The 51,548-nt window shown below is 70.1% G+C and carries 45 protein-coding genes and 4 tRNA genes (1 of these 49 cut by a window edge); 42 read left to right on the top strand and 7 right to left on the bottom strand.

Going from position 1 to position 51,548, the window contains the following annotated elements; all coding sequences use genetic code 11:
- The 10 genes from ACEZDE_RS11290 to ACEZDE_RS11245 form a co-directional block, all read left to right on the top strand.
- A partial coding sequence (locus tag ACEZDE_RS11290) for an NADH-quinone oxidoreductase subunit C (RefSeq protein ID WP_380535115.1) occupies positions 1–790 on the top strand: 790 nt, incomplete at its 5' end.
- On the top strand, positions 787–1,749 hold the full coding sequence (locus ACEZDE_RS11285) for a complex I subunit 1/NuoH family protein (protein ID WP_380535113.1): 963 nt from the start codon (positions 787–789) through the stop codon (positions 1,747–1,749). The genes ACEZDE_RS11290 and ACEZDE_RS11285, both read left to right, overlap by 4 nt.
- A gap of 131 nt (positions 1,750–1,880) precedes the next feature.
- Positions 1,881–2,441, top strand: coding sequence for a 4Fe-4S binding protein (locus ACEZDE_RS11280; protein WP_380535160.1), 561 nt, complete (start codon positions 1,881–1,883; stop codon positions 2,439–2,441).
- The gene (locus ACEZDE_RS11275; RefSeq protein WP_380535110.1) at positions 2,438–2,995 is read left to right on the top strand and encodes an NADH-quinone oxidoreductase subunit J family protein; all 558 of its coding nucleotides are present in this window, start codon (positions 2,438–2,440) and stop codon (positions 2,993–2,995) included. Before ACEZDE_RS11280 ends, ACEZDE_RS11275 begins: the two co-directional genes overlap by 4 nt.
- 5 nt (positions 2,996–3,000) lie before the next feature.
- Positions 3,001–3,450, top strand: a complete 450-nt coding sequence (gene nuoK / locus ACEZDE_RS11270; RefSeq protein WP_380535108.1) for an NADH-quinone oxidoreductase subunit NuoK — start codon at positions 3,001–3,003, stop codon at positions 3,448–3,450.
- On the top strand, positions 3,447–5,588 hold the full coding sequence (locus tag ACEZDE_RS11265; RefSeq protein WP_380535105.1) for an NADH-quinone oxidoreductase subunit 5 family protein: 2,142 nt from the start codon (positions 3,447–3,449) through the stop codon (positions 5,586–5,588). Before nuoK ends, ACEZDE_RS11265 begins: the two co-directional genes overlap by 4 nt.
- 43 nt (positions 5,589–5,631) lie before the next feature.
- Positions 5,632–7,209 carry a complex I subunit 4 family protein gene (locus ACEZDE_RS11260; RefSeq protein ID WP_380535103.1) on the top strand — a complete coding sequence of 526 codons (1,578 nt, stop codon included), beginning with the start codon at positions 5,632–5,634 and terminating at the stop codon, positions 7,207–7,209.
- A 3-nt stretch (positions 7,210–7,212) separates the two neighbouring features.
- Positions 7,213–8,796 carry an NADH-quinone oxidoreductase subunit N gene (locus tag ACEZDE_RS11255; RefSeq protein ID WP_380535101.1) on the top strand — a complete coding sequence of 528 codons (1,584 nt, stop codon included), beginning with the start codon at positions 7,213–7,215 and terminating at the stop codon, positions 8,794–8,796.
- Between the two features lie 148 nt (positions 8,797–8,944).
- The gene (htpX, locus tag ACEZDE_RS11250; protein WP_380535099.1) at positions 8,945–9,805 is read left to right on the top strand and encodes a zinc metalloprotease HtpX; all 861 of its coding nucleotides are present in this window, start codon (positions 8,945–8,947) and stop codon (positions 9,803–9,805) included.
- A gap of 124 nt (positions 9,806–9,929) precedes the next feature.
- On the top strand, positions 9,930–10,331 hold the full coding sequence (locus ACEZDE_RS11245) for a YccF domain-containing protein (protein WP_380535097.1): 402 nt from the start codon (positions 9,930–9,932) through the stop codon (positions 10,329–10,331).
- Positions 10,332–10,449: 118 nt separating this feature from the next.
- Here the strand turns inward: ACEZDE_RS11245 and ACEZDE_RS11240 are convergent, their stop codons facing one another.
- Positions 10,450–10,938, bottom strand: coding sequence for a YajQ family cyclic di-GMP-binding protein (locus tag ACEZDE_RS11240; RefSeq protein ID WP_380535095.1), 489 nt, complete (start codon positions 10,936–10,938; stop codon positions 10,450–10,452).
- A gap of 213 nt (positions 10,939–11,151) precedes the next feature.
- On the opposite strand from ACEZDE_RS11240, the gene ACEZDE_RS11235 reads away from it, so the two are divergent.
- Positions 11,152–11,236 (top strand) — tRNA-Tyr (locus tag ACEZDE_RS11235).
- 160 nt (positions 11,237–11,396) lie between these two features.
- On the top strand, positions 11,397–11,936 hold the full coding sequence (locus tag ACEZDE_RS11230; RefSeq protein ID WP_380535093.1) for a GNAT family N-acetyltransferase: 540 nt from the start codon (positions 11,397–11,399) through the stop codon (positions 11,934–11,936).
- A 38-nt stretch (positions 11,937–11,974) separates the two neighbouring features.
- On the opposite strand, the gene ACEZDE_RS11225 is transcribed toward ACEZDE_RS11230, so the two are convergent.
- Positions 11,975–13,441, bottom strand: a complete 1,467-nt coding sequence (locus tag ACEZDE_RS11225) for a hydrolase (RefSeq protein WP_380535091.1) — start codon at positions 13,439–13,441, stop codon at positions 11,975–11,977.
- A 189-nt stretch (positions 13,442–13,630) separates the two neighbouring features.
- Here ACEZDE_RS11225 and ACEZDE_RS11220 point away from each other — a divergent pair.
- The 8 genes from ACEZDE_RS11220 to ACEZDE_RS11185 all read left to right on the top strand — a co-directional run bounded on the left by ACEZDE_RS11220 (position 13,631) and on the right by ACEZDE_RS11185 (position 18,659).
- Positions 13,631–13,703 (top strand) — tRNA-Thr (locus tag ACEZDE_RS11220).
- Between the two features lie 44 nt (positions 13,704–13,747).
- A tRNA-Met gene (locus ACEZDE_RS11215) sits at positions 13,748–13,823 on the top strand.
- Positions 13,824–13,910: 87 nt separating this feature from the next.
- On the top strand, positions 13,911–14,075 hold the full coding sequence (rpmG, locus tag ACEZDE_RS11210; RefSeq protein ID WP_004571794.1) for a 50S ribosomal protein L33: 165 nt from the start codon (positions 13,911–13,913) through the stop codon (positions 14,073–14,075).
- A gap of 193 nt (positions 14,076–14,268) precedes the next feature.
- Complete coding sequence (locus ACEZDE_RS11205; protein WP_380535089.1) at positions 14,269–14,721, top strand: FAS1-like dehydratase domain-containing protein; 453 nt, start codon at positions 14,269–14,271, stop codon at positions 14,719–14,721.
- Between the two features lie 2 nt (positions 14,722–14,723).
- Positions 14,724–15,152: a MaoC family dehydratase gene (locus ACEZDE_RS11200; protein ID WP_380535087.1), complete on the top strand. Its 429-nt coding sequence runs from the start codon at positions 14,724–14,726 to the stop codon at positions 15,150–15,152.
- Positions 15,153–15,286: 134 nt separating this feature from the next.
- The gene (locus ACEZDE_RS11195; protein ID WP_380535085.1) at positions 15,287–15,883 is read left to right on the top strand and encodes a TetR/AcrR family transcriptional regulator; all 597 of its coding nucleotides are present in this window, start codon (positions 15,287–15,289) and stop codon (positions 15,881–15,883) included.
- A 121-nt stretch (positions 15,884–16,004) separates the two neighbouring features.
- Complete coding sequence (locus ACEZDE_RS11190) at positions 16,005–17,447, top strand: DHA2 family efflux MFS transporter permease subunit (protein ID WP_380535084.1); 1,443 nt, start codon at positions 16,005–16,007, stop codon at positions 17,445–17,447.
- A gap of 141 nt (positions 17,448–17,588) precedes the next feature.
- Positions 17,589–18,659: a UDP-N-acetylmuramate dehydrogenase gene (locus tag ACEZDE_RS11185; RefSeq protein WP_380535081.1), complete on the top strand. Its 1,071-nt coding sequence runs from the start codon at positions 17,589–17,591 to the stop codon at positions 18,657–18,659.
- Positions 18,660–18,707: 48 nt separating this feature from the next.
- On the opposite strand, the gene ACEZDE_RS11180 is transcribed toward ACEZDE_RS11185, so the two are convergent.
- Both ACEZDE_RS11180 and ACEZDE_RS11175 read right to left on the bottom strand, forming a co-directional pair.
- Positions 18,708–19,757 (bottom strand): adenosine deaminase, encoded by a 1,050-nt coding sequence (locus tag ACEZDE_RS11180; RefSeq protein ID WP_380535079.1) that lies wholly within the window; start codon positions 19,755–19,757, stop codon positions 18,708–18,710.
- A 168-nt stretch (positions 19,758–19,925) separates the two neighbouring features.
- On the bottom strand, positions 19,926–21,173 hold the full coding sequence (locus ACEZDE_RS11175; RefSeq protein WP_380535077.1) for a pyridoxal phosphate-dependent aminotransferase: 1,248 nt from the start codon (positions 21,171–21,173) through the stop codon (positions 19,926–19,928).
- Between the two features lie 218 nt (positions 21,174–21,391).
- Between ACEZDE_RS11175 and ACEZDE_RS11170 the strand changes: the two genes are divergently transcribed.
- The 10 genes from ACEZDE_RS11170 to ACEZDE_RS11125 all read left to right on the top strand — a co-directional run bounded on the left by ACEZDE_RS11170 (position 21,392) and on the right by ACEZDE_RS11125 (position 35,190).
- Positions 21,392–21,464 (top strand) — tRNA-Trp (locus ACEZDE_RS11170).
- A gap of 107 nt (positions 21,465–21,571) precedes the next feature.
- Positions 21,572–21,904: a preprotein translocase subunit SecE gene (secE, locus tag ACEZDE_RS11165; RefSeq protein WP_380535074.1), complete on the top strand. Its 333-nt coding sequence runs from the start codon at positions 21,572–21,574 to the stop codon at positions 21,902–21,904.
- 206 nt (positions 21,905–22,110) lie between these two features.
- The gene (nusG, locus tag ACEZDE_RS11160; RefSeq protein ID WP_380535073.1) at positions 22,111–23,061 is read left to right on the top strand and encodes a transcription termination/antitermination protein NusG; all 951 of its coding nucleotides are present in this window, start codon (positions 22,111–22,113) and stop codon (positions 23,059–23,061) included.
- Positions 23,062–23,284: 223 nt separating this feature from the next.
- Positions 23,285–23,719, top strand: coding sequence for a 50S ribosomal protein L11 (rplK, locus tag ACEZDE_RS11155; RefSeq protein WP_380535071.1), 435 nt, complete (start codon positions 23,285–23,287; stop codon positions 23,717–23,719).
- Positions 23,720–23,808: 89 nt separating this feature from the next.
- Positions 23,809–24,531, top strand: coding sequence for a 50S ribosomal protein L1 (rplA, locus tag ACEZDE_RS11150; RefSeq protein WP_380535069.1), 723 nt, complete (start codon positions 23,809–23,811; stop codon positions 24,529–24,531).
- Between the two features lie 107 nt (positions 24,532–24,638).
- A complete protein-coding gene (locus ACEZDE_RS11145; protein WP_380535066.1) occupies positions 24,639–25,499 on the top strand; it encodes a hypothetical protein in 861 nt (286 codons plus the stop codon).
- 386 nt (positions 25,500–25,885) lie between these two features.
- Positions 25,886–26,449 (top strand): 50S ribosomal protein L10, encoded by a 564-nt coding sequence (gene rplJ, locus ACEZDE_RS11140; protein WP_380535064.1) that lies wholly within the window; start codon positions 25,886–25,888, stop codon positions 26,447–26,449.
- Positions 26,450–26,537: 88 nt separating this feature from the next.
- On the top strand, positions 26,538–26,921 hold the full coding sequence (gene rplL, locus ACEZDE_RS11135) for a 50S ribosomal protein L7/L12 (RefSeq protein WP_380535062.1): 384 nt from the start codon (positions 26,538–26,540) through the stop codon (positions 26,919–26,921).
- 793 nt (positions 26,922–27,714) lie between these two features.
- Positions 27,715–31,188, top strand: coding sequence for a DNA-directed RNA polymerase subunit beta (gene rpoB, locus ACEZDE_RS11130; protein ID WP_380535060.1), 3,474 nt, complete (start codon positions 27,715–27,717; stop codon positions 31,186–31,188).
- A gap of 102 nt (positions 31,189–31,290) precedes the next feature.
- Positions 31,291–35,190 (top strand): DNA-directed RNA polymerase subunit beta', encoded by a 3,900-nt coding sequence (locus tag ACEZDE_RS11125; protein ID WP_380535058.1) that lies wholly within the window; start codon positions 31,291–31,293, stop codon positions 35,188–35,190.
- A gap of 147 nt (positions 35,191–35,337) precedes the next feature.
- Here the strand turns inward: ACEZDE_RS11125 and ACEZDE_RS11120 are convergent, their stop codons facing one another.
- Positions 35,338–36,735, bottom strand: coding sequence for a DUF2786 domain-containing protein (locus ACEZDE_RS11120; protein WP_380535056.1), 1,398 nt, complete (start codon positions 36,733–36,735; stop codon positions 35,338–35,340).
- 175 nt (positions 36,736–36,910) lie between these two features.
- Here ACEZDE_RS11120 and ACEZDE_RS11115 point away from each other — a divergent pair, with 175 nt between their 5' ends.
- From ACEZDE_RS11115 to ACEZDE_RS11085, 7 genes are all read left to right on the top strand, one after another.
- Positions 36,911–38,329 (top strand): DUF2637 domain-containing protein, encoded by a 1,419-nt coding sequence (locus tag ACEZDE_RS11115; protein ID WP_380535054.1) that lies wholly within the window; start codon positions 36,911–36,913, stop codon positions 38,327–38,329.
- Positions 38,330–38,492: 163 nt separating this feature from the next.
- Complete coding sequence (locus ACEZDE_RS11110) at positions 38,493–39,224, top strand: DUF1707 and DUF4190 domain-containing protein (RefSeq protein ID WP_380535052.1); 732 nt, start codon at positions 38,493–38,495, stop codon at positions 39,222–39,224.
- A gap of 267 nt (positions 39,225–39,491) precedes the next feature.
- Positions 39,492–39,863 carry a 30S ribosomal protein S12 gene (gene rpsL / locus ACEZDE_RS11105; RefSeq protein WP_014144289.1) on the top strand — a complete coding sequence of 124 codons (372 nt, stop codon included), beginning with the start codon at positions 39,492–39,494 and terminating at the stop codon, positions 39,861–39,863.
- Between the two features lie 3 nt (positions 39,864–39,866).
- Complete coding sequence (gene rpsG, locus ACEZDE_RS11100) at positions 39,867–40,337, top strand: 30S ribosomal protein S7 (protein ID WP_123497064.1); 471 nt, start codon at positions 39,867–39,869, stop codon at positions 40,335–40,337.
- A 42-nt stretch (positions 40,338–40,379) separates the two neighbouring features.
- On the top strand, positions 40,380–42,485 hold the full coding sequence (gene fusA / locus ACEZDE_RS11095) for an elongation factor G (RefSeq protein ID WP_380535049.1): 2,106 nt from the start codon (positions 40,380–40,382) through the stop codon (positions 42,483–42,485).
- 202 nt (positions 42,486–42,687) lie between these two features.
- The gene (gene tuf, locus ACEZDE_RS11090; RefSeq protein ID WP_380535047.1) at positions 42,688–43,881 is read left to right on the top strand and encodes an elongation factor Tu; all 1,194 of its coding nucleotides are present in this window, start codon (positions 42,688–42,690) and stop codon (positions 43,879–43,881) included.
- A 238-nt stretch (positions 43,882–44,119) separates the two neighbouring features.
- Entirely contained in the window at positions 44,120–46,090 is a 1,971-nt protein-coding gene (locus tag ACEZDE_RS11085) for a hypothetical protein (protein WP_380535045.1), read from the top strand.
- Between the two features lie 70 nt (positions 46,091–46,160).
- Here the strand turns inward: ACEZDE_RS11085 and rfbC are convergent, their stop codons facing one another.
- Positions 46,161–46,760 carry a dTDP-4-dehydrorhamnose 3,5-epimerase gene (gene rfbC / locus ACEZDE_RS11080; RefSeq protein ID WP_380535043.1) on the bottom strand — a complete coding sequence of 200 codons (600 nt, stop codon included), beginning with the start codon at positions 46,758–46,760 and terminating at the stop codon, positions 46,161–46,163.
- Complete coding sequence (gene rfbA, locus ACEZDE_RS11075; protein WP_380535041.1) at positions 46,757–47,632, bottom strand: glucose-1-phosphate thymidylyltransferase RfbA; 876 nt, start codon at positions 47,630–47,632, stop codon at positions 46,757–46,759. Before rfbA ends, rfbC begins: the two co-directional genes overlap by 4 nt.
- A gap of 104 nt (positions 47,633–47,736) precedes the next feature.
- Here rfbA and rfbB point away from each other — a divergent pair, with 104 nt between their 5' ends.
- The 5 genes in view from rfbB to ACEZDE_RS11050 are tightly spaced (at most 34 nt apart) and all read left to right on the top strand, a layout consistent with a single transcriptional unit that may run on beyond the window.
- Entirely contained in the window at positions 47,737–48,726 is a 990-nt protein-coding gene (gene rfbB / locus ACEZDE_RS11070; RefSeq protein ID WP_380535039.1) for a dTDP-glucose 4,6-dehydratase, read from the top strand.
- Positions 48,723–49,664: a dTDP-4-dehydrorhamnose reductase gene (rfbD, locus tag ACEZDE_RS11065; RefSeq protein ID WP_380535037.1), complete on the top strand. Its 942-nt coding sequence runs from the start codon at positions 48,723–48,725 to the stop codon at positions 49,662–49,664. Before rfbB ends, rfbD begins: the two co-directional genes overlap by 4 nt.
- Positions 49,661–51,004 carry a lipopolysaccharide biosynthesis protein gene (locus ACEZDE_RS11060; RefSeq protein ID WP_380535035.1) on the top strand — a complete coding sequence of 448 codons (1,344 nt, stop codon included), beginning with the start codon at positions 49,661–49,663 and terminating at the stop codon, positions 51,002–51,004. Before rfbD ends, ACEZDE_RS11060 begins: the two co-directional genes overlap by 4 nt.
- A gap of 34 nt (positions 51,005–51,038) precedes the next feature.
- On the top strand, positions 51,039–51,482 hold the full coding sequence (locus ACEZDE_RS11055; RefSeq protein ID WP_380535033.1) for a DUF2304 domain-containing protein: 444 nt from the start codon (positions 51,039–51,041) through the stop codon (positions 51,480–51,482).
- Positions 51,479–51,548, top strand: partial view of a glycosyltransferase family 2 protein gene (locus ACEZDE_RS11050; RefSeq protein ID WP_380535031.1) — the 5' end (the start) only. Its footprint extends 692 nt past the window's final position; 70 of the gene's 762 nt are visible here — the first part of the coding sequence; it begins with the start codon at positions 51,479–51,481; its stop codon lies off the right edge, out of view. The genes ACEZDE_RS11055 and ACEZDE_RS11050 overlap by 4 nt, the downstream gene beginning before the upstream one ends.

The following is a 51,548-nucleotide window of genomic DNA, read 5'->3' as shown; positions in this document are numbered from 1 at the left end:
GGAGGGCGCGCAGGGCGGTACCGCGCAGCTGACCCCGCAGGAGGCAACCGACGCCACACCGGGTGCCCCTGCCGCCCCCGCCTCCCCCCGTGCCCCCGGCGCTCCCCGCCCCGAACGCGGCATCCGCCGCATCCTGCTGCGGACTCGGATCCCCAGGGACGCCCCCGCGCTCCCCACCGCCACCGGTGTCTTCGCCGGTGCCGGATGGCACGAGCGGGAGACCCACGAGATGTTCGGCATCGATTTCCCCGGACACCCGCACCTGGCGACCCTCCTCCTCCCCGAAGGCTTCGAGGGGCACCCGCTCCGCAAGGAGTTCGTTCTCGCGGCCCGGGTCGCCAAGGCCTGGCCCGGCGCCAAGGAGCCGGGGGAGAGCGACCATGCCCCGGGCGGGGCCGCCGCCCCTGCCGCTCGCCGCAGGATGCTGCCACCGGGCGTCCCCGACCCCAACGAGTGGGGCCCACTGGCCGGAACCCTGCCTCCGGTACCCGAGCGTGCCGCCCGTGGTGCCGCCGCCCGTGGCCCCCGCGCGGCGACCGCCGCAACCCTGCCTCCCGGCGAGCGTCCACCGGTCCGCGCCGACCGACCCCGCCGCAACCGCAGCGTCGACCAGGGCTCCGCCAGCCAAGCCACTCCAGCCCCCCAGCCCGCCGCCGCACCGACGACCCCCTCGTCACCTGCCACCCCGTCGCCCGCCGTACCACCCACGCCGCCCAGCCCCGACGCACCCTGGCAGGTCCCCGCACCCCAGCAGACCCCGCCGAGCACGACAGGAGACGACGAAGCATGATCACCGCGCTCGAAGCGTTGCTCCGCTGTCTCGCCGCCCTGGTGGTGTTCCTGACGTTTCCCCTGATCATCGGTCAGACCGAGCACAAGGTGATGGCCCACATGCAGGGCCGTCTCGGCCCCATGTATGCGGGCGGCTTCCACGGCTGGGCCCAACTCATCGCCGATGGAGTCAAGTTCGCGCAGAAGGAGGACATCGTCCCCTTCGGCGCGGACCGCCGAGTGTTCCAACTTGCGCCCGCCGTCGCGTTGCTCCCGTACCTCGTCGTCCTGATCGCCATCCCGGTCGGACCCGGCGGTTTCGTCGGGCAGGCCTTGGACGCGGGCCTGTTCTTCGTGCTGGCGGTCATGGGCATCGGTGTCCTCGGCTCGTTGATGGCCGGTTGGGCCTCCGCCAACAAGTTCTCCCTCCTCGGCGGCATCCGCACCGCCGCCCAGCTGATGGCGTACGAGCTGCCGATGTTGCTCGCCGCCGCCTCGGTGGCCATGGCCGCCGGCACCGTGTCGCTCCCCGGGATCCTCGGGGCGTTCCACTGGTGGTGGGTGCCCTGGCAGATCGTCGGCGGCTTCGTCTTCTTCACCGCCGGACTGGCCGAGCTGCAGCGGCCCCCCTTCGACATGCCGGTGGCCGACTCTGAGATCATCTTCGGCGCCTACACCGAGTACACCGGGCTGCGCTTCGCGCTGTTCCTGCTGTCCGAGTACGCCGGAATCCTCGTCCTCTGCGCGCTCACCTCAGTGCTCTTCCTCGGCGGCTGGCACGGCCCGCTCGCGGCGGACCTCGGCTGGCTGTGGACCCTGCTGAAGACATTCGTCCTCGCCTTCGTCGTGATCTGGCTACGTGTCACCTATCCGCGGCTGCGCGAGGACCAGCTGATGCGCTTCGCGTGGGTCGTCCTCATCCCGCTCGCCCTCGCCCAGCTCGCCCTCACCGGCATCGTCAAGGTGGTGATCTCATGACCCCTCCCCCTCCTTCCTCTCCTGCGGAGCACTCCGCCCACGCGGAGCACGCCTCTCACACGGAACACTCCGGCCGCCACGGCTTCCCCGGCCGCGGCCTGGCCAAGGGCCTCGCGGTCACCCTCCGCACGATGACCAAGCGCGCCGTCACCGCGCAGTACCCGGAGACGCAGCCGGAGCTGCCGCCCCGCTCCCGCGGCGTCATCGCCCTCCTGGAGGAGAACTGCACGGTGTGCATGCTCTGCGCCCGTGAGTGCCCCGACTGGTGCATCTACATCGACTCCCACAAGGAGACGCTTGCCGCGGTCGACCCCAACGCCAGGGCCAGGACCCGCAACGTCCTGGACCGCTTCGCCATCGACTTCTCGCTCTGCATGTACTGCGGCATCTGCATCGAGGTGTGCCCCTTCGACGCGCTGTTCTGGTCGCCGGAGTTCGAGTACGCGGAGACCGACATCCATGAGCTGACCCACGAGCGGGACCGGCTCCGCGAGTGGATGTGGACCGTGCCGGCCCCGCCCGCCCTGGACGCCGCCGCCGAGGAGCCCAAGGAGATCGCCGCCGCCCGCAAGTCTGCCGACAAGATCACCGCCGCCCGGGCAGCCACCCGAACCACCGCTCCCGATCCCTCCACCGCTCCCGCTCCTTCTCCCGCCCCCGGCGAGACCTCCGGAGAGGAGCCCACCACATGAACGTCCCGGAGCTCTCCTCCGCAGGCCACTCCTTCCTCTCGCCCACCGGCGTCGAGATCGTGTTCGTCCTGGTCGGCCTCGCCGTCCTCGGCGCGGCCCTGCTCACCGTCACCACCAAGCAACTGGTCCACGCCGCACTGTGGCTGGTCGTGGCCCTCGGCGGTCTCGCGATCGAGTACCTGCTGCTCACCGCCGAGTTCATCGCCTGGGTGCAGGTGCTGATCTACCTCGGCTCGGTGGTCGTCCTGGTCCTCTTCGGCCTGATGCTCACCAAGGCCCCGATCGGCCGGTCTCCCGACGCCGACTCAGGCAACCGCTGGGTCGCCCTGACCATCGCGCTCGCCGCCGCGGGGACTCTGGTCACCCTGGTCGTGGACGCCTTCCGCAGCACCTGGCTGGACCTCGGCCAGGCTGCCGGGAGCGGGAGCACCCAGGCCAACGGCACGGTGCTGTTCCGCTACTGGGTGCTGCCGTTCGAGGCCCTGTCCGTGCTGCTGCTCGCCGCGCTCGTCGGGGCCGTCGTCATCTCTCGCCGTCACCGAGAGGAGCACTGAGCCGCATGCATCTCGCCTATCCCGCCGTCCTCGCGGTCCTGCTGTTCTCCGTCGGCCTGTACGGAGTGCTCGCCCGCCGCAACTCCGTCCTGATGCTGATGTCCGTCGAGCTGATGCTCAACGCCGTCAACCTCAACCTGGTGGCCTTCGACGTCTGGCTGCGGGACACCCTGCACGCCGGCCAGGCCCTCACCCTGTTCACCATCACCATCGCCGCCGCTGAGATCGGCCTCGGCCTGGCCATCGTGCTGATGGTCTTCCGCACCCAGGGCACCGCCGATATCGACCGGCTCCGGGCCCTCGCGGACCAGCCCGGCGCCGCCGACGGCCCCGCGGACGGCCCCGACACCGACCCAGGCGCCCACTTCGGCACGGCATCCGCCGACTCCGCGTCCACTCCCGCATCCGTTCCCGCATCCGACGCGGACTCCGCGGGGAAGGCCCCTGTCGCATGACCCTCGCCTTGGCGGTACTCGTTCCGCTGCTCCCCTTCCTCGGTGCGCTGGCCGGGCTCGCGGTCGGCCGTCGCGCCCCCGGCCTGGTCCGGCCGCTCGCCATCCTGCCGACCCTGGCCTCGGCGGCCCTCGCCGTCACCGTGGCCTGCGACCTCGGCACCGGCCGCCACCTGGACTCCGCGATCAGGCTGACGCCCACCGGCGGAGTCCCGATCGACCTCGCCCTGCACCTGGACGGCTTCTCGACCCTGCTCGCCGTCCTGGTCGGCGTGGTCGCCGCCTGTGTGCAGATCTACTCCACCTCCTACCTGCGCGAGGATCCGCGCTACCCCTCGTACGCCGCTCTGGTCTCCCTCTTCACCGCGGCGATGCTGCTGGTCCTCTACTCCGGCGATCTGATCGTGCTGCTGGTCGGCTGGGAGGTGATGGGCATCTGCTCCTACTTCCTGGTCGGCCACCACTGGGAGAAGGAGGACGCCCGCTCCGCCTCGGTGAAGGCGTTCCTGGTCACCAAGCTCGGCGACATCCCCTTCCTGTTCGGCATCTTCGCGCTGGCCGCCGACGCCGGGACCTTCCGGATCGACGGTGTCATCGCCGCCGCCGGCAACGGGCAGCTGCACCACCCCACGCTGATCGCCCTGCTGCTGCTCTGCGGCGTGGCCGGCAAGTCGGCGCAGTTCCCGCTGCACACCTGGCTGCCCGACGCGATGGCCGGTCCGACTCCGGTGTCCGCCCTGATCCACGCCGCCACCATGGTCGCCGCGGGCATCTACCTGGTCGCCAGGCTGCTGCCGGTCTTCCTGCTCTCCTCCACCGCCCTGGTCGTCCTCGCCGTCATGGCCGCCGTCACCATGGTCGGCTCCGCGGTCTGCGCCCTGGCCCAGGACGACATCAAGCGGGTGCTCGCCTACTCCACCGTCGGCCAGCTCGGCTACATGGCCGGAGCCCTCGCCACCGGCGATCGCGACGCCGCTGTTTTCCACCTGCTCACCCACGGTGCGTTCAAGGCCCTGCTGTTCCTGGCGGCAGGCGTGGTCATCCACGCCGCGCACACCAACTCGCTCACCGCCATGTCGCGGATGCCCGACCTGCGCAAGCGCGTCCCTGACGCCTTCTGGACGATGACGCTCGGCCTGCTCGCGCTGGCCGGCATCCCGCCGCTGTCCGGCTTCTTCAGCAAGGAGTCGGTGCTCACCGCCGCCGAGCACGCCGCCGACGGCGACGCCCTCACCGGCGGCCTGGGACCGGCCAGCGCCGTCCCCACCTCCGTCGGCTGGCTGATCCTGGTCGCCGGGCTGCTCACCGGGCTGCTCACCGCCATGTACGCCACCCGCCTGTGGCTGCTGGCCTTCCGGGCGCCCAACCCGGGCACCAGCAGCACCCCGGCCACCAGCCGCAGCGCCCCGACCACCCACGAGGCCCGCACCACGGACGAGGCCCGCACCACGGACGAGCCCCAGGCCATGCGCTGGCCGCTGTGGCTCCTCGCCATCCCCACCCTCGCCCTCGGCATCGCCGGACTGCACACCACCTGGCTCCCCTCCTTCCTTGACGGAACATCACTGACCCCCTCCACCACGACCGCCGCCCTCGGCAGCGCCGTCGCACTCCTCGGCGTGCTCGTCTCCTACGCCGCCTGGCGGTGGGCCGCCTCCCTGGTCCAGGACGCCCGTACGGCCTCGCCCGCCCGCGCCGCCCACGAGTTGGAGGAGGCCACCCGCCCGGCCGCGACCGTCGCCGACCCGGAACAGGTCAGCGCCGACCTCGCCACCGTCCCCGGCCGCACCCCGGACCAGGCCCTCGCCGACGCCGACAGCGCCGCCCTCGCGGCCGAGACGGCGCACGTGCCCGACCCGGCCCGGCTGCTCCTGGGCCCGCTGCTCGGCCCGGCCAGCAGCGGCTTCGGCCTCGACCGCCTCTACGCCGCCGCCTTCGTCCGACCCTTCCTCGCCGCGGCGGGCCTGGTCCGGTTCCTCGACCGCGAGGTCATCGAGACCTACGTCGCCGGAGCCGGCGGAGCCCCCAAACTCCTCGGCGCCGCCGTCCGCCGCGCCCAGAACGGCAACGCCCAGACCTATCTGAGCGCCCTGCTCGCCGGGGCCGTCGTGCTCGCGGTCCTTGTGGTGGTGGCTCAGTGACCAACCGTCAACTCCTCCGCCCCGGCCGCACGGAGGCCATCCGGTGAACGCCGTCCTCATCGCCCTGCTGCTGCTCCCGCTCGTCGGAGCCGCGCTCACCCTCGTCCCCGGCCTCTTCGGCCGGGACGAGCACACCGCCGGGCGCCGCGCGCTGTACCTGGGCGTCACCGTCACCGGCGCCGCCCTGCTGCTGTCGATCGCCCTCGCCGTCGGCTTCGACCGGAGCCACTCGGCCCGGATGCAGGCCGTCACCGACGTGCGCTGGATCCCGGCCCTGAACGTCCGGATGCACCTCGGCATCGACGGCGTCTCGCTGCCGCTGCTGCTGCTGACCACGCTGCTCACCTTCCTCTGTGCGGTGTACTCCCTGCACCGGCTCCCGGACGGTCCGGGAACCCCTAGCCCGCGCGCCTACACCGGGCTGCTGCTGCTGCTGGAAACCGGGATGCTGAGCACCTTCGCCGTGCTCGACCTGCTGCTGTTCTTCCTGGCCTTCGAGGTCGTGCTGATCCCCATGTACTTCCTCATCGCCCGCTGGGGGAGCGGAAACCGCGGCCCCGCCGCCGCCCGTTTCATCCTCTACACCCTGCTCGGCTCCGCGATCATGCTGCTGGGCTTCCTGCTGCTCGGGCTGCACGCGGGGACCTTCGACATGACCGTCCTGGCCCAGCGCCACGGCCGCGGGCTCTCGCACACCACCCAGGTCCTCGCCGTCCTGGCGATCGGCCTCGGCCTGGCCGTCAAGGCGCCGATGTGGCCGTTCCACAGCTGGCTGCCGGACGCCCACACCGCCGCACCCACCACCGGCTCGGTGCTACTCGCCGGCGTGCTCCTGAAGATGGGCACCTACGGCTTCGTCCGGGTCCTGCTGCCCTCCGCCCCCGGCGGCATGGCGACCCTCGCCCCCTACCTCGCCGCCTTCGCGGTGGTCGGCGTCATCTACGGCTCGCTGGCCTGCCTCGCCCTGGTCCGCCCCGGAGCCAAGGGCGACCTCAAACGGATCATCGCCTACTCCTCGGTCGGCCACATGGGGTTCGTCCTGCTCGGCATCGCCACCCTCACCCCGACCGGAATCAACGGCGCCCTCTTCGCCAACATCGCCCACGGTCTGATCACCGGTCTGCTGTTCTTCCTGGTCGGCGCGGTCAAGGACCGCCACGGCACCGCCGACCTCGACCGCCTGGCCGGGCTCGGCTCAGGCACCGGCGGAGCCCTCTACGGTCGCGCCCCCCGCCTTGGAGGACTCCTCGCCTTCGCTGCTGTTGCCAGCCTCGGTCTGCCCGGCCTGGCCGGCTTCTGGGGCGAACTGCTCGCCATGTTCGGCTCCTTCCAGCCCGCGGCGGGGCTGTCCCGCCCCGCCTACCTGGTCTTCATGGCCCTCGCTGGGCTCGGCACCCTGCTCACCGCCGCCTATCTGCTCGGTGTCGTCCGCCGGGTCTGCATGGGCGACCCCGCCGAGCACGCCGCTCTCGGCGCCGCACCGCACATCCCCGACGTCCAGGCCTACGAACTCGCCACCTGGACCCCGCTCGTCGCGCTCACCCTGGTCGCCGGGCTCTGGCCGGCCGTGCTCCTCGGCCTCAGCAACCCCGCCGTCAAGGCTCTTCTCGGAGGCAGCTGAGTCATGACCCATCTCGCTGTCACCGCAGCCGGTTCCCTCATCCAGTCCATCGACTGGGCGGCCGTCGCCCCGCTCCTCGTCACCGCCGCCACCGCCCTGGGCGTCCTGGTCGGCGACCTCTTCCTGCCGGAGCCGCGCAAGCGGCTCCTCGGCTGGATCTCCGTCGGGGGCCTGCTGCTGGCCCTGATCTTCCTGGTCCCACTGCGGGACGGGGACCGCGCCACCTTCTGCGTCCGCGCCGCGGGCGCCCCCGGTGACGCCCCTGCCTGCTCCTACGTCGCCGACCACTTCGCTCTGGTCATCCAGTTGCTGGTACTCGCGGGCGCGCTGCTCGCCGCGCTGCTCTCGATCCACACCGTTGAGGCCGACCGGCTGCCTTCGGGTGAGTTCTGGTTCCTGCTGCTCAGCTCGGTCACCGGCGCCGCTCTGCTGCCCGCCGCGCGTGACCTGGCCACGCTGGTGGTCGCCCTGGAGACGGTCTCGCTGCCGGCCTTCGCCCTGGTCGGCCTGCGCCGGGACGGACGAGGCGGCGAAGCCGCGCTGAAGTTCTTCCTGTCCTCGGTCACCGCGACCGCTGTCATGCTGCTCGGCGTCAGTTTCGTGTACGCCGCGACCGGCAGTATGCATCTCACCCGAATCGCCGCGGCGCTGCCGCACGTCCCCGCGCAGTTGAAGACCCTCGCCCTGGTGGGCGTAGTGCTGACGCTCGTCGGCTTCGCCTTCAAGACCGCCGCGGTTCCGTTCCACTTCTGGGTGCCCGACACCTATGCGGGTGCGCCCGTTCCGGTGGCCGCGTATCTCTCCGTGGTGAGCAAGGTAGCCGGTCTCTCGGGCCTCGCGCTGGTGTCAGTGGTCGGTTTTCACTCATACGGGCGAACCTGGGGTCTGGCACTCGCGATTCTGGCCGCACTCACCATGACGCTGGGTAATGTGGGCGCACTGCGCCAGCGCACCGACGCCCCGCACAGCGCCGTGCGCCTACTGGCCTGGTCCTCGATCGCTCAGGCCGGGTACCTGCTGGTCCCCATCGCCGCCGCCGGCTACGGCACCGCTGCCCCCGGCCGTGACCCGCTCGGCGCAACGGTGGCATACGCCCTGATCTACGGCGTGGTGAATCTCGGAGCCTTCGCCGTGGTGGCGCTGATCGTCGGCCGTATCGACGACTACCGGGGGCTTTTCGCCTCCCGCCCCGCCACCGCGCTGGTGATGGCCTTCTTCCTGCTCTGCCTGGCCGGGCTGCCTCCCGGGGTGATCGGTCTCTTCGGGAAGGTCGTGGTCTTCCGGGCCGCTATCGACTCCGGTCTCGGCTGGCTGGCCGTGGTCATGGCCGTGAACGTCGTCATCGCGCTGTACTACTACCTCGGTTGGACCGCCAAGATCTTCCAGGCCACCCCCGTCCCCGCCGCTCCCGCCGTCCCGGTCCACACCACTCCTGACTCCGCCGTCCCGGTCGCCGCATCCGCCGCGGTGCGTCGTCTGCCGCTGCCGATCGCCCTCTGCCTGGGCCTCGCCACGGTCGTCGGCGTGGTGCTCTCGGTGGCCCCGCAGCTGGTCCTCCAGGTCACCTCGGGATCCCTTTTCCGCTGATCCGGAGCCCACGGCCCCGGGTTGCGCCACCCCGCTCAGCAGCGGACAAGGGAACCAGGGCATCCGTCTCAGCCGTTGAACCAGACGAACGGACTTCACCAGGGCTGTGAAAGAAGACGCCCCTCATCGCACGTCTTGGAGGGCACCCGTGCACCGCCAGCACAATGGTCTGAAAACCGCCGCGCTCCTCGGCGGCCTCTCGGCACTGATCATCCTGATCGGCGCCTTCTGGGGGCGTACGGGCATCCTGATCGGCCTGGCGGTGGCGCTGGCGACCAACGGCTTCGCCTACTGGAACAGCGACAAACTGGCGCTGCGCGCCATGCGGGCCCGCCCGGTCAGCGAGATCGAGGCGCCCTGGCTCTACCGGATCGTGCGCGAGCTCTCCACCTCGGCCAAGCAGCCGATGCCCCGTCTCTACATCTCCCCGACCGAGGCCCCCAACGCCTTCGCCACTGGCCGCAACCCGCGCAACGCGGCCGTCTGCTGCACCCAGGGCATCCTGGGCATCCTGGACGAGCGCGAACTCCGCGGCGTCCTCGGCCACGAGCTGTCCCACGTCTACAACCGCGACATCCTGATCTCCTCCGTGGCCGGCTCCCTCGCCTCGGTGGTGCTGTTCCTGGTCAACTTCGCCTGGCTGATCCCGGTCGGCCGGGACGACGACGACGGCCCGGGAATCGTGGGGATGCTGCTGATGATGATCCTCGGCCCGATCGCCGCCAGCATGATCCAACTAGCCGTCAGCCGCTCCCGCGAGTACCAGGCCGACGCCTCCGGAGCCCAGCTCACCGGCGACCCGCTGGCCCTGGCCAGCGCCCTGCGCAAGCTGGATGCCGGGACCGCCAGGCTGCCGCTGCCGCCTGAGCCGCAGCTCCAGACCGCCAGCCATATGATGATCGCCAACCCGTTCCGTCCCGGCGGTGCGGGCGGCAAGCTCTTCTCGACCCACCCCCCGATGGCCGAGCGCATCGCCCGGCTCGAAGCGATGGCCGGCTACCGCGACTGACGGGGTGTCCACGCAGCGCCGGCCACCACGAACCGCGAACGCCACGAACTGCGAACGCAACGCATCACGAACACCACGATCACCACGGACGAAGCGAACGCCGCGGCCCGCCAGGAGGCAGCAGATGGACGTGCTCAGGTTCTTGCTCAATATCCTCTGGCTGATCCTCTGCGGATTCTGGATGGCCCTGGGCTACGTCGTCGCCGGGATCGTCTGCTGCATCCTGATCGTCACCATCCCGTTCGGCATCGCCTCGTTCCGCATCGCCGGCTACGTCCTGTGGCCGTTCGGCCGGACCACCCGCGAGCGCCCCGACGCCGGGGGCGCGTCCTGCGTGGGCAACGCCATCTGGCTGATCTTCGCCGGCTGGTGGCTCGCCCTGGGCCACCTGGTCACCAGCATCGCCCTCGCGGTGACCATCATCGGCATCCCCTTCGCCTGGGCGAACCTCAAGATGATCCCGATCTCGCTGATGCCGCTGGGCCGCGAGATCGTCTCCAGCGACCAGCCCTTTGCCGCGCGCTGATCCGCACCTGCACCCACGCCCGCGCCACGACCCGGCGCCCCGTATGCGGACGGCCCGGCGGGCGCAGTGACCACCGCACGCCGCCGGGCCCGTCCGGCCCATCCGCCCGCCGTGCGGGTCAGCGGTAGTTCACGAACTGGACGGCGAAGTCCAGGTCCTTGCCCTTGATCAGGGCCTGGATCGCCTGCAGGTCGTCCCGGCTCTTCGAGGTGACTCGCAGCTCGTCGCCCTGGACCTGGGCCTTCACGCCCTTGGGGCCCTCGTCCCGAATGATCTTCGCGACCTTCTTGGCGTTCTCCTGGGAGATGCCCTCCTCGATCGTGGCGAAGATCTTGTACTCCTTGCCGGACAGCTGCGGCTCTCCGGCGTCCAGGGACTTCAGCGAGATGCCCCGCTTGACCAGCTTTGTCTGGAAGACGTCCAGGATCGCGTTGACCCTGTCCTCCGAGTTGGCCTTCATCTCGATCTTGTCGCCGGACCACTCGATGGAGGCGCCGACGTTCTTGAAGTCGAAACGGGTGGCCAGTTCGCGGGAGGCCTGGTTGAGCGCGTTGTCGACCTCCTGCCGCTCGACCTTCGAGACGATGTCGAAACTGGAGTCGGCCATGATCAGTGAGTCTCCTTGACGGTGCGGTGACACGGACGGCGTCGTCACTCCCGCACGGGGAGGACGCCGAACCAGCGTAGCCATCAGCGCGCCCGCGTGCTGCCGCCGCGGGCCCGCCCCCGTCGCGCCACACGCGATCAACCAGGTGGCGGAGCACCCCCTGGTATCGGGTATTGTTTACGACGTCGAGCGGGGAACCGCGAGACATCCCCTGGCGGGTTGCCCGAGTGGCCAAAGGGAGCAGACTGTAAATCTGCCGGCTCTGCCTACAGTGGTTCGAACCCACTACCCGCCACCAGGGAAACAAGGCGGCCTCTCTCCTGCGGAAACGTGGAAGAGGGGCCGCCTTTGTGCGTGGCCCCGGGCCCGTTCCCGCCGTGGCAATCAGGAGGGCGTGGTAGAAAGCAGGTCAGTTCGGCGGGGACCGGGGAGCGTTGTCGTGGGGAGTGGGGCCGCGGATGAGCGAGCGAGTGGTGGTGCGTAAGGCCGAGGTCGGGGACGTAGCCGCCGCGGTGGAGCTGTGGACGCTGTCGCATGTGGCACGCCGCAACGGCCGACCGCTGCCGGACGCCCATGTCGTCCTGGCCCGGCAGCGGATGGCTTCCCCGGATTCCCTGTTACTGCTCGCCCACACCTCCGAGGACGACGACCATGACGTTGGCCCGGAGCCGACTCCGTCACCGGCGCCGATCGGGACGATCCTCGCGGTGCAGGGCCTGGACCAGGACGGCGCGGGCCCGCCGGTGCCGGGCCTCCTGCACATATCCCTGCTCAGCGTGGCCCCCGATCGCTGGGGGCGGCATGTCGGTCGGCGTCTGGTCGAAGCGGTGCTCACCCGCGGTGCCGCCGACGGCTTCGACGAAGCCCAACTGTGGACCCACGCCGACAATCTGAGGGCCAATCGGCTCTACAAGGCGATGGGCTTCCGGCGCAGCGGCCGGGTCCGGGTGGATGACTGGGGCGAGCTGCTGGTCCACTACCGCCGTCCGCTCACCTAGCCGCTCACCCAGCCGCTCGGCTGAAGCGCGGGACGTGCTCAGCAGGGCGGTCCGCTGCGTCCCTGTCGTGGCACCGCCGGTGCGCTGGTTTCGGCGAACTCCCGGACGGCGCTGGTCCTGCTGACGATTCGCCCGGCGTGCACCACGACCCGGCTGTGCCCGCCGGAGAGGGCTCCGCGCAGGCTCTCCCCGCGCACCGCGAGCACCTCGGCCGGACAGCCGGGCGCCAGCAGCACCGGGGGCAGGCCGAATGCCGCCCTGGTGGCCACGCTCACCGCCCCGTACGCGGCGGTCTCGCCCAGCTCGCCGGATGCCGTGAGCAGGAAGGCCGCCTCCAGCGGGTCCACCCGGCCGACCGGGTTGGCGGTGTCCCGGAGCGCTCCGCTCCCCGCCGCCACCGGCACCCCCGCCGCGAGCAGCATTCGAGCCGACAGCGGCCGTCCCACCGGCCCGGCCGATCCAGCAGGCCCGGCTACCCCCATCGACCCGGCCACCCCCGCCAGCCCGGCGGCCGACCCCGCGGGCGCAGCGGACCCCATCGACCCGGCCACCCCCGAAGCCGCGGTGGCCCCCGAAGCCGCCGTGGACCCGGTGCAGCGGGCGCACTGCGGTAGCACTACGACCGAGACCCGGGCCGCCGCCAGCTGTTCCACGCAGCGTGCGGCGACCTCAGGGGGCAGCAGCCCCAGCGCGGAGCAGGGGCCGATCACCGCCCGCGAGCTCAGCGTCCCGAGCACGGACGCGAGCCGGGTCAGCCGTCGCGGGTCGGCCGCGTCCGTGTGCAGGTCGAGCGGCAGTCCGTGCTCCTCGGCCAGTGCCACGACCGCGTCCAGGTGGCCGTCGGGGTCGGGATCGCCGTCGGGGCGGCCACCGACGGCGTGCGCGCCCATGCCGAGCGCCTCCCGGAGCATCGCGCGCCCCTCTGCTCCGGCGATCCCGGTCAACAGGCCTGGTAGCGGCACCACCTGAAGGTCCATCAGCCCGTGCAGCGCCCGCGCCGCCTGCAGTGCGGCGGTCATCCCGACCAGCCCCTGGGCACCGCCGATCCGAATGTGTGTGCGCTGGACCGTCGCGCCGTAACCGAGCCCGGTGAGGGCCGCCTCGGTGATCCGGCGCTGCAGATCCTCCAGCCGCTCCTGCCGAGCGCCCGAACCCCGCCCCACGTCCCGCTCCCACCCCGGAGCCGAGCCCAGGCTCGCATCCAGGACCGAGCCCGGATCCGGCTCGGCCCTCCCCGTTACCCCCGCTCCCGCCCCCGGCACCGGCGTCCCCGTGAACGCCTGGTCCAGGTGCGCATGCGCCTCCACCGGGGCCGGGAGCAGCAGGTATCCGGTCAGGTCGACGCGCTCGGCGGCGCTCAGCGTCCCGGCCGGGCCCACTGCCTCGATCCGCTCCCCGATGATGCGGACGTCCACACTGCGCCCGTCCGGAAGCCTCGCACCGGAGAGCAGCAGAGCCGGTCCGCCGGTGCCGGCCGGCTCGCTCGTGGGCATGTCGGCGGGCATGTGCTGCTCCTTCCCACCGTGCTGCGGAGACCATGATCGATGGGGGGAGCCTAGGGCGAAGTCCCGGTCCTGGAGCGGGAGGCGCGTGGGGGAGCGGGCACGGCCCGGATAAGTCGTACCGGCCCTCGGGGGAGGGGGCGAAACGATTTCACGGTTGGGCGGAGGAGCGTGTAATGTCTCTCTCGGCCAGCCCCTATAGCTCAGTCGGTAGAGCGTCTCCATGGTAAGGAGAAGGTCTGCGGTTCGATTCCGCATGGGGGCTCGGATGGGAGGGTGCCCCGCTTCGGCGGGGCGCTCGATCGTCGTGGCGGTGTAGCTCAGTTGGTAGAGCAAGCGGCTCATAATCGCTGTGTCACCGGTTCAAGTCCGGTCACCGCTACCATGCCGTGTAGCCGATTGTCGGGTAACCGTCCCAGTCGGCTACTCTTGTCTGTGTTCATAACGTTGTCTGTCCGAGGAAGGCACTCCTGTGGCCGCCACTGATGTCCGCCCGAAGATCACGCTGGCCTGCGTGGAGTGCAAGGAGCGGAACTACATCACCAAGAAGAACCGGCGTAACGACCCGGACCGTCTTGAGATGAAGAAGCACTGCCCCCGCTGCAACGCGCACACCGCGCACCGCGAGACCCGCTGACCCTCCGTTTCGACGCAGGGCCGACGGAACATCGTCCAGGCCGTCGGCGAAGGCCGCTCCCATCCGTGGGGGCGGCCTTCGTCGCGTCCCGGGTGCTTACCATCAGGGCGGAAGTGTGTCTGATTTGCTTGACCCTGACTGTGCTGAACCCTGACTGCTGAATCGTGACTGCTGAACCGTGAGGAGCTGCCCCATGCCGCTCGACCCCTCGTTCATCGGGCGGACGTATCCGCCCACCGCGTACTACGAGGTCGGCCGCGAGAAGATCCGTGAGTTCGCGGAGGCCGTGGGCGACGACAATCCGGCCTACCGGGACACCGACGCGGCCAAGGCACTGGGCCATCCCGATGTGATCGCCCCGCCGACTTTCGCCTTTGTGCTCAGCTACCGTGCGGCGGCCCAGGTCCTGGTGGATCCGGAACTCGGCCTGGACTTCTCCCGGGTGGTGCACGGCGACCAGCGGTTCGTCTACTCGCGCCCGGTCCACGCCGGCGACCGGCTCACGGTCACCTGCGTGATCGACTCGATCAAGTCGCTGGCCGGGAACGACGTGCTGTCGGTCCGCGGCGAGATCCACGAGGAGAGCGGCGAGCATGTCGTGACCGCCCACATGATGCTGGTGGCCCGCGCCGCCGAGGGGGAGTGAGCATGTCCGCGCTTGTGAACTACGACGACGTCGAGGTCGGCACCGCGCTTCCGGCGCAGTCCTTCCCGGTCACCCGGGCCACCCTGGTCCGCTATGCGGGCGCCTCCGGCGACTTCAACCCGATCCACTGGAGCGAGTCCTTCGCCACGGCGGTCGGCCTGCCCAATGTGATCGGGCACGGCATGTTCACCATGGCCGAGGCGATCCGGGTGGTGACCGACTGGCTCGGCGACCCGGGTGCGGTGGTCGAGTACGGGGTCCGCTTCACCAAGCCGGTGGTGGTCCCGGACGACAGCGTCGGCGCGCTGATCGAGGTCTCGGCCAAGGTCGCCCTGAAGCTGGACGACCGTCGGGTCCGGGTGGACCTGCTGGCGACCAGCGGCGGGGAGAAGGTCCTCGGCATGTCCCGCGCCGTGGTCCAACTGGCCTGAGCGATGTCCCGCGCCGTGGTCCAGCTGGCCTGAGCGTGCGCGGAACGGCGGCCGGCCGGTGGGTTCCGGCAGGCCGCCGTCCAGTTTTCGACCTGCCCTTGCGTTGTTAGTAATCAACCACTAACTTAGTTCCCATGGCGAAGACGAGCATGAGAATGAGCGCGGAGGAGCGGCGCGAGAGCGTCATCCTCGCCTCCATGTCCGAGTTCGCCAAGGGCGGCTACAACGGCACCTCCACCCAGGCCATCGCGGACCGGGTGGGTGTCTCGCAGCCCTATCTCTTCCGTCTCTTCCCCTCGAAGAAGGCCCTCTTCATGGCAGCGGTCACCCGCTGCATCGAGGACACCACGGCGGTCTTCGACGCCGCAGGCGAAGGTCTCGAAGGCACCCCCGCGCTCGACGCGATGGCGGAGGCCTACATCGGCCTGATCGCCGACCGGGAGAAGCTGCTGATGCAGCTTCAGGTCTATGTCTCCTCCGGGTCCGACGACCTGGACGAGTCGGACCGCGAGCAGGTCCGCCAGCTCTGGGGCCGGCTCTGGGACAGCGTCGCCATCCGTACCGGCGCCGATGTGCAGGAGGTCACCAGCTTCTTCGCGCACGGCATGCTGATCAACACCCTGGTCGCCCTGGGTGTCCCTGACGGAGACCGCCTGTGGGCGGGCTTCGACTGGGACTGTTGGTCGGCGCGCGGCGCCGGCGGCAGCACCAGCGGCGGCGCCAAGCCGTAGGCCGCCGCCCCTGCGGGCGGGTGTCCTGGCAACCTCCATGTCCGCGAAAGTTATTGACTGATCACTAATCTAGCAGCCAGGTTCCCCCCGAGCCGGGGGGCTTCACACCAAGGGAACCGTCATGCGCAAGGGCAGCCCCGCAGTCTGGGCCTTCGTCATCACCAGCACCGCCGGCTTCATGGCCGCGCTGGACAACCTCGTGGTCACCACCGCGCTCCCGTCCATCAGGACCCACCTCGGCGGCGGCATCGCCGACCTGGAGTGGACCGTCAACGCCTACACCCTCACCTTCGCCGTGCTGCTGATGCTCGGCGCCGCGCTCGGGGACCGCTTCGGCCGTCGGAGAATCTTCACCCTCGGGCTCGCGCTGTTCACCCTCTCCTCCCTCGGCGCGGCCCTGGCGCCGGGCATCGACGCGCTGATCGCCGCCCGCGCCGCTCAGGGCGTAGGCGCCGCCCTGCTCACCCCGGTCAGTCTCACCCTGCTCACCTCCGCGGTGGCCCCGGCCAAGCGCGGCCTGGCCTTCGGCGCCTGGGGTGCGGTGAACGGCATGGCCATCGCGATGGGGCCGCTGATCGGCGGGACCATCGTCGAGCACCTCTCCTGGCAGTGGATCTTCGCGCTGAACGTGCCCATCGGCCTGGCCCTGCTGCCGCTCGCCCGGCTCCGGCTGACCGAGAGCCACGGCCCCAACAGCCGGCTCGACATCCCCGGTACGGCTCTGGCCAGCGCCGGCCTGTTCGGCATCGTCTTTGCCCTGATCCGCGGCAACGCCGACGGCTGGAGCAGCCCGACCGTGCTCACCGGCCTGATCGCCGGAGCCGCCCTGCTGGTCGCCTTCGTCGCCTGGGAGCTGCGGACCGACGCGCCGCTGCTGCCGATGCGGCTGTTCCGCAACCGCGCCTTCGCTGCGGTGAACAGCGCCTCGTTGCTGATGTCGGTCGGCATGTTCGGCTCGATCTTCCTGCTCAGCCAGTGGCTGCAGACCGCCCAGGGCTACAGCCCGATGGAGGCCGGCGTCCGGATGCTGCCGTGGACCGCGATGCCGATGGTCGTGGCCCCGCTCGCCGGGATGCTGGTGGACCGGATCGGCGGACGGATCATCATCGCCGCCGGGCTCGCCTTCCAGGCCGCCGGGCTGGTCTGGTTCGCGCTGATCGTCGCGGCGCATGTCGACTACAGCAGCCAGATCCCGCCGCTGGTGCTCTCCGGCATCGGCATGGCCCTGTTCTTCGCCCCGGTCACCACGGTGCTGATGGGCTCGGTGAAGCCGGAGGAGCAGGGGGTCGCCTCCGGTGCCAACAACGCCCTCCGTGAGATCGGTGGGGCGCTCGGTATCGCCGTCCTCGCCTCGGTCTTCACCGCCCACGGCGACTTCAGCAGCCCGCAGCGGTACGCCGACGGCCTGGCCCCGGCGATCTGGGTCGGCGCCGCCGCGATCGCCGCGGCGACCGTCGCCGCGCTGATCCTCCCCCGCCGCCGCGCGGCTGCCGCCACCGCCACCGCCACCGCCGCGGCCGGCGACTCCGCCGACAGCGCCCAGCCCCTCTCCACGGTGGCCTGACCCGAACCGCACCCCGAATCCGGCCGGCCCACCAGATCCACCGCGCCCGCCCGGCCACCCGACCCATCCCGCGACCCGCCCCGTCCGTCCCCGCCCGTGGGGACGGACGGGGCACGGTCGTGTCCCCCTTAGGCTGGTCGCGTGCAGGAACTCCAGGACGCCCCCCTCGCCCCGCTGACCACGTTCCGCCTCGGCGGGCCCGCCCGCAGGCTGGTGACCGCCCGTACCGACGCGGAGGTGGTCGAGACCGTACGGCGCGCCGACCGGGACGGCGAGCCGCTGCTGATCATCGGCGGCGGCAGCAACCTGGTGATCTCCGACAAGGGCTTCGACGGAACCGCCCTGCACATTGCGACCACCGGCCGGGTCCTGGACCGCACCGACACCGGCGCCGTCCTCGACGTCGCGGCCGGGGAGACCTGGTCCGACCTGGTCGGCGACACCGTGCTGGAGCACCGCCTGGCCGGCATCGAGTTCCTGGCCGGGATCCCCGGCTCGGTCGGCGCGACCCCGGTGCAGAACGTCGGCGCCTACGGGACGGAGGTGGCCGACACCATCACCGAGGTCGTCGCCTACGACCGGAGCACCGGCGAGACGGTCACCCTGGCCAACGTCGCCTGCGCCTTCTCCTACCGGCACAGCATCTTCAAGGCCCAGCCCGACCGCTATGTGGTGCTGCGGGTCCGCTTCGCCCTGGCGGACGCGGCCGGCCGGTCCAACCCGGTGCGCTACGCCGAGCTGGCCCGAGCCCTCGGCGTCGAGCAGGGGGGCCGGGTGCCGGTGGAGGCAGCCTGGAACCAGGTGCTCCGGCTGCGCGCGGGCAAGGGCATGGTGCTGGACCCGGCGGACCACGACACCTGGTCGGCCGGGTCGTTCTTCACCAACCCGGTGCTCGACCCGGCCCAGTTGGCCGCCTTCACCGCCAGGGTCCACGACCGGCTCGGCCCGGACACCGCTTTCCCCGCCTTCCCCGCGCCGGACGGCGGCACCAAGACCTCGGCCGCCTGGCTGATCGAGCGGGCCGGTTTCGGCAAGGGCTACGGCAGTGGCCCGGCCCGGCTCTCGGCCAAGCACACCCTCGCCCTCACCAACCGGGGCGGCGCCACCACCGAGGACCTGCTCGCCCTCGCCCGCGAGGTCCGCGCCGGAGTCCAGACAGCCTTCGGCATCACCCTGGTGAACGAACCGGTCCTGGTCGGCGTCGAACTCTGACGAGCCCACGGCCCGCCACCCAGCCCTCGACTCACCAGCGCTGCCCCCTCAACTCACCAGCCAGGCGTCGATCCCGGCCAACAGCCGCTCCTTTTCGTCCTTCGGCGCGCAGGATCCGCGCACCGACTGCCGTGCCAGCTCGGCCAGTTCGGCGTCGCTGAAGCCGTGCACCTCCCGTGCCGACCGGTACTGCTCGGCGAGCCGCGAGCCGAACAGCAGCGGGTCGTCCGCGCCCAGCGCCAGCGGCACCCCGGCCTCGAACAGGGTGCGCAGCGGCACGTCCTCGGGCTTCTCGTAGACGCCGAGCGCCACATTCGACGCCGGGCAGACCTCACAGGTGATCTGACGGTCCGCCAGCCGCTGCATCAGCCGCGGGTCCTCGGCCGCCCGTACGCCGTGGCCGACCCGGCCCGCGCCCAGGTCGTCCACGCAGTCCCGGACGCTGGACGGCCCGGCCAGCTCCCCGCCGTGCGGGGCGGCGAGCAGCCCGCCCTCCCTGGCGATGGCGAAAGCCCGGTCGAAGTCCCTTGCCATTCCCCGCCGTTCGTCGTTGGAGAGGCCGAAGCCGACCACCCCGCGGTCCGCGTAGCGGACCGCGAGCCGGGCCAGGGTGCGGGCGTCCAGCGGGTGCTTCATCCGGTTGGCGGCGACCAGCACCCTTATCCCCACCCCGGTGGCCCGGGAGGCGTCCTCGACGGTGCCGAGGACGAGCTCCAGCGCGGGGATCAGCCCGCCCAGCCGGGGGGCGTAGGAGGTGGGGTCGACCTGGATCTCCAGCCAGCCGCTGCCGTCGGCGCGTTCGTCCTCGGCGGCTTCGAGCACCAGCCGCCGGATGTCGTCCTCGTCGCGCAGAACCGATCGCGCCATGTCGTACAGCCGCTGGAAGCGGAACCATCCGCGCTCGTCCGTCGCCCGGAGCTTCGGCGGTCGGCCGGAACTCAGCGCCTCGGGCAGGTGCACTCCGTGCTTGTCGGCGAGTTCCAACAGCGTGGACGGACGCATGGAGCCGGTGAAGTGCAGATGCAGGTGCGCTTTGGGCAGGAGGCGGACATCGCGAATGGAAGGGGTGGCGGCCGGGGGAGCGGGTACCTGTTCCATTCGCAGATCTTCGCGTATTCAGCCTGATGGGGGAAAACAACGAGGTCAAGTCGCTCGATCGGGTGACGCGCAGCTCGCCTCAGCAGACGGGAAGGGCCCGCCGCTCCCGGTGCGAACCGGGAAGCGACGGGCCCTGAACCGACCAGCCGGCAGCAGCCGACAGCCGGGTCAGTCCTGTGCCTCGCCGAGCAGCTTCTGCAGCCGGGACACGCCCTCGACCAGGTCCTCGTCGCCCAGCGCGTAGGAGAGCCGGAGGTATCCCGGGGTCCCGAAGGCCTCGCCCGGCACCACCGCGACCTCGACCTCGTCCAGGATCAGCGAGGCCAGCTCCGCGGACGTGCTCGGGCGCTGCCCGCGCAGCTCCTTGCCCAGCACGCCCTTGACCGAGGGGTAGGCGTAGAACGCGCCCTCCGGCTCGGGGCAGACCACGCCGGGGATCTCGTTCAGCATCCGCACGATGGTCTTCCGACGCCGGTCGAACGCGACCCGCATCTCGTCCACCGCGGTCAGGTCGCCCGACACCGCGGCCAGCGCCGCGACCTGGGCGACATTGCTGACGTTGGAGGTCGCGTGCGACTGCAGGTTGGTCGCCGCCTTGATCACGTCCTGCGGGCCGATCACCCAGCCCACCCGCCAGCCGGTCATCGCGTAGGTCTTGGCGACGCCGTTGACCACGATGCACTTGCCGGCCAGCTCCGGCACGGCCACCGGCAGCGACACGAACTCCGCGTCCCCGTACACCAGGTGCTCGTAGATCTCGTCGGTGAGCACCCACAGCCCGTGCTCCGCCGCCCAGCGGCCCACCGCCTCGACCTCGGCCCGGCTGTAGACCGCGCCGGTCGGGTTGGACGGCGACACGAACAGCAGCACCTTGGTGTTCTCGGTGCGGGCCGCCTCCAACTGCTCCACCGACACCTTGTAGCCCGTGGTCTCGTCCGCCACGACCACCACCGGGACCCCGCCGGAGAGTTGGATCGACTCCGGGTAGGTGGTCCAGTACGGCGCGGGCACGATGACCTCGTCGCCCGGGTCCAGGATCGCCGCGAAGGCCTCGTAGATGGCCTGCTTGCCGCCGTTGGTCACCAGGACCTGGGAGGCCTCGACCGCCCAGCCCGAGTCCCGCAGCGTCTTCGCGGCGATGGCCGCCTTCAGCTCGGGCAGACCGCCCGCGGGGGTGTAGCGGTGGTTCTTCGGGTCGCGGCAGGCGGCGACCGCCGCTTCCACGATGTAGCCGGGCGTCGGGAAGTCGGGCTCGCCGGCGCCGAAGCCGATCACCGGGCGCCCGGCCGCCTTGAGGGCCTTGGCCTTGGCGTCCACGGCGAGGGTGGCGGACTCCGCGATCGCGCCGATGCGGGCCGAGACCCGACGGTCGGCCGGACGGGTGCTGGGGTCTGGGTGGGGAGTGGCAGCGCTCATGCCTGCATGGTCCCAGAAGCCGTGCCGACCGGGCATCGGTGTTTCACCAGTCGACCCGCCACCGTCCGGACCTGCGCCACTCATTCGACCAATCAGGCATCCACCCCCTACACTCAAGCCTCGACGGACCCGGCCGACAGCTCGGGGCGGCAGGCACACCGTGCAGCCGCCCGGATGCGGTAGGTTGGGGCAGGCGAATCCGGCTGGTCCGGATTCAAAGGGTCGTAGCTCAATTGGTAGAGCACCGGTCTCCAAAACCGGCGGTTGGGGGTTCAAGTCCCTCCGGCCCTGCTGTCCGCTCTGTTGCCGAAGGGCAACAGGCGGTACTCTCAGCACTGCGTTTACGAGCTCGCAACATTGCGAACCTCGACAGATACCCGATTTCAGGTGAGGGACGAGTGACGGAGACCGTGGGCTCCACCGCGACACCTGATCGTGGTAGCGCGGAGGACGAACAGGGCGAGGCCCTGTCGCGTCGGGACCGCAAGCGAGCCAACAAGGCCGCTGGCAAGGACGGCAAGAAGAAGCGCGGCGACCGCCCGAACATCTTCGCCCGTACTGCCCTTTTCTACCGCCAGATCATCGCCGAGCTTCGCAAGGTCGTCTGGCCCAGCCGGAACGACCTGACCACGTACACGACGGTCGTCATCGTCTTCGTCGTGGTGATCATGGCGCTGGTCTACGGTCTCGACACCGGCTTCGTGCAGCTGTCCAAGCTGGTCTTCGGCTGACGCCGGAGAGCCCTCTCGGTAGCGACTCCGCGCCGACCGCTGTACCCGACCCCTGCCCGACCCGCGTGGGACAGCACTGTCCGGGCGCTCCGCTACCGTTGTATCGGTATCGTTGAGACTCCGAGCCGTCCGCAGCCAAGCCCTGCTTCTCCCTGTGGACGGTACGGAACCGTCCCACCTTTCATCTCCAGGAAGAAGCAGCCAACGTGTCTGAGTCCCACCTGTACGACGCCGCGCAGGCCCCCGAGGCTGACGAGGCCGTCGAGTCGGCCGACGCTGCGGAGCAGGACGCGTGGGCCGAGGCCGACGACTCCGCCGACCAGATCGTCGACAACGCCGACGGTGACGAGGACGAGGTCGAGGCTGCCGACGCCGTCGCCGAAGGCTCCGCCGACGAAGGCTCCGCCGACGAAGGCTCCGCCGACGAAGGCTCCGCCGACGAGTCGGACGCGGCCCCGGCCCACGACGAGGCCGCCGAGCCGACCGACGAGGCCACCGCCGAGGACGCCGACGCAGAGGCCACCGAAGCCGAGGACGCCGAGGACGAGGTCGACCCGATCGTCGCGTTCCGCGAGGAGCTGCGCCTCGCGGCCGGCGAGTGGTACGTCATCCACACCTACGCCGGCTACGAGAACCGGGTGAAGTCCAACCTGGAGCAGCGCGCCGTGTCGCTGAACGTCGAGGACTACATCTACCAGGCCGAGGTGCCGCAGGAAGAGGTCGTCCAGATCAAGAACGGCGACCGCAAGACCATCCGGCAGAACAAGCTCCCCGGCTACGTGCTGGTGCGGATGGACCTGACCAACGAGTCCTGGGGCGTGGTCCGGAACACCCCCGGGGTGACCGGCTTCGTCGGCAACGCCTACGACCCGTACCCGCTGACGCTGGACGAGGTCGTCAAGATGCTCGCTCCGGACGTCGAGCGTGCCGCGGCCAAGGAGGCCGGCCGGCCCTCGCAGGTCCGCCCCGCCGACATCCAGGTGCTCGACTTCGAGGTCGGCGACTCGGTCACGGTCACCGACGGCCCGTTCGCCACGCTGCAGGCGACGATCAACGAGATCAACCCGGACTCCAAGAAGGTCAAGGGCCTGGTCGAGATCTTCGGCCGGGAGACCCCGGTCGAGCTCTCCTTCGACCAGATCGCCAAGAACGACTGACCGCAGGACACCCCGCAGGGGCCCCGCACCCGCAAGGGCGCGGGGCCCCTGCGCGTGCGCCTCAGGGCGTGATTTAGGATCGCCGCCCCTTTCGGGCTATCCTGGCTCGATGTGTGCGTGGAGCCAGGCCATCCGGTCGGCGAGCCACACAGAAATCCCAGGCCCCGCCGCCGCGCTTCAGCGTGCCGGTCGGGAACCCCTCTCGTAAGGACCCGGAGAGAGCATGCCTCCCAAGAAGAAGAAGGTCACGGGGCTTATCAAGCTCCAGATCAACGCCGGCGCGGCCAACCCCGCGCCGCCCGTGGGCCCCGCGCTGGGCCAGCACGGCGTCAACATCATGGAGTTCTGCAAGGCCTACAACGCCGCGACCGAGTCGCAGCGCGGCATGGTCGTGCCGGTGGAGATCACGGTCTACGAAGACCGCACCTTCACCTTCATCACCAAGACTCCGCCGGCCGCTCGCCTGATCCTCAAGGCCGCGGGCGTGGAGAAGGGCTCCGGCGAGCCGCACAAGACCAAGGTCGCCAAGATCACGGCTGCCCAGGTCCGCGAGATCGCCACGACCAAGCTGCCCGACCTGAACGCCAACTCCCTGGAGCAGGCGGACAAGATCATCGCGGGCACCGCCCGTTCGATGGGCATCACCGTCGAGGGCTGAGCACCAGCTCGGCACCCGTACGGAAGTGGTAGGACCGAGCGCGGTCCGCAGCCACCACAACTCCACGTCTTTTATCCACAGGAGCAGCAGTGAAGCGCAGCAAGGCTCTGAACGCCGCGGCGGAGAAGATCGACCGCGACCGTCTGTACGCCCCCCTCGAGGCGATCCGCCTCGCCAAGGAGACCTCCACCTCCAAGTTCGACGGCACCGTCGAGGTCGCCATGCGCCTGGGTGTCGACCCGCGCAAGGCCGACCAGATGGTCCGCAGCACCGTCAACCTCCCGCACGGCACCGGCAAGACTGCCCGGGTCCTGGTCTTCGCGACCGGTGACCGTGCCGCGGCTGCACTCGCTGCGGGCGCCGACATCGTCGGCGCCGACGAGCTCATCGACGAGGTCGCCAAGGGCCGCCTGGACTTCGACGCCGTCGTGTCCACCCCGGACCTGATGGGCAAGGTCGGTCGTCTGGGCCGCGTGCTCGGCCCCCGCGGCCTGATGCCGAACCCGAAGACCGGCACCGTGACCCCGGACGTGGCCAAGGCCGTGACCGAGATCAAGGGCGGCAAGATCGAGTTCCGCGTCGACAAGCACTCGAACCTGCACCTGATCATCGGCAAGGTGTCCTTCGACACCGAGAAGCTGGTCGAGAACTACGCCGCCGCCCTGGACGAGGTGCTCCGCGCCAAGCCGTCCGCCTCCAAGGGCCGGTACATCAAGAAGATCGCGCTCAGCACCACGATCGGCCCTGGCATCCAGGTCGACCCGAGCCGCACCCGAAACCTCCTCGTCGAGGAGGACCCGGCGTCGGTCTGATCCCCCAGGATCAGCACGCAGTCGCGTTCTCGACGGGCCCGTCCGCGTGTCCGACCCCCGGTGTAGCGTGGGCGAGCGATCTCATACGAACCACAGGGGGGTTCCACATGCGCAGTACCCGTGCACTCTGTCTGGCCGCCGCCGCGGTCCTCGGCGCGGCGGCGCTGACGTCCTGCTCCGCGGCCTCGAAAGCAGCCGACACGGCGACCGGCGCGGCCAAGGACACCGCGGTTTCGGTCGCCGACGCGATGTCGCTGACGACCAAGCAGACGGCCAGCTACACCTCGATGAAGATGAAGATGACCGAGATCGTGCCGAAGGTCGGCACGATCACGGCGTCCGGCGAGATGTCGCGCAATCCGCTGGCGATGCAGATGACCATGTCCAATCCCCAGCTGTCGCAGGAGCTGGACGCCGGCTCGATCCAGATGATGATGAGCGGCTCGACGATGTACATGAACCTGGGCGACGCAGGAGCCAAGCAGCTCGGCGGCAAGCACTGGATGAAGATGGACTTCGCCGACCTCGGGGCGAGCGGCAAGGCCCTCTCCGACGCGATGGACAAGAGCAACGGCCAGGACCCGTCGGACGCGGTCAAGCTGCTGACCTCCTCCGGCGACGTCAAGAAGGTCGGCCAGGAGACCGTGGACGGGGTGCGGACCACCCACTACACCGGCACGGTCGACATGAAGGGCCTGGCCGCGCAGCTCGGCAAGGACGACAGCAGCTTCAAGACCATCGTCGACCAGGCCGGCCAGCTCGGGATGAGCACCGAGAAGGTGGACCTGTGGATCGACTCGCGCAACCTGCCGGTCAAGGTGCACGAGACCGCCGCCACCAGCCAGGGCACGGTCGACATCACGGTCGACTACTCGGACTTCGGCAACACCCCGGTGAAGGTCACCCCGCCCCCGGCGAGCGACACCCTGGACTTCGCCAGCATGCTCAAGGGCGCCAAGACCAGCTGACCGACCGCGCGCCGAACAACCGCGCCGACCGCGCCGACGGACCGTCACGCCGGCCGGGCCCGGTGGGCGATTTGCCCGCCGGGCCCGGTGTCGCGTAGCTTGGTGACTGCCAAAGACCGCTGGTTGTTGCCGCGTGCCTCGGAAGAGGCGGGCGTGGCGACCGAAGGATCCGCGAAGGATGCGGACGACCCGCGCAGGATGGATGAGGAAGACCGCGCTCCGCGTGCGTGCCGCAAGGCCCGCCACACGTCGAGCATGGACCAGCCCCGTGCGCCTGCGCCGGGGCTGTCGTGTTTCTCCGAGCACTTTCTTCCGGCGGGACGGGGCGTAGCAGGTCGACTCGACGGTCGGCCACGCATCGACATCACGGAAGGAGGCGTAAGCCTATGGCAAGGCCCGACAAGGCTGCCGACGTCGCGGCGCTGACGGACCAGTTCCGCGGCTCCAACGCGGCCGTGCTGACCGAGTACCGCGGTCTGACCGTGGCGCAGCTGAAGACGCTGCGTCGCTCGCTCGGCAACAACGCCAATTACGCCGTGGTGAAGAACACGCTGACCAAGATCGCGGCCAACGAGGCCGGGATCTCTGAGCTCGACGACCTGTTCGCGGGTCCGACGGCTGTCGCCTTCATCGCCGGTGACCCGGTGGAGTCGGCGAAGGCTCTGCGTGACTTCGCCAAGGACAACCCCGCACTGATCATCAAGGGCGGTGTCCTTGACGGTAAGGCGCTGTCCGCCGATGACATCAAGAAGCTCGCGGACCTCGAGTCCCGCGAGGTGCTGCTCGCCAAGCTGGCGGGTGGCCTGAAGGCGTCGATGGCCAAGGCCGCCGCCACCTTCCAGGCCCCCCTCACGGAGTTCGTCCGCACCGCGGAGGCGCTCCGGGCCAAGGTCGAGCAGGGCGGTGCCGGTACGCCGGCTCCCGCCGTCGAGGACGAGGTGGCGGAGTAGCCTCCGCCCCCCTCCTGCCTCGCAGCGGGCCCGTACGCCCGCCTATCCGTACATCCGGCACCCGCCGAAATAGTGGAAGGACGCCATCATGGCGAAGCTGTCCCAGGACGAGCTGCTCGAGCAGTTCGCGACCCTGACCCTCATCGAGCTGTCCGAGTTCGTCAAGGCGTTCGAGGAGAAGTTCGACGTCAAGGCTGCCGCCCCGGTCGCCGTCGCCGCCGGTGGTGGCGCTGCCGCCGTCGAGGACGCCGCTGAGGAGCAGGACGAGTTCGACGTCGTCCTCACCGCCGCCGGTGACAAGAAGATCCAGGTCATCAAGGAGGTGCGCGCCCTCACCTCGCTCGGCCTGAAGGAGGCCAAGGACCTCGTTGACGGCGTGCCCGCCAACGTCCTGGAGAAGGTTGCCAAGGACGCGGCCGAGAAGGCCAAGGCTGCGCTCGAGGCCGCTGGCGCCTCCGTCACCGTCAAGTAGTCTCCACTACCTGGCAGCTGACACCAGCTCGGGCCGGGGCGGCCACCCTCAGGGGGGGCCGCCCCGGCTTTTTGCTTTTCCGTCAGTTCCTGCGGGGCGTCGCAGTCCGGTATGTTTTATGCCGATTCACCCCTTCTGTCGCCGGGGTGCTCCCCATGGGGCGCGCGGGCGAGTATGGTGATCGTCGTCGCTGCGGGTACGACCTGTCCGCGGCGGGAACCGCGTAGCGGTCGCCGAGCGGCCTGCCCCACCAGGGCAGTCGCCCGGCCCGACCGCCGGCTCGCGGAGGGCTGGAACTCGGCCGGACATCGGCCGGACACCGGTCCGCCGGTGGCTCTTTTGCAGGCCCGCCCTTGACGAACCGCACGCGGCGCGCAATTCTCAGGACGAGGGATTCCGGACCGGCTTCCGCAGAATCTGCGGACGGCAGGCATGGAACCCGGGTGTGGTGGGGAATACACACCCAGTAGGCAGTGACCGCCCCAGGGGGCGCCCTCGGAGAGGGTGATCCCGCGAGGTAGGGAGTTCGACGATTCGGTCTCCGAATCCGGACTGGACAGCAGTGTGCCGTCTGGCTACACTGTCCCTTTGCGCTGCCTTTTAGCTGCTCCGTGACTCGACCCCCGGTGACAGCACTGCCCCGACCAGGGGTGGCACCCCGTTTGCGCACTGGCCCCGACCAGGAGATTCCGTCTTCTGGCTCAGCGGCTCGTGTGGAAGCGCGGATGCTACCCGTGCGACGGGTGGGCCCGGTACGCGCGTAGTGAGTCCGAGCCCTCGGAAGGACCCCCTCTTGGCCGCCTCGCGCAACGCCTCGAACAACTCCGCATCCACCGCACCGCTCCGTATTTCCTTCGCGAAGATTCGTGAGCCCCTCGAGGTTCCCAACCTCCTCGCCCTGCAGACCGAGAGCTTCGACTGGCTCCTCGGCAACCAGGCGTGGAAGGACAGGGTCGAGGCGTCGCTCGCAGAAGGACACGACGTCCCGCAGAAGTCAGGTCTGGAGGAGATCTTCGAGGAGATCTCCCCGATCGAGGACTTCTCCGGTTCGATGTCGCTGACCTTCCGCGACCACCGCTTCGAGCCCCCCAAGAACTCGATCGACGAGTGCAAGGACCGCGACTTCACCTTCGCGGCCCCGCTCTTCGTCACCGCCGAGTTCACCAACAACGAGACCGGCGAGATCAAGTCGCAGACGGTCTTCATGGGCGACTTCCCGCTCATGACCCACAAGGGCACCTTCGTGATCAACGGCACCGAGCGTGTCGTCGTATCGCAGCTGGTCCGCTCCCCGGGCGTCTACTTCGACACCACCCTGGACAAGACGTCCGACAAGGACATCTACTCCGCCAAGGTCATCCCCTCCCGCGGGGCCTGGCTGGAGCTGGAGATCGACAAGCGCGACATGGTCGGTGTCCGCATCGACCGCAAGCGCAAGCAGTCGGTCACCGTGCTGCTGAAGGCCCTCGGCTGGACCTCCGAGCAGATCCTGGAGGAGTTCGGCCAGTACGAGTCGATGCGCGCCACCCTGGAGAAGGACCACACCCAGGGTCAGGACGACGCACTGCTCGACATCTACCGCAAGCTGCGTCCGGGCGAGCCGCCCACCCGCGAGGCGGCGCAGACGCTTCTGGAGAACCTCTACTTCAACCCGAAGCGCTACGACCTGGCCAAGGTCGGCCGGTACAAGATCAACAAGAAGCTCGGCGTGGAGCAGCCCCTCGACGGCGGCGTGCTCACCACCGACGACATCCTTGCCACGATCAAGTACCTGGTCCAGCTGCACGCCGGTGAGACCGAGACGGTGGCGCCCAACGGCAACACCATCGTGGTCGAGGACGACGACATCGACCACTTCGGCAACCGTCGCCTCCGCAACGTCGGCGAGCTGATCCAGAACCAGGTGCGCACCGGCCTGGCCCGGATGGAGCGCGTGGTCCGGGAGCGGATGACGACCCAGGACGTCGAGGCGATCACGCCGCAGACCCTGATCAACATCCGGCCGGTCGTCGCCTCCATCAAGGAGTTCTTCGGCACCAGCCAGCTGTCCCAGTTCATGGACCAGACGAACCCGCTGTCGGGGCTGACCCACAAGCGTCGTCTGTCCGCGCTGGGCCCCGGCGGTCTGTCCCGTGAGCGGGCCGGCTTCGAGGTCCGTGACGTGCACCCGTCCCACTACGGCCGGATGTGCCCGATCGAGACCCCGGAAGGCCCGAACATCGGCCTGATCGGCTCGCTCGCCTCCTACGGCCGGGTCAACGCCTTCGGCTTCGTGGAGACCCCGTACCGCAAGGTCGTCGAGGGCATCGTCACCGACGACCTCGACTACCTCACCGCGGACGAGGAGGACCGGTTCGTCATCGCCCAGGCCAACGCGCCGCTGACCGATGACAACCACTTCGCCGAGGGCCGCGTCCTGGTCCGTCGCCGGGGCGGGGAGATCGACTACATCCCCGGCATCGAGATCGACTACATGGACGTCTCGCCGCGCCAGATGGTGTCCGTCGCCACCGCGATGATCCCGTTCCTGGAGCACGACGACGCCAACCGCGCGCTCATGGGCTCCAACATGATGCGCCAGGCCGTCCCGCTGCTGAAGAGCGAGTCGCCGCTGGTCGGCACCGGCATGGAGTACCGCGCCGCGGTCGACGCCGCCGATGTCATCGCCGCCGAGAAGTCCGGCGTGGTCCAGGAGGTCTCCGCCGACTACGTCACGGTGGCCAACGACGACGGCACCTACACCACGTACCGCGTGGCCAAGTTCACCCGCTCCAACCAGGGCACGGCCTTCAACCAGAAGGTCATCGTGGACGAGGGCGCGCGGATCGAGGTGGGCCAGGTGCTCGCCGACGGTCCCTGCACCGACCAGGGCGAGATGGCGCTCGGCAAGAACCTGCTGGTCGCGTTCATGCCGTGGGAGGGCCACAACTACGAGGACGCGATCATCCTGTCGCAGCGCCTCGTGCAGGACGACGTCCTCTCCTCGATCCACATCGAGGAGCACGAGGTCGACGCCCGTGACACCAAGCTCGGCCCGGAGGAGATCACCCGGGACATCCCGAACGTCTCCGAGGAGGTCCTCGCGGACCTGGACGAGCGCGGGATCATCCGGATCGGCGCCGATGTCACCACCGGTGACATCCTGGTCGGCAAGGTCACGCCCAAGGGCGAGACCGAGCTGACCCCGGAGGAGCGCCTGCTGCGCGCCATCTTCGGCGAGAAGGCCCGTGAGGTCCGCGACACCTCGCTGAAGGTGCCGCACGGCGAGCAGGGCAAGGTCATCGGCGTCCGCGTCTTCGACCGCGAGGAGGGCGACGAGCTGCCGCCCGGCGTCAACCAGCTGGTCCGGGTCTACGTGGCCCAGAAGCGCAAGATCACCAACGGTGACAAGCTGGCCGGCCGGCACGGCAACAAGGGCGTCATCTCCAAGATCCTCCCGGTCGAGGACATGCCCTTCCTCGAGGACGGCACCCCGGTCGACATCGTGCTCAACCCGCTCGGCGTCCCGTCCCGGATGAACCCGGGACAGGTACTGGAGACCCACCTCGGCTGGCTGGCCAAGACCGGCTGGGACGTCTCCGGGCTCTCCGAGGAGTGGGCCCGCCGGCTGCAGAAGATCGGCGCCGACAAGGCGACCGGTGGCACCAACCTCGCCACCCCGGTCTTCGACGGCGCCCGCGAGGACGAGATCACCGGTCTGCTGGACCACACCACCCTCACCCGGGACGGCGACCGCCTGGTCGGCTCCTCGGGCAAGGCGCGGATGTTCGACGGCCGCTCCGGCGAGCCGTTCCCGATGCCGGTCTCGGTCGGCTACATGTACATCCTCAAGCTGCACCACCTGGTCGACGACAAGCTGCACGCCCGTTCGACCGGTCCGTACTCGATGATCACCCAGCAGCCGCTGGGTGGTAAGGCGCAGTTCGGTGGTCAGCGCTTCGGTGAGATGGAGGTGTGGGCGCTCGAGGCATACGGAGCCGCCTATGCCCTCCAGGAACTCCTCACCATCAAGTCCGACGACGTGCTCGGCCGCGTGAAGGTCTACGAGGCCATCGTCAAGGGCGAGAACATCCCCGAGCCCGGCATCCCCGAGTCCTTCAAGGTGCTCATCAAGGAGATGCAGTCGCTCTGCCTGAACGTGGAGGTGCTGTCGTCCGACGGCATGTCCATTGAGATGCGCGACTCCGACGAGGACGTGTTCCGCGCCGCCGAGGAGCTCGGTATCGACCTGTCCCGGCGAGAGCCGAGCAGCGTCGAAGAGGTCTGACGGAGGTTCGGGTCGGCGCTGCGAACCAGCGCCGGCCCGTCACCCCCAGGACCCCCTCAGACCAGCGTTAAACTTCGACCCCGAAGGTGGGACTGACGACCCGTGCTCGACGTCAACTTCTTCGATGAGCTGCGAATCGGCCTTGCGACCGCTGACGACATCCGTCAGTGGTCCCACGGCGAGGTTAAGAAGCCCGAGACCATCAACTACCGCACCCTCAAGCCCGAGAAGGACGGACTCTTCTGCGAGAAGATCTTCGGCCCCACCCGGGACTGGGAGTGCTACTGCGGTAAGTACAAGCGTGTCCGCTTCAAGGGCATCATCTGCGAGCGCTGCGGCGTCGAGGTCACTCGCGCCAAGGTGCGCCGTGAGCGGATGGGCCACATCGAGCTGGCCGCCCCTGTCACGCACATCTGGTACTTCAAGGGCGTGCCGTCACGCCTCGGCTACCTCCTGGACCTTGCCCCCAAGGACCTCGAGAAGGTCATCTACTTCGCCGCCTACATGATCACGTGGGTCGACGACGAGCGCCGCACCCGTGACCTGTCGTCGCTGGACGCCCAGGTGTCCGTCGAGCGCCAGCAGATCGAGCAGCGCCGCGACGCCGACCTGGAGACCCGCGCCAAGAAGCTCGAGGGCGACCTCGCCGAGCTGGAGGCCGAGGGCGCCAAGGCCGACGTGCGCCGCAAGGTGCGCGAAGGCGCCGAGCGCGAGATGAAGCAGCTCCGCGACCGGGCCCAGCGCGAGCTGGACCGCCTGGACGAGGTGTGGGCCCGCTTCAAGACCCTCAAGGTCCAGGACCTGGAGGGCGACGAGCTGCTCTACCGCGAGCTGCGCGACCGCTTCGGCACCTACTTCTCCGGTTCGATGGGTGCCGCGGCGCTGCAGAAGCGCCTGGAGACCTTCGACCTGGAGGAGGAGGCCGAGCGCCTCCGCGAGATCATCAAGACCGGCAAGGGCCAGAAGAAGACCCGTGCGCTCAAGCGCCTCAAGGTCGTCTCCGCGTTCCTGCAGACCACCAACAAGCCCTCGGGCATGGTGCTGGACTGCGTCCCGGTGATCCCGCCGGACCTTCGCCCGATGGTGCAGCTGGACGGTGGCCGCTTCGCGACCTCCGACCTGAACGACCTGTACCGCCGCGTGATCAACCGCAACAACCGCCTGAAGCGGCTGCTGGACCTCGGCGCGCCCGAGATCATCGTGAACAACGAGAAGCGCATGCTTCAGGAGGCCGTGGACGCGCTGTTCGACAACGGCCGCCGCGGTCGCCCGGTCACCGGTCCGGGCAACCGGCCGCTGAAGTCCCTGAGCGACATGCTCAAGGGCAAGCAGGGTCGTTTCCGTCAGAACCTGCTCGGCAAGCGCGTCGACTACTCGGCCCGTTCGGTCATCGTCGTCGGCCCGCAGCTCAAGCTGCACCAGTGCGGTCTGCCGAAGGCCATGGCGCTGGAGCTCTTCAAGCCGTTCGTGATGAAGCGCCTGGTGGACCTGAACCACGCGCAGAACATCAAGTCGGCCAAGCGCATGGTCGAGCGCGCCCGCCCGGTGGTCTGGGACGTCCTCGAAGAGGTCATCGCCGAGCACCCGGTGCTGCTGAACCGTGCGCCCACGCTGCACCGCCTCGGCATCCAGGCCTTCGAGCCGCAGCTGGTCGAGGGCAAGGCCATCCAGATCCACCCGCTCGTCTGCACCGCGTTCAACGCGGACTTCGACGGCGACCAGATGGCCGTGCACCTTCCGCTGTCCGCGGAGGCGCAGGCCGAGGCCCGCATCCTGATGCTGTCCTCCAACAACATCCTGAAGCCGGCCGACGGTCGCCCCGTCACCATGCCGACCCAGGACATGGTGCTGGGTCTGTTCTTCCTGACCTCGACCCGCGACCCGGAGACCCTCCGCGGCGTGGGCCGGGCGTTCGGCTCGACGCCGGAGGCCGTGATGGCCTTCGACGCCAAGACCCTGGACCTGCAGGCCGAGATCGACCTCCGGCTGCCGCTGGGCACCGTCCCGCCGCGCGGCTGGACCGCCCCGGTCGACGAGGACGGCAAGCCGACCTGGACCGAGGGGGAGCAGCTCCGGCTGCGCACCACCCTGGGCCGCGCGCTCTTCAACGAGCTGCTGCCCGAGGACTACCCCTTCGTCGAGGACGAGATCAACAAGAAGCAGCTCTCGGCGATCGTCAACGACCTCGCCGAGCGCTACCCCAAGGTCGTCGTCGCGGCGACCCTGGACAACCTCAAGGCGGCCGGTTTCCACTGGGCCACCCGTTCCGGTGTCACCGTCTCCATCTCGGACGTCGTGGTCCCGCCGAACAAGCCCCAGATCCTCGAGGGCTACGAGGCGCAGGCCGAGAAGGTCCAGAAGCAGTACGAGCGCGGCCTGATCACCAAGGACGAGCGCCAGCAGGAGCTGGTCGGCATCTGGACCAAGGCCACCGCCGAGGTCGCCGAGGCGATGAACGCGAACTTCCCGAAGACCAACCCCATCTTCATGATGGTGGACTCCGGGGCTCGCGGAAACATGATGCAGATGCGTCAGATCGCCGGTATGCGTGGTCTGGTGTCCAACGCGAAGAACGAGACCATCGCGCGACCCATCAAGGCGTCGTTCCGTGAGGGCCTCTCCGTGCTGGAGTACTTCATCTCCACCCACGGCGCCCGTAAGGGCCTCGCGGACACCGCCCTGCGTACCGCCGACTCCGGCTACCTCACCCGTCGTCTGGTCGACGTCTCCCAGGACGTCATCATTCGCGAGGAGGACTGCGGCACCGAGCGCGGCCTCAAGCTGCCGATCGCGGACCGCGGCGAGGACGGCGTGCTGCGCAAGCGGGACGACGTCGAGACCAGCGTCTACGCCCGTGCGCTGGCCGAGGAGATCGTCGTCGACGGGCAGGTGCTGGCCCCGGTCAACACCGACCTCGGCGACGTCCTGATCGACGAGCTGATCCGGCTCGGCATCACCGAGATCAAGACCCGCTCGATCCTGACCTGCGAGTCCGCCGTCGGCACCTGCGCCATGTGCTACGGCCGCTCGCTGGCCACCGGCAAGCTGGTCGACATCGGTGAGGCGGTCGGCATCATCGCCGCCCAGTCCATCGGTGAGCCCGGCACCCAGCTGACCATGCGCACCTTCCACACCGGTGGTGTGGCCGGTGACGACATCACCCAGGGTCTGCCGCGTGTGGTCGAGCTGTTCGAGGCCCGCAACCCGCGTGGTGTGGCCCCGATCAGCGAGGCCGAGGGCCGGGTCCGGATCGAGGACACCGAGAAGACCCGCAAGCTCGTGGTCACCCCCGACGACGGCAGCGAGGAGATCGCCTACCCGATCTCCAAGCGCATCAAGCTGCGGGTGTCCGAGGGCGAGCACGTGGAGGTCGGCCAGCAGCTCACGGCCGGTACCGTCAACCCCCACGACGTGCTGCGGATCCTGGGCCAGCGCCAGGTGCAGATCCACCTGGTCGCCGAGGTCCAGAAGGTCTACAACTCGCAGGGTGTGTCGATCCACGACAAGCACATCGAGATCATCATCCGGCAGATGCTGCGCCGGGTCACGATCATCGAGTCCGGCGACGCCGAGCTGCTGCCCGGCGAGCTGGTCGAGCGCGGCCGCTTCGAGACCGAGAACCGTCGTGTGGTGTCCGAGAGCGGCCAGCCCGCCTCCGGCCGTCCGCAGCTGATGGGTATCACCAAGGCCTCGCTGGCGACCGAGTCCTGGCTGTCGGCCGCCTCCTTCCAGGAGACGACCCGGGTGCTCACCGACGCGGCGATCCACGCCAAGTCGGACCCGCTGCTGGGCCTCAAGGAGAACGTCATCCTCGGCAAGCTCATCCCGGCCGGTACGGGTCTGCCCCGCTACCGCAACATCCGGGTCGAGCCCACCGAGGAGGCGAAGGCCGCGATGTACTCGGCCGTCGGCTACGACGACATCGACTACTCGCCCTTCGGCTCCGGCTCGGGCCAGGCAGTTCCGCTGGACGACTACGACTACGGCCCCTACACGGGCTGACGCCGTAGCCAGAACGCACCGCAGGGCGGTCACCCCGGTTCAGCCGGAGTGGCCGCCCTGCGGCGTTCTGCCCGGGGTACGTGCCCAGCACGGCGAGGGCCGGGCCTGGAGCCGCCGAAGCCGTCCCAGGGGCCGCCCTGGCCCCGCTCAGCCCGGGAGGGCCGCCCCGTGGCCGCGGAGCTGGGCCCGGTCGGCCGCCGCGCGGCCCTGGGCCCAGCCCTCGTGGTCGCCGGCCCGGATCGCGCGTCCGGCACGGGCGTTCGGGAACATCCGCTCGGTGGAACGCCGTACCGCCTCCTCGCGGGCCGCCAGCACCGGCAGCAGCTCCGAGCGCCCGCCCGCCCCGGCGGCAGCCGCCGCCTCGGCGAGGCCCGCCAGCGCCTCCTCGGTGGCCTCGGCGGTCGCCTCCGCCAGCCGCTCCCTGATCCGCGCGCCGTAGGCGATCAGGAACGACTGCCGGAACGTCTTGCTCCGCGACCCACCGGCGCCGCCGCCCTGCGTCCCCGCGCTGTTCATCGCCGTGGTCGCCTGCACCAGCAGCGAGGTGTAGAGCAGCTCCACCGCCTCCAGGTCGGCCGGGAAGCCGACCACCGTGCAGAAGCCCAGCTCCTTGGTCCACAGCGAGGTGGCCCGGTTGGCCTGGGCGACCGCGTCCAGCAGCAGCGCCTTGGGCGCCTCGTAGGGGTTGTCCACGCCGATCCGGCAGGCCCCCGGCTCGTCCCGGCTGCCCGAGGAGGCCGCCAGCAGCGCCTCGTCGATGCTGTGCTGCGTCATCAGCTGCTGGGCCTTGGCGGTCAGCGCCTCGGCCTCCTCGGGGAACTCGGTGGACTCGGCCTTGGCCAGCAGCGCCCGGATCCGGCCCAGCATCCTCGGCTCGGTCCCGGTCTTCTGGGTGAAGGCGATCGCCGGTCCGGTCCGCCGGGCCCCGGCCCCCGCCCCGGCGCCCGGCGGCGGGCCCAGCGGGGTCAGCGGGGGGAGCCGGCCGATCAGCCGGTACAGCTCGAGCAGCAGCGTCGCGACGGTGAAGCGGTCGGCCCGCTCCCGCTCGGCGACCCCGGCCAGGAAGGCGTCGTCGTCGCCCCACCAGACCGCGGCCTCCAGCTCGCGCAGCTGGTCCGACCAGCGCGGATCCAGCGCCGCCGCCGCGTACCCGCGCAGCTCGGCCGCGACCAGGTCCACCGCCAGCCGGGAGTGACGCGCCGTCAACTCGCGGCGGACCGCTCGGGCCAGGTCGGCCGGCTGCCAGCCGTTCTGCCACAGCCGGGCCAGCTGCGCCCCGGTCACCAGCAGCACCGCCCGGCTGGTCCGCGGCCAGCGCGCGGCCGGTTCCGACAGCAGGCTGGCGCCCAGGTCCAGGGCCAGGTCGACGCCCTCCCCGGTGGCGTACAGGACCCCGCCGCAGGCCGACTCCACCAGCTCCCGCAGCGGCGGTCCGCCCTGGTCGGCGGCCTCCTGCCGGGGCTGTCCGGGCGACTGCCGGGGACGCTCGTGGGCAGCCCGCTCCCGCTTTCCCGCGCGGCGGTGCTCCTGGTCGCGCCTGCCCATCACAGCCCTCCTTCTTCTCGCTGGTCCCGACCGGTGTCCGCCCCCCATTGTCCAGGAGCGGACGGGCGGGCGGCGCGGTCCGGCAACCGGGCGGTCGCGGGCTTGTGGCAAGCTGTCCTCCACTCCGCTCGCATGCGTGGAGCCAACTACCGTCACACCAGGGGTTGAACGAGCCATGGCTGGCCCTGCGATAACCCGCGCGCACCGCGCACTCATCGGCGTGGTAGCCGCCGGCGCCTTCATCATCGCCGGCATCGGATTCACCGGGTCCTACGCCGCGGTGCGGACCCTCGCCCTGCACAAGGGCTTCGGCACGTTCTCCTACGTCTTCCCGATCGGCGTGGACGTCGGCATCGCCGTGCTGCTCGCCCTGGACCTGGTGCTGACCTGGCTGCGGATCCCGTTCCCGCTGCTGCGGCAGACCGCCTGGCTGCTCACCGGCGCGACCGTGGTGTTCAACGCGGCGTCGTCCTGGGGCGACGCGCTGGCGATGGGGATGCACGCGATCATCCCGGTGCTCTTCGTGGTCGTGGTCGAGGCCGCGCGGCACGCCATCGGACGGATGGCGGACATCACCGCGGACCGGCACATGGAGTCGGTGCGGCTGATGCGCTGGCTGCTGTCGCCGGTCCCCACCTTCCGGCTGTGGCGCCGGATGAAGCTGTGGGAGCTGCGCTCCTACGACGAGGTGGTCCGGCTGGAGCAGAACCGGCTGGTCTACCGCACCCACCTGCGGGCCCGGTACGGCCGGGGCTGGCGCCGCCAGGCCCCGATCGAGACCCTGCTGCCGCTGAAGCTGGCCAAGTACGGCGTTCCGCTGGACATGGGGATCATCCGGGACCTCCCGGAGCCCGAGCCGACCCCGCAACTGGCCGCCGCGCCGCAGCAGCCGGTGCAGCAGGCGCAGCAGCAGATGATGCCGCAGCCCGCGCAGCAGCAGCCCGCGCAGCAGCAGACCATGCAGCAGCAGACCATGCAGCAGCCCGTGCCGGCACAGCAGCCGCTGCACCCCGGCCCGCAGCAGGCGCCGCCGATGCAAGTGGTGCCGCAGTACGCGATGCCGCGCCAGGCCGCGCCGCAGTCCCCGGCGCCGGACCCGATGGCGGTGACCGTGCTGGCCAAGCTGGCCAGCAGCCGCCACCGCAGGCCCCTGCACGACCCGGACACCGCGGCCCCGGCCGCCGAGGACGGCGAGCAGGTCCCGGCCGCGGCGAACGGCTCGGTCCGCGGCGTCGCCTGGATCCCCAAGCAGCACCCCGGCGACGGCGACCCGCTGGGCGAGGAGGGCCCCGAGGCCTGGTTCGCGCCGAAGACCGTCCCCGAGCCCGACCCGCACCCGGACTGGATCCCGCCCGCGCCGCCCGAGCCGGCGGTCGGCCAGGACCCGCTGGACGTCTACTTCGACGGCCTGGTCGCCTACCGCGAGCAGTACAACCACGACCCCGCTCCGGCCCAGCTGGCCGAGTACCTGTTCGAGTCCGGCCGGCTGGCCGCTCCCGCGGGGGACCGGCCGATCAGCACCGAGACGCTGCGCCGCGCCTGGCCGCAGCTGGAGCAGCGCTTCCTGGCCCGCTACGACGAGGTCACCCAGTAGCGGGGGTCCACCCCGTCAGCGGGTCCTGGCCGCGGGACTGAGGTTGTGTCACAACTCCTCGACAGCCGTCCGGGCACGATGCGCGGACCCCGATCGTCTTGCACTATGGGTTCAGTGCAGGTGCCCGTGCCTCCGGTTCCGGGCGCGATCGGGGAGGTCGTCGTTGTCCACGCACCAGCAACCGAGGAATCCGGTCCAGCCCTGGCAGGACACCGTGCCTGCGGTGGCGGTGCCGCTGACCAAGCCGATGCCCGCGCAGTCCGTGCCCGCGCAGCCGACGGCCGATCAGGTCGCGACCATGCGGGCCTCGCACGCCGACCGCGAGCGCACCGTCGACGTGCTGAAGTCGGCCTTCGCCGAGGGGCGGCTGAGCTCCGAGGAGTACAACGAGCGGGTCGACCGGATCTACCGGGCGCAGACCTACGGCGAGTTGGCCGGGATCGTGCACGACCTGCCCAGCGGACCGATGCCGACGCCGTACCTGGCGCCGGGCCCGGTGGTGCCGGCCGCCTTCGTCGGCTACCCGGGGCCGCAGCCGTACGGGCAGCCGCAGCCGTACATCTATGCGACGCCGCGGCCCGGCCCCTACGGTTACGGCTACACCGGCCCGTACGACCGCTACGGGAACCCGTTCGCCCCGCCGCCCGGCTACGCGCGGCGGACCAACGGGTTGGCGAAGGCCTCGCTGGCGCTTGCCCTGGCCCAGATCGTCACCCTCGGGGTGACCGCGGTCCCGGCCCTGGTCTGCGGGCACATCGCCAAGGGGCAGATCCGCCGGGACGGCGAGGAGGGCGACGGCCTGGCCACCGCGGGGATCGTGCTCGGCTGGATCGGGGCGGCGTTCTGGCTGCTGGTCCTGCTGGGCGTGGCGGCCTCGGGCGGGCACAGCGGCTGACCCGCCGACCTGCGCCTCTCCATTTGTTTTGACCCGCGCCGATGCGCTAGGTACGCTCTGTCCTTGTGCCTGGGGTGTCCCCGGGTCTCTTGTGCGTGCGTGCATTTTCGCCGCCGCGTTCATGGGAACCGCGCTTCCACACCGCTCCTCCGCAAGGAGTCGAGGGGATGGGGAGCGGTCCGACACACCCGACCTCGTGGGTCGGAAGTCGGCGAGACACAACCAGGGTAGATACACCAGCGATGGCACAAAGAAGACGGAGATAGCGTGCCTACGATTCAGCAGCTGGTCCGAAAGGGCCGGCAGGACAAGGTCGAGAAGAACAAGACGCCCGCACTGAAGGGTTCCCCTCAGCGCCGCGGCGTCTGCACGCGCGTGTACACGACCACCCCGAAGAAGCCGAACTCGGCGCTTCGCAAGGTCGCCCGCGTGCGCCTCACCAGTGGCATCGAGGTCACCGCCTACATTCCGGGCGAGGGTCACAACCTGCAGGAGCACTCCATCGTGCTCGTGCGTGGCGGTCGTGTGAAGGACCTGCCGGGTGTGCGTTACAAGATCATCCGCGGCTCGCTCGACACCCAGGGTGTCAAGAACCGCAAGCAGGCCCGCAGCCGCTACGGCGCCAAGAAGGAGAAGTAAACAATGCCTCGTAAGGGCCCCGCCCCGAAGCGCCCGGTCATCATCGACCCGGTTTACGGCTCCCCTGTGGTGACGTCGCTCGTCAACAAGATCCTCCTGCACGGCAAGCGCTCCACCGCCGAGCGCATCGTGTACGGCGCCCTGGAGGGCGTCCGCGAGAAGACCAACGCCGACCCGGTGGTCGCGCTCAAGCGCGCCCTGGAGAACGTGAAGCCGACCCTGGAGGTCAAGTCCCGCCGCGTCGGCGGTGCGACCTACCAGGTGCCGGTCGAGGTCAAGCCCGGCCGTGCCAACACCCTCGCGCTGCGCTGGCTGGTCGGTTACTCCCGCGCCCGTCGCGAGAAGACCATGACCGAGCGCCTGCTCAACGAGATCCTGGACGCCAGCAACGGTCTGGGCGCCTCGGTGAAGCGTCGCGAGGACACGCACAAGATGGCCGAGTCCAACAAGGCCTTCGCTCACTACCGCTGGTAGTTCGAACCCCGTCAGAAACAAGAAAGAGAGAGACGAGCCACCATGGCTGCAACCTCCCTTGACCTCGCCAGGGTCCGCAACATCGGGATCATGGCGCACATCGACGCGGGCAAGACGACCACCACCGAGCGGATCCTCTTCTACACCGGTGTCTCGTACAAGATCGGTGAGGTCCACGATGGCGCTGCCACCATGGACTGGATGGAGCAGGAGCAGGAGCGCGGCATCACGATCACGTCTGCCGCGACGACCTGTCACTGGACGGTGGATGGTGTGGACAACACCATCAACATCATCGACACCCCGGGCCACGTCGACTTCACCGTCGAGGTGGAGCGCTCGCTGCGCGTCCTGGACGGTGCCGTCACGGTGTTCGACGGTGTCGCCGGTGTCGAGCCCCAGTCCGAGACGGTGTGGCGTCAGGCTGACCGCTACAACGTCCCGCGTATCTGCTTCGTCAACAAGCTGGACCGGGTCGGCGCGGAGTTCTTCCGCTGCGTCGACTCGATCATCGACCGGCTGGGCGCGACCCCGCTGGTCATGCAGCTGCCGGTCGGCGCCGAGGCCGACTTCCAGGGCGTCATCGACCTGGTCACCATGAAGGCGCTGCTCTGGTCGGCCGAGGCCGCCAAGGGCGAGATGTACGACACCCTGGAGATCCCGGCGTCGCACGCCGAGATCGCCGAGGAGTGGCGTGCCAAGCTCGTCGAGACGGCCGCCGAGGGCGACGACGAGCTGATGGAGCTGTTCCTGGAGGGCGAGGAGCCCACCGAGGAGCAGCTGATCGCGGGTATTCGCCGCGGCACCATCGCCGGTAACTTCACCCCGGTCTTCTGCGGCACCGCGTTCAAGAACAAGGGCGTCCAGCCTCTGCTCGACGCGGTCGTGAAGTACCTGCCCTCCCCGATCGACGTCGAGGGCGTCATGGGCCACAAGCCCGGCGACGAGTCCGTGGAGATCTTCCGCAAGGCCTCGGACGAGGAGCCGCTGTCGGCGCTGGCGTTCAAGATCATGTCGGACCCGCACCTGGGCAAGCTGACCTTCATCCGGATCTACTCCGGGCGTCTTGAGGCCGGCACCGCCGTCCTCAACTCGGTGAAGGGCCGCAAGGAGCGCATCGGCAAGATCTACCGCATGCACGCGAACAAGCGTGAGGAGATCGAGTCGGTGGGCGCCGGCGACATCGTCGCCGTGATGGGCCTGAAGCAGACCACCACCGGTGAGACGCTGAGCGACGACAAGCAGCCGGTCATCCTGGAGTCCATGGACTTCCCGGCCCCGGTCATCCGCGTCGCCATCGAGCCCAAGTCGAAGGGCGACCAGGAGCGTCTGGGCGTCGCGATCCAGCGGCTGGCCGAGGAGGACCCGTCCTTCCAGGTCAACACCGACGAGGAGACCGGCCAGACGATCATCGCGGGTATGGGCGAGCTGCACCTTGAGGTGCTGGTCGACCGTATGAAGCGTGAGTTCCGGGTCGAGGCCAACGTCGGCAAGCCGCAGGTGGCCTACCGCGAGACGATCCGCAAGGCCGTCGAGCGCATCGACTACACGCACAAGAAGCAGACCGGTGGCTCGGGCCAGTTCGCGAAGATCCAGATCGCGATCGAGCCGCTGGAGTCCGGCGAGGGCTACGAGTTCGTCAACAAGGTCACCGGTGGCCGTGTGCCGAAGGAGTACATCCCTTCGGTGGACGCCGGCGCCCAGGAGGCGATGGAGTTCGGCACCCTGGCCGGCTACGCGCTCCAGGGCGTCCGGGTGATCCTGCTCGACGGTGCTTCGCACGACGTCGACTCCTCGGAGCTGGCGTTCAAGATCGCCGGTTCGATGGCGTTCAAGGAGGGTGTCCGCAAGGCGTCCCCCGTGCTGCTCGAGCCGATGATGGCCGTCGAGGTCACCACGCCCGAGGACTACATGGGCGATGTCATCGGCGACATCAACTCCCGCCGTGGCCAGATCCAGGCCATGGAGGAGCGCAGCGGTGCCCGCATCGTGAAGGCCCTGGTCCCGCTGTCCGAGATGTTCGGCTACGTCGGCGACCTGCGCAGCAAGACGTCGGGCCGCGCCAGCTACTCGATGCAGTTCGACTCGTACGCCGAGGTTCCCCGGAACGTGGCGGAAGAGATCATCGCAAAGGCCAAGGGCGAATAAGACCCCGGACATTCCGGGATCTAACACCCCTTAGTCTGTAGGAGGAGTTCCGGAGGAGGCCGTACCGACGGCCCTCCTCCGGACCCCTCCGGCCCCCACCCCACGGGCCGGAAACCGCGCGCAGCCCAGCTGCCGGGACCGGCGCGAATCCAGACCACCTGACGTCGTACGGCGTACAGAACCAGTCCTCAGGAGGACCCCAGTGGCGAAGGCGAAGTTCGAGCGGACGAAGCCCCACGTCAACATCGGCACCATCGGTCACATCGACCACGGTAAGACGACCCTTACCGCGGCGATCACCAAGGTGCTGCACGACGCTTACCCGAACCTGAACGAGGCCTCGGCCTTCGACCAGATCGACAAGGCGCCGGAAGAGCGTCAGCGCGGTATCACCATCTCCATCGCGCACGTCGAGTACCAGACCGAGGCGCGTCACTACGCCCACGTCGACTGCCCCGGTCACGCGGACTACATCAAGAACATGATCACCGGTGCCGCGCAGATGGACGGCGCGATCCTGGTCGTGGCCGCCACCGACGGCCCGATGCCGCAGACCAAGGAGCACGTGCTCCTGGCCCGTCAGGTCGGCGTCCCCTCCATCGTCGTGGCCCTGAACAAGGCCGACATGGTGGACGACGAGGAGATCCTGGAGCTCGTCGAGCTCGAGGTCCGCGAGCTGCTCTCGGAGTACGAGTTCCCGGGCGACGACCTCCCGGTCGTGCGCGTCTCGGCGCTCAAGGCGCTCGAGGGCGACAAGGAGTGGGGCGAGAAGCTGCTCGGCCTGATGGCCGCGGTGGACGAGTTCATCCCGACCCCGGCCCGTGACGTCGAGAAGCCGTTCCTGATGCCGATCGAGGACGTCTTCACGATCACCGGTCGTGGCACCGTCGTCACCGGCCGCATCGAGCGCGGTGTGCTCAAGGTCAACGAGACTGTCGACATCATCGGCATCAAGGAGACCAAGACCACCACCACGGTCACCGGCATCGAGATGTTCCGCAAGCTGCTCGACGAGGGCCAGGCGGGCGAGAACGTCGGCCTGCTGCTCCGCGGCATCAAGCGCGAGGACGTCGAGCGCGGCCAGGTCATCATCAAGCCGGGTACGGTCACGCCGCACACCGACTTCGAGGCCCAGTCCTACATCCTGTCGAAGGACGAGGGTGGCCGTCACACCCCCTTCTTCAACAACTACCGCCCGCAGTTCTACTTCCGCACCACGGACGTGACCGGCGTCGTGACCCTCCCCGAGGGCACCGAGATGGTCATGCCCGGCGACAACACCGCCATGACGGTCGCGCTGATCCAGCCGATCGCCATGGAGGAGGGCCTGAAGTTCGCCATCCGTGAGGGTGGCCGGACCGTCGGCGCCGGCCAGGTCACCAAGATCATCAAGTAGTACGGTCTGACCTGCCTGCTCCTCCGAGGGCAGTCGACGGGCCCCGCGGCATCAGCTGATGCCGCGGGGCCCTTCGCTCTTTTCATCATCAATTCAATTCCTGTTCACTTCCTCCGGTCGGAAAGAATTCGTTAGGCAAGAGGAATGGGAATTGCCGACGGTTTCTTGTGTCTTACCTGGCGGCTTTCCTTCGTCTGTCTATGCTCCTGGCTTCAGCGCCGATGAGCCAGAGGAAGACATGTCGCGCCGCTCGGTCCCGATCCTGCTCACCGCACTCCTTGCCTCCTGGCTGCTGCCGCTGCTGCTCGGCCTGCTCCGGCTGGACGTCCTGCTGCTTCCGGTGCTGCTGCTGACACTCGCCTCGGTGCTGAGGGTCGGCGGGGTGCTGCTCGACCGGCTGGTGCTGGCGGGCTTCCTGCTGGCCGGGGCGATGCTGGTGCTGGCACTGCCGGCCTCGGTCTGGCCCTGGGGGCCGGCTCCGGCGCCCGTCGCCGCCGTGCTGCTGACCCTGGTCAGCACCGCCGCCTGGATCGGCCGGCGCCGGCCGTCGCTGCCCTGGCGGTTCCGCGGCACCGACGCGATCGTGGTCGGCACCGGCCTGCTGAGCTGGTACCTGGTCCGGCGCGGGGCCTCCGGCGGGAAGGGGCTCGGCCCCTACAGCGGAATGATGATCGGGGACCGCTTCACCCATTTCTCGATCTTCGACGCGATCCACCGCATCGGCGGTTATCCGTTCCTGCTGCACGCCCAGGCCGGGCCCTACATGTTCTCGAATTCGGGGGACGTGTACCCGCAGGGCTCGCACATGCTGCTGGCCTGGACCGACGTTTTCCTGCGCTCGTCCACCGGCACCGGTTCCCCGGTGGCCGAGTTCGGCCGCTACTGCGGCTATGTGGTGGTGGCGTTCGCGGTGCTGTCCGCGGTGCTGGTCTGGGCCGCCCGCTGGGTGGGCGGGCCCCGGCTGCGCGGCTGGCGGGCCGCGGCGGTGTGCTCGGTGACCGCCTCGCTGGTCGCCGCGAGCCCGCTGGTGAAGCTGCTGGCGAACGGCTTCGACTCGGAGGTGGTGGGGCTCGCCTGCTTCGCGGTGGTGCTGGCGGTGCTGCTCCGGCCGGCCATGGGACGGCTGGAGTTCGTCCTGCTGGGCTGCGCGGGCCTGGTCACCGTCGCCTACAGCTACAACCTCTACGCGGTGCTGGTCGGGCTCGCGCTGCTGGCGAGCCTGTGGGCGTTCCGGGCCCGCGACAGCGGACGCCGCCTGGCGGTGTACGGCGGGCTGGCGGTCGGCTCGGCCGTCGCGGTGATCCCCAGTGTGGTCAGCGTGCTCTCGTCGTTCAACATCGCGACCCAGGCCGCCGCGGGCGGTGCGATCGTGCCGATGAGCCGTCCGCTGATCATCGGGGCGGGCGGGGTGATCGTGCTCGCGGTGCTGGTCGCCGGACGGAATCGGACCCCGACCGAGCGCGCCCTGCTGCTGGCGGTCGCCGCCACGGCCGCGGTCCTGCTGCTGTTCGGCGGCTGGCAGCTGCACACGCTGGGGAAGGTCTCGTACTACTTCGAGAAGCTGGTCAGCGCCGCCTTCGTGCTGCTGCTGGTCGGCCTCGGCGTGGCCGGGGCGCTGCTGCGACCGCTGGTCAGGGCCGGGGCGCAGGACGGGCTGAGCCTGCGGCTGCGGCAGCCGGCCCTCGCGGCCGGCTCGGCCGCGGCGGCGCTGACCCTCATCGCCGGCTTCCAGTGGGGCGTCCCCTCGGGCGGCACCCTGCCCAGCGGCGCGGCGCTGCCCGAGGTGTGGCAGACCACGGCGCTGGCCCAGTGGTCGGACGGCGGCATCCCGTCCAGGATCGACCAGACCACCTACACCTTCCTGGCCCGCGACCTGGCCCGGGTCGACCCGGCGGCGCCGGTGGTCACCCTCTACACCGACTCGGGCGCGCAGAACTGGCAGACCACGTACTTCGCCCAGACCATGCTGCGCAACGACGTGATGATGAGTCAGATGGTGCCGGTGTACTCGATCCCGATCGGCGGCACAATGCGCTCGCCGCAGGTCCAGCGGGACGCGCTCTACCAGCTCAGGCTGCTGATGCGGCAGCTGCACCGGCCGGCCACGGTGCTGGTCGGCAACGCGGTGCTGGCCCGGCAGCTGGACCACGACCTCAACAGCGCCGGACACCGGGCCGCGGCCGTGGTCTTCGCCCCGCTGCTCCGCTGAGCACTGCCCCGCTGAGCGCTGCCCCGCCGAGCGGCTCCGCCGGTGGCGGGACCGCTCGGCGGGGCCGCCGTCAGCCGGTCCGCAGCGACTCGGTAAAGGCCTGCACGGCCCGGTAGTCCGGCAGCAGCCCGCTGGAGACCGCCTCCGCCAGCGAGGGCGCGGCCTCGTCCCTGGCCGAGAGCTGCGGGGTGTCGGCCGGCCAGCTGATGCCCAGGTCCGGGTCGAGCGGGTGCACCGCGTGCTCGCCGCTGGGGTTGAAGGTCTCCGAGCAGAAGTACGACAGGGTCGCGTCGTCGCTCAGCGCGCAGAAGCCGTGCCCCAGGCCCTCGGCCAGGTAGACGGCGCGGCGGTCCACCTCGTCCAGCCGGACGCCCTCCCAGCGGCCGAAGGTGGGGGAGCCCACCCGCAGGTCCACGATCACGTCCAGCACCGCGCCGCGGACGCAGCTCACGTACTTGGCCTGGCCGGGCGGCACGTCGGCGAAGTGCACACCGCGGACCACGCCCTTGGCGGACACCGACATATTGGCCTGGGCCAGCCGCAGCGGGTGGCCGACCACCTCGGCCAGGCGGTCGAAGCGGTAGTACTCCATGAACATCCCGCGCGGGTCGCCGTGCTGCTGCGGGGTGACCTCCCAGGCGCCCTCGATGCTCAGCGGCCTGATCTTCATGCTGTCGTCCCGTTCTCCAGAAGGTTGACCAGATAGCCGCCGTAGCCGCTCTTGAGCAGCGGCTCGGCGAGCGCGCGCAGCCGGGCGTCGTCGATGTAGCCCATCCGCCAGGCGACCTCCTCGACGCAGCCGACCTTGAACCCCTGCCGCTGCTCGATCACCCGGACGTACTCGGAGGCCTGGACCAGCGAGTCGAAGGTGCCGGTGTCCAGCCAGGCGGTGCCGCGGTCCAGCGCGGTCACCCGCAGCTCGCCGAGCCGCAGGTAGGCGTCGTTGACGGCGGTGATCTCCAGCTCGCCCCTGGCGCTCGGTCGCAGCCCGGCGGCGATGCCGACCACGCGGTTGTCGTAGAAGTAGAGGCCCGGCACCGCGTAGCGGGACTTGGGCTGCTCCGGCTTCTCCTCGATGGAGATGACCCGGCCGTCGGGCCCGAACTCCACCACGCCGAACGCGTGCGGGTCGGCCACCGGGTAGGCGAAGATCCGGCCGCCGACCAGCTTGTCGTTCTCGGCCAGCCGGGTGCCCAGGCCGCTGCCGTGGAAGATGTTGTCGCCGAGGACCAGGGCGACCGAGTCGTCGCCGATGAAGTCCGCGCCGAGCACGAACGCCTGGGCGATCCCCTCGGGCCGCTCCTGGGCGGCGTACTGGAGCTCCAGGCCCCACTGGGAGCCGTCGCCGAGGAGCCGCTGGAACTGCTCCTGGTCCTGCGGAGTGGTGATGATCAGGATTTCCCGGATCCCGGCCATCATCAAGGTAGTGAGAGGGTAATAAATCATTGGTTTATCGAAGATCGGCATGAGCTGTTTGGAAACGGCCCGGGTGAGGGGCCAGAGCCGTGAACCGGTGCCACCCGCTAGGAGAATGCCTCGCATGGGGGCAACTCTAGGCCTCGTCGCGAGCGCCCGCGTCGCGCGGTGCTTTTCCGGGCGGCACTCGGGAGGGGCCGAGCCGGGCGGGCACTATAGTGGCCAGCACTATGCGCATTCTTGTCACGGGCGGTGCCGGTTTCATCGGCTCCGAGTTCGTCCGCCAGCTGCTGTCCGCACCCGACTCCGTCGCCGGGGGCCTCCGGGTCACCGTGCTGGACAAGCTCACCTACTCCGGCGTGGAGGCGAACCTCGCTCCCGTCGCCGACCACCCCGGCTACGCCTTCGTCCGCGGTGACATCTGCGACCAGGACGTGGTCGACCAGGTCATGCCGGGCCACGACGCGGTGGTGCACTTCGCCGCGGAGTCGCACGTCGACCGGTCGATCGCCGGCGCCGGGCCCTTCGTCACCACCAACGTCCTCGGCACCCAGGTGCTGCTGGACTCGGCCCGCAAGCACGGCGTCGGCCGCTTCGTCCACGTCTCCACCGACGAGGTCTACGGCTCGATCAGCGAGGGCTCCTGGACCGAGGAGTGGCCGCTGCAGCCCAACTCCCCGTACTCCGCCTCCAAGGCGGCCTCCGACCTGCTGGCGCTGGCCTACCACCGCACCCACGGCATGGACGTGGTGGTGACCCGCTGCTCCAACAACTACGGGCACTACCAGTTCCCGGAGAAGGTCATCCCGCTGTTCACCACCAACCTGCTGGACGGCGCCAAGGTGCCGCTCTACGGGACCGGCGGCAACATCCGCGACTGGCTGCACGTCTCGGACCACTGCCGCGGCATCGAGCTGGCGCTGACCAAGGGCCGGGCCGGCGAGGTCTACAACATCGGCGGCGGCACCGAGATCACCAACAAGCAGCTCACCGGCCTGCTGCTGGACGCGGCCGGGGCCGGCTGGGACATGGTCGTGCCGGTCGAGGACCGCAAGGGCCACGACCTGCGCTACTCGCTGGACATCAGCAAGATCAGCGAGGAGCTGGGCTACACCCCGCAGGTCGGCTTCGAGCAGGGCCTGGCCGACACCATCGCCTGGTACCGGGACAACCGCGCCTGGTGGGAGCCGCTGAAGGCGAAGGCGGCGCTGGCCCAGTGACCACCGCATCCCCGGAGCGCTCCGGACGCCGCTGGCTGGTCACCGGTGCGGCCGGGATGCTCGGCCGGGACCTGGCCGAGCTGCTCGGCGCCGACGACTCGGTCGAGCTGACCGCGCTCACCCGGGCCGACCTGGACATCACCGACCCCGCGGCGGTCTCCGCCGCGGTCGCCGGGCACCAGGTCGTGGTCAACGCGGCGGCCTGGACCGACGTGGACGGGGCCGAGGCCGCCGAGGCCGCGGCGACCGAGGTCAACGGCGCCGGGGTGCGCCGTCTCGCCGCCGCCTGCGCCGACCACGGCGCCCTGCTGCTGCACGTCTCCACCGACTACGTCTTCGCCGGCGACGGCGCCGTCCCGTACCCCGAGGACGCCCCGACCGCGCCGGTCAACGCCTACGGTCGGAGCAAGCTGGTCGGCGAGCAGGCCGTGGCCGAGCTCCTCCCGGAGACCGGCTACCTGGTCCGCACCGCCTGGCTCTACGGCGAGCACGGCGGCAACTTCGTGGCGACCATGCTGAAGCTGGCCGCTCAGCGGGAGACCCTGGACGTGGTCGACGACCAGCAGGGCCAGCCCACCTGGTCCCGCGACCTGGCCGAGCGGCTGGTCGCGCTGGGGCACGCGGCGCTGGCCAGCACCGCCCCGGCCGGGATCTACCACGGCACCGCCTCCGGCCGGACCACCTGGTTCGGGCTGGCCCGCGCGGCCTACGAACTCTCCGGGCTCGATCCCGAGCGGATCCGCCCGACCACCTCGGCGGCCTTCGTCCGCCCGGCTGCCCGGCCGTCCTTCAGCGTGCTGGGCCACGGCCGCTGGGCCGAGGCCGGCCTGCCGGAGCCCCGCGACTGGCGGGACGGCCTGGCCGAGGCGCTGCTGCGCCCGGCCTTCGCCGCCCTGCGACCCGGCGCGCGGCTCGCCGAGGCGTCCGGGACGCCATGAGCGGGGCACTGACCAGGGTCTTCCGAGCCATCCCCGCGGGCACCCATCTGGTCATCGGCGGGACGATCGTCCTCGGCGTCGCCTCCTACGTGCAGATCTCGGTGGCCGGCTACGGCCTGGACCGCACCGACACCGCGGCCATGTCGTCGCTGTGGACGCTGGTGATGACGCTGAGCCTGGGCGTCTTCTTCCCGGTGGAGCAGGAGCTGACCCGGCTGGTCGCGGCCAGGGTGGTCCGCGGCGAGGGGGTGGCCCCGGTGTTCCGCAGGGCCGGCCTGGTCACCCTCGGGATGATCGCGGTCTTCTCGCTGCTGATCGCGGTCGCCCAGCGCCCGCTGGCGGACCGGCTGCTGGGCGGGAACACCTCGCTGGTCTGGGCCTTCGCCGCGTCCCTGGTCGGCATCGGGCTCGCCTACCTGACCCGCGGCATGCTGGCCGGAATGGGTCGCTTCACCGCGTACGGCTCGTCGCTGGCGATCGAGGGCACGCTGCGGATCCTGCTCGCGGTGGCCCTGCTGGCGGCTGGCGTCCACTCGGTGCTGGCCTACGGCCTGGTGCTGGCGGTGGCCCCGCTGCTGGCGATGCTGTGCACCCTGCCGGCCACCCTGCGCGGCTGCGGCCCGGGACCGGTCATGCCCTGGAGCGAGCTGTTCCAGAACATGGGCATGATGATCTGCGCCCAGGTGCTGGCCCAGTTCGCGGTCAACGCCGCGGTGCTGTCGGTCGCCCTGCTCGCCCCGGCTGACGCCGACCTGCGGGTGGCGATCCTGAACGCGGGCGTGCTCTGCCGGGTCCCGCTGTTCGTCTTCGGCTCGCTGCAGCCGACGCTGATGACCGGTCTCTCCACCGCCGCGACCGCCCAGGACGGGCCGGCCTTCCGCCGGATGCTGCTGCAGACCTGTGCCGTCGTCAGCGGCCTCGGCCTGCTCGGCGGGGTGCCCGCGGTCCTGCTCGGCCCCTGGCTGATCCGGGTGCTCTTCCACGGACCGTCGCTGCTCGGCCCGATGGACCTGTTCTGGTTCTCGGCCGGGACGGTGTTCTACATGATCGCGCTGGTGCTGGGCCAGGCGCTGCTGGCGCTGCAGCGGCACCGCATCCAGCTCGTCAGCTGGATGGCGGGTACCGCGGTGCTGCTCGGAACCACCGCGGTGCCCGGCGACGTCGCTACCAGGGTGGAGCTGGCCTATTTCCTGGGACCGGTCGCCACCAGCGGTTTCATGCTGATGTACTTGTTCCGAACATTTGGAAAACGCGCGCAGGGAAGCACGGCGGAAGTGCACGTCGAAGGTAAGGACGCGTATTCGCCGAATCACGGACCCTCTGTCGAGCGGATACGCTGAGCCCGTCCCTCCCTTTGGCGAAAGGTCCCCTCCCGTGCAACTCTCCGCGCTCACCTCGATCACCAGCCTGGTGGTGCTGGGGTGCATCCTGGAGCTGCTGCGTCGTCAGCAACTACGGGAGAAGTACGCCGCGATCTGGCTCGCCATCGGTGTCGTGGTTGCCCCGGTCGGCTTCTTCCCCTCGATCCTCAACGGTGTCGCGCACCGCCTCGGAGTCGCCAACGGAGCCAGCCTGGTGCTCTTCGCGGGCTTCATCCTGGTGCTGCTGGTGTGCCTGCACCTGAGCTGGGAGGCCAGCCAGCTGGAGGCGGAGACCCGCACCCTGTCGGAGGACCTCGCGCTGGTCCGCACCCGGCTGGAGAAGCAGGAGACGGGGAGCGAACTGCAGAGCGCACGAATCGACCTCCAGGCCGCCCAGATCGAGCAGCTGCTCAAGGACAAGGGCGAGGCCGACCACGACCGCGAGGTGCGCGCATGATCAACGGCAAGCGGGTCCTCATCATCCTCCCCGCCTGGAACGAGCACGAGGGGCTGCCCGCCGTGC

The sequence above is a fragment of the Streptacidiphilus cavernicola genome (assembly GCF_042510955.1).
GTDB lineage: Bacteria > Actinomycetota > Actinomycetes > Streptomycetales > Streptomycetaceae > Streptacidiphilus > Streptacidiphilus cavernicola.
The sequence above is the reverse complement of the archived record's forward strand: the minus strand, read 5'-3'. Positions and strand labels throughout refer to the sequence as shown.

Bases quoted from the DNA above. Each gene is read 5' to 3' on its own strand.
- ACEZDE_RS11285 (WP_380535113.1), top strand. From the start codon at position 787: ATGATCACCGCGCTCGAAGCGTTGCTCCGCTGTCTCGCCGCCCTGGTG.
- ACEZDE_RS11280 (WP_380535160.1), top strand. From the start codon at position 1,881: ATGACCAAGCGCGCCGTCACCGCGCAGTACCCGGAGACGCAGCCGGAG.
- ACEZDE_RS11275 (WP_380535110.1), top strand. From the start codon at position 2,438: ATGAACGTCCCGGAGCTCTCCTCCGCAGGCCACTCCTTCCTCTCGCCC.
- nuoK (WP_380535108.1), top strand. From the start codon at position 3,001: ATGCATCTCGCCTATCCCGCCGTCCTCGCGGTCCTGCTGTTCTCCGTC.
- ACEZDE_RS11265 (WP_380535105.1), top strand. From the start codon at position 3,447: ATGACCCTCGCCTTGGCGGTACTCGTTCCGCTGCTCCCCTTCCTCGGT.
- ACEZDE_RS11255 (WP_380535101.1), top strand. From the start codon at position 7,213: ATGACCCATCTCGCTGTCACCGCAGCCGGTTCCCTCATCCAGTCCATC.
- ACEZDE_RS11245 (WP_380535097.1), top strand. From the start codon at position 9,930: ATGGACGTGCTCAGGTTCTTGCTCAATATCCTCTGGCTGATCCTCTGC.
- ACEZDE_RS11240 (WP_380535095.1), bottom strand. From the start codon at position 10,938: ATGGCCGACTCCAGTTTCGACATCGTCTCGAAGGTCGAGCGGCAGGAG.
- ACEZDE_RS11230 (WP_380535093.1), top strand. From the start codon at position 11,397: ATGAGCGAGCGAGTGGTGGTGCGTAAGGCCGAGGTCGGGGACGTAGCC.
- ACEZDE_RS11225 (WP_380535091.1), bottom strand. From the start codon at position 13,441: ATGCCCGCCGACATGCCCACGAGCGAGCCGGCCGGCACCGGCGGACCG.
- ACEZDE_RS11205 (WP_380535089.1), top strand. From the start codon at position 14,269: ATGCCGCTCGACCCCTCGTTCATCGGGCGGACGTATCCGCCCACCGCG.
- ACEZDE_RS11200 (WP_380535087.1), top strand. From the start codon at position 14,724: ATGTCCGCGCTTGTGAACTACGACGACGTCGAGGTCGGCACCGCGCTT.
- ACEZDE_RS11195 (WP_380535085.1), top strand. From the start codon at position 15,287: ATGGCGAAGACGAGCATGAGAATGAGCGCGGAGGAGCGGCGCGAGAGC.
- ACEZDE_RS11190 (WP_380535084.1), top strand. From the start codon at position 16,005: ATGCGCAAGGGCAGCCCCGCAGTCTGGGCCTTCGTCATCACCAGCACC.
- ACEZDE_RS11180 (WP_380535079.1), bottom strand. From the start codon at position 19,757: ATGGAACAGGTACCCGCTCCCCCGGCCGCCACCCCTTCCATTCGCGAT.
- ACEZDE_RS11175 (WP_380535077.1), bottom strand. From the start codon at position 21,173: ATGAGCGCTGCCACTCCCCACCCAGACCCCAGCACCCGTCCGGCCGAC.
- rplK (WP_380535071.1), top strand. From the start codon at position 23,285: ATGCCTCCCAAGAAGAAGAAGGTCACGGGGCTTATCAAGCTCCAGATC.
- ACEZDE_RS11145 (WP_380535066.1), top strand. From the start codon at position 24,639: ATGCGCAGTACCCGTGCACTCTGTCTGGCCGCCGCCGCGGTCCTCGGC.
- rplJ (WP_380535064.1), top strand. From the start codon at position 25,886: ATGGCAAGGCCCGACAAGGCTGCCGACGTCGCGGCGCTGACGGACCAG.
- rplL (WP_380535062.1), top strand. From the start codon at position 26,538: ATGGCGAAGCTGTCCCAGGACGAGCTGCTCGAGCAGTTCGCGACCCTG.
- ACEZDE_RS11120 (WP_380535056.1), bottom strand. From the start codon at position 36,735: ATGGGCAGGCGCGACCAGGAGCACCGCCGCGCGGGAAAGCGGGAGCGG.
- ACEZDE_RS11115 (WP_380535054.1), top strand. From the start codon at position 36,911: ATGGCTGGCCCTGCGATAACCCGCGCGCACCGCGCACTCATCGGCGTG.
- rpsG (WP_123497064.1), top strand. From the start codon at position 39,867: ATGCCTCGTAAGGGCCCCGCCCCGAAGCGCCCGGTCATCATCGACCCG.
- fusA (WP_380535049.1), top strand. From the start codon at position 40,380: ATGGCTGCAACCTCCCTTGACCTCGCCAGGGTCCGCAACATCGGGATC.
- ACEZDE_RS11085 (WP_380535045.1), top strand. From the start codon at position 44,120: ATGTCGCGCCGCTCGGTCCCGATCCTGCTCACCGCACTCCTTGCCTCC.
- rfbC (WP_380535043.1), bottom strand. From the start codon at position 46,760: ATGAAGATCAGGCCGCTGAGCATCGAGGGCGCCTGGGAGGTCACCCCG.
- rfbA (WP_380535041.1), bottom strand. From the start codon at position 47,632: ATGCGAGGCATTCTCCTAGCGGGTGGCACCGGTTCACGGCTCTGGCCC.
- rfbB (WP_380535039.1), top strand. From the start codon at position 47,737: ATGCGCATTCTTGTCACGGGCGGTGCCGGTTTCATCGGCTCCGAGTTC.
- ACEZDE_RS11060 (WP_380535035.1), top strand. From the start codon at position 49,661: ATGAGCGGGGCACTGACCAGGGTCTTCCGAGCCATCCCCGCGGGCACC.